Raw genomic sequence first — 55504 nt, 5'->3', positions numbered from 1 at the left:
CGTCGCCGCACTGACCGTCGTGCTGACGAGCTTCGCCACCGGCGCGGTCACGAGCGCGCTCATCGCCTCCTCGGAAGGCGAGCCGATGAACTGGCCGTCGTCCGGCGAGATCGTCACCGGGATCGGCGCGGGCTGGCTGATCGCGATGACCTGGGCGGCCCTCGGCGCGGCGCTCGCCATCGCGATGCGCGGGGTGGCGCTGCCGATCGGGCTCGGCCTGGTGTGGCTGCTGGTGGTCCAGAACCTGCTGTTCGGCGTCGCGGCCCCGCTGGTGGACTGGGTCGGCACACTCCAGCTGGCATTGCCGGGAGCCAACGCCGGTTCGCTGGCCGCGTCGCTCGGCGCTTCGGGCGCGACGCCGGGGATCGGGGAACTCGTCGGCGTCTCCCAGGCGACGCTGGTGGTGGCCGGCTATCTGGTCGCCTTCGCCGTTCTCGGCGGCTGGCTGCTGCGGCGCCGGGATGTCCTCTGAACGCGCGTGAAGGCCCCTTTCCCTCTGCTGAGCCGAGGGAAAGGGGGCCTTCACGCGGGATCAGGCGAGGGCGTCGAGATCCGCGACAACGTCCGCGGGCAGTTCCAGCTTCGCGGCGGCGACGTTCTCGCGAAGGTGTTGTAGCGAGGACGTGCCCGGGATCAGCAGGATGTTCGGCGACCGCTGCAGCAGCCACGCGAGCGCGACCTGCATCGGCGTCGCGTCGACCCGGCGGGCGCAGTCGTCGAGCACACCGGACTGCAACGGTGTGAACCCGCCGAGCGGGAAGTACGGCACGAACGGGACGCTGATGGCCGCAAGAGCGTCGAGCAGGCCGTCGTTGGCGCGGTTCGCGACGTTGTACTCGTTCTGCACGCAGACGACCGGCGCGATGGCGCGGGCCTCCTTGACCTGCTCCGCCGAGACGTGGCTCAGGCCGAGATGCCGGATCAGGCCCTGCTGCCGCAACTCTGCCAGCACCTCGAACGGCTCCGTGATCGAGACCGGGATCGGGAAGACGCCGTGCTCCCCCGCGAGCCGCAGGTTGACGACGTCGAGCACGTCGACGCCGAGGTTGCGCAGGTTGTCGTGGACCGCGGAGGTCAGTTCCTCCCGCGACAGCGCCGAAGGCCACCCCTTGTCCGGAGTCCGCTTCGCGCCGACCTTCGTGACGATGTGCAGCTCGTCCGGGTACGGGTGCAGCGCCTCGCGGATCAGCTCGTTGGTCGTGTGCGGGCCGTAGAAGTCGCTGGTGTCGATATGGGTCACGCCCAGCTCGACCGCCTCGCGAAGGACGGCGATCGCGGTTTCGCGGTCGCTCGGCGGCCCCCAGATGCCGGGGCCGGACAGCCGCATGGCGCCGTAGCCCATCCGGCTCACGGTGAGATCGCCGAGGGTGAGGGTGCCGCCTGGGCTCATGATCGCTCCTTGTGCAAGTGGGTTCGGCTCACCTTATGCAGGTCCGGCCGCCCAGGCGCGTGCGGGAAGGGAGCAAGGGACCTTTGCTATCGCCCGGGGCTCTGACCTGCGCGAACGACGAGGCCGACCAGCTGGTTGGCCAGCCCTTCGGTCAGCCCGTCGACGAACATGTCGTGGCCGGCGGGCGCTCCGCGTTCGGCCAGGACCGTCGCCACGGCCTCGCCTGGGTTCGCGTACGGCCACAGTCCCGCGACGAGAATGAAGACCGCCTTCGCGAAGTGTCCGGCCGCTTCGGCGTCCAACGGGACCCGATCGCGGACGACGTCGGCGAGCCGTTCGGTCCGTTCACCCGCCCGGGTCTTGAACGCCCTGGCGGTCTCCACGGAGATGTTGCGTTCGAGCACGGCGGCCATCGTGCTGATCAGCTCGCACAGCAGATGCTGGCGCGAGAGCGACTTCGCGATGACCGTCGCGACGCGCACTTCGCGCTCGTACCCCGGCTTCGCGGCGTCAGGCGCGCCTAGATCGCCTTCGAGCTCGTCGAGCCACGCGACCCAGATCGAGTCGAGGACTTCCAGGAAGATCGCCTCACGGCTGTCGAAGTACCGCAGCACGTTCGACTTCGCCAGGCCGACCCGATCGCTCAGCTCCCGCAAACTGATCCGGGACACGGGCCGCTCGGCCAGGAGCTCGCGCGCCACTCCGAGGATCGCCGCGCGCCGGGCCTCCACCTGTTCCGGCCGCCGCGCGCGCTGGAATTCGGGGGCCACGCGCCGCACGGTACCAGACCACCCGGCTGTTATTCGGCCTTCGCGGCCCTCCGGGCCTGCACTCGCTTGTAACTCCAGATCAGCAACGCGAACAGGATGAGCCCGGAGAGAATCAGGCTCGAACCGGTGCTCCACCCGCCGAGCGGCAGCCCCGGCACGAGCCCCCAGACGACCCCCGCGGCCAGCAGCCCCAGCCCGGCCAGCACCGAACCCGCGATGCGCAGCGGCGACGAAACACTGTCCTCGGCCGCCTTCATCGCCCTGTCGCGGATCGGATCGACGTACTTCTCCACCACGGGGAACTCCGAGGCCAGCACCAGCAGACCCGCGAGCACCAGCAGCAGCCCCGGCCCGGGCAGCACGAGTAGCGCGATACCGACCAGCAGGAGAATGCCGCCCGCGATCAGGATCAGGACCTGCTTCACGGGTTTTCCGATGCCCACCGTCGTCTCCTCGCCGTCGCCTTTCCGTCGATTGTGCCGGTCTGGCCGGGAAAGCGCTGGTCCTGACCGAGTGGCGCTAGGAGTTCCGCCAGAGCGACTCGTACTCCCGCTGCTCCGGCGGGTCGCCCGGGAGCGGCTCGACGGCGCCGGCACGCAGGCCCGCGACGGCGATCGCGACCAGCCGCCGCCGGACGTTTTCGTCGTGATCCACCTCCGGGACCGGACCCCGCCTGCTGAACTGACCGATCAGCAGCGAGATGTCCAGGGTCGTGACGTCGCCGCGCAGTACCCCGGCGGCATGCGCGCGAGCGACCACCTGACCGGCTAGGTCCTGCGCGATCCCGGTGGCCTGCCACATCTCCTCGGTCGCCTCGATTCGCCCGGCGAGCGGCGCGAGGGCGCCGAAGCCGAACTCGACGCAACGCTCGATGTACCTCGTGAGGCCTTGCCAAGGATCGTCGACGGCCAGTCCCTCCCGGGCCGCGTCCGCGACGTGCGTCAAGGAGTCGACGCAGAGCCGTTGCAGCAGTTCGTCCTTGGTGCGGTAACGCCGGTAGAGGCTCCCCATCCCGATGCCGGCGCGTTCGGCGACCGCCGAGACGGGCGCGTCGAACCCGCGGCTGATGAACACCTCGCGCGCCGCTTCGAGCAGCTTGCGGCTGTTGCGGGCGGCTTCGGCCTGCCGCCCTCGTCGCGGCGGAGGGGAATTCGTCATGAGCGGATCCTAGCCCTTGCGGAGCGATTCGCTCCGATATAGCTTAGCGGAGCGAATCACTCCGATAAACCCCGCGAGGAGTTCTCATGTCCCGATCCGAAGTCGTGCTCGTCCTCGGCGCGACCGGCAACCAGGGCGGCGCGACCGCACGCCACCTGCTCGCCCGCGGCCGCCGCGTGCACGCGCTGGTCCGCGACGCGGGTAAACCCGAGGCCAAAGAACTGGAGAGACTCGGCGCGGTCCTGGTCGAAGGCGATCTCGACGCCCCGGCCTCGCTGCGCGCGGCCATGGCCGATGTCGATGGCATCTTCAGCGTGCAACCCTTGGCATGGCAGGAAGAAACCCTCGCCGCCGAGGTTCGGCGAGGGCGTTCGGTGGCGGACATCGCCGCGGAAACCGGCGTCGGGCATCTCGTCTACAGCTCGGTCGGAGGTGCCGAACGCGAGACCGGTATCGACCACTTCGAAAGCAAGGCGGAGATCGAACGGCACATCGCCGCGCTGGGTCTCCCCGCGACCGTGCTCCGGCCGGTGTTCTTCATGAACAACCTGCTGCACTACGCCACCCCGCCCGCCGGCGAAGACCGCGTACTGGCACTTCCGGTTGATCCCGCGAAACCGATGCAGATGATCGCCGCCGACGACATCGGGTTCTTCGCCGCGACGGCCTTCGAGGACCGTGAAGGCTTCCTTGGGCAGGCACTCGAAATCGCGGGCGACGAACTCACCTTCCCCGAGGTCGCGGCGAGCTATGAACGGGTCACCGGGGTCCCGACCCGCTTCGAACCGGAGCCGATCGAGGACCGCATGTTCGAATGGTTCGCCGAGAGCGGGTACGCGGCGGACGTCGCGGGGCTGCGGTCGCGCTATCCAGGACTCACCCGATTCGAGGACTTTCTGCGCGAGAACCTCTAGCGACCTGTCTGTTTCGGACGAGACCGTTCGTCGGGGTGACGGAAAGAGCAGCCAAGGAGGACTGATGCGCTACCTGTTGCTGATCTGCGGGACCCCGTTTCCCGGCGCGGACGACTGCGACGAACCGATGGACGAAAAGACGCGGGTGTGGGTCGACGAGATGACCGCTCGCGGGGTGCGGCTGTCCGGCAGCAGACTCCGATCGGCGGCCACCGCGACCACCGTTCGCCACCGCGACGGCGAACTGCTCGTCTCGGACGGGCCCTTCGCGGAGACGAAGGAACAGATCCTCGGCTACGACCTGATCGAGTGCGCCGATCTCGACGACGCGATCGAGATCGTCTCGACGCATCCGGTCACGAAGTTCGCGACCATCGAGATCCGGCCGATCTGGCCGACCCCCTGAAGCTTTCGCCCTCGCGAATCGGACCGCACAGTTCGACGTGGGGTCGTGAGTGGCTGATGGGACTATTGGGGCTGGAGGCGTGTGTTCCGAGTCCGTGAAGGCCTCCTTGAGGGACCCTGGATCCCTCAAGGAGGCCTTCACGGACAGCGATCCCGTCCCTTGCTCACTCCCCCGCGCGCAGCAGCTGCTCGAACGGCACGAACCCGCTGTCCGGAGCCGCGGCCGCACCCTCCGACGACAGCCGCGAAGCCAGCTCCCGCCCCGCCCGCGAAGCCCGCGTGTCGAGATCCCCTGGAGACGCCCAGTCCGACGAAGCCGCGTACACCGCCGTCGCGACGGGCTCGGCGCGAAGGTAGGCGAAGAGCGGACGCAGTGCGAAGTCGAGCACCAGCGAGTGCCGTTCGGTGCCGCCGGTGGCGCCGATCAGGACCGGTTTCCCGTCGAGCGCCTTCTGGTCCAGCACGTCGAAGAACGACTTGAACAGTCCGCTGTACGACGCGGTGAACACCGGCGTCACGGCGATCAGGCCGTCCGCGGCGGTCACCGTGTCGATGGCCGCGCGCAGAGCCGGGGAAGGAAATCCGGTCAGCATGTTCTTCGTGACGTCGATGGCCAGGTCGCGGAGTTCGACCACCTCGATCTTCACGTCCGGCAGCGCGGTGGAAACCGCCGCCGCGAGCTTGTCGGCGAGTAGCCGCGTCGAGGACGGCTGGCTCAAGCCGGCGGTCACCACGGCGATCGTGGTCATACCGTCACCTCCGAACGAAGAGAAGCGTGCGTAGGCGCTTCCGGCACGTGCGCCGGACGAAGCGAGTCGAGTTCCTTGCGCAGCACCGGAATCACGTGCTCGCCGAGAAGGTCGAGCTGTTCCAGCACGGTCTTCAGCGGCAGTCCGGCGTGGTCCATCAGGAACAGCTGACGCTGGTAGTCGCCGAAGTGCTCGCGGAAGGTCAGCGTCTTGTCGATCACCTCTTGCGGGCTCCCGACGGTCAGCGGCGTCTGCTCGGTGAACTCCTCCAGCGACGGCCCGTGCCCGTACACCGGCGCGTTGTCGAAGTACGGCCGGAACTCCCGCACCGCGTCCTGCGACTTCGGCCGCAGGAACACCTGGCCGCCGAGCCCCACGATGGCCTGGTCCGCCTTGCCGTGCCCGTAGTGCTCGTACCGCTCGCGGTAGAGGTTGATCAGCGACTGGAAGTGCTCCTTCGGCCAGAAGATGTGGTTCGCGAAGAACCCGTCGCCGTAGTAGGCGGCCTGTTCCGCGATCTCCGGGCTGCGGATCGAGCCGTGCCACACGAACGGCGGGACACCGTCGAGCGGCCGCGGGGTGGAGGTGAACTCCTGCAGCGGCGTCCGGAACTTGCCGGACCAGCTGACCACGTCCTCGCGCCACAGCCGGTGCAGCAGGTGGTAGTTCTCGATGGCCAGCGGGATGCCCTGCCGGATGTCCTGCCCGAACCACGGGTACACCGGTCCGGTGTTGCCGCGGCCCATCATCAGGTCGACGCGGCCGTCGGCGAGGTGCTGAAGCATCGCGAAGTCCTCGGCGATCTTCACCGGGTCGTTCGTGGTGATCAGCGTGGTCGAGGTGGAAAGGATGATCTTCGACGTCTGCGCGGCGATGTAACCGAGCATCGTCGTAGGCGACGAAGGCACGAAGGGCGGGTTGTGGTGCTCGCCGGTCGCGAAGACGTCGAGGCCGACTTCTTCGGCCTTGAGCGCGATGCGCACCATCGCCTTGATCCGCTCGTACTCGCTGGGCGCCTCCCCGGTGGCCGGGTCGGTCGTCACATCGCCCACCGTGAAGATTCCGAACTGCATGACCTGCTCCCTGGGCCGGGGTTACGTTGCTTGAGCGTTCAACCTCACGCGCGCAAGAAGTATTCCAGACCATCGGCGCGAGCCGAAAGGGTGACTTGATCGGCCAGGAAAGTGACCGCCCCCACACTCGGATCCATGTGGCTCACCTCCCTGCTTGTGACAACGTTGACATTCGCTCTCACACCGGCCACCACCACTCCCGAACCGACCGTCGCGGCGACGATCTGCGCCAAGTACTGCGACAGCCGCGACCCCGCACTGGCCGTCGGCGAAAGAAGACCCGGCACGGCGACCGTCTGGGGCCGCGGCATCACACTGCATCTCTCCGACGGCGACGACATGGGCTGGGCCAGCGTCGGCAACGGCGACCCCGGCGACGAGGTCTGGCTCGACCGTTCCTTCGACGGCGGCCGCTCCTGGGCGAGCGACAGCCGGATCGGTGACACGAAGATCCCCGCCGGTCAACGCGGCTGGCGGACCCTGATGTTCAACGTCGACGACCCCGCCACCCACCGTTTCGGCGCCCTTCGCGCCTGCGGGAAGGCAAGCAACCGCCCGGAAATCGCCTGCACGTCGTGGTTCCGCACGACGGTCGCCGCGAACGACCGCGCCGAAGCCGCCGCCACCGCGCTCATGCAGTTCTACGACAACGGCACCGGACTCTGGCAGACCACGGGCTGGTGGAACTCGGCCAACGCGCTCACCGCGATCCTCGATTACAGCACCCGCACCGGTTCGCCGAACTACCGCTACGCCATCGCCCACACCTTCGACCGCAACCGCGGCGGCAACTTCACGAACGAGTACATCGACGACACCGGCTGGTGGGCGCTCGCCTGGATCCGCGCCTACGACCTCACCAAGGACCGCCGCTACCTCGACACCGCCGTCATCGCGGCGAACTACATGTACTCCTACCGCGACGGGACCTGCGGCGGCGGTCTCTGGTGGTCGACGGCGAAGACGTACAAGAACGCCGTCACCAACGAGCTGTACGTCAAGGTCGCCGCGTCACTGCACAACCGGCTTCCCGGCGACACCGTCCAGCTCGCGCGGGCACGCGAAATCTGGGACTGGTTCCGCGCGAGCGGCATGATCAACGGCGCCGACCTGATCAACGACGGGCTGGACTCCTCCTGCGCCAACAACGGGCAGGCCGTCTGGAGTTACAACCAGGGCATCGTCCTCGGCGCGCTGGTCGAACTGAACCGCGCCACCGGTGACGCCGCCCTGCTCACCCGCGCCCGCCGGCTCGCGGACGCCTCCACCACGACATCGCTGCTGCACGCGAACGGGATCCTGCGCGACCCGTGCGAGTCCGGCGACTGCGGCGCCGACGGGCCGTCGTTCAAAGGCGCGTACGCCAGGGGGCTCGGCGAGCTCGACCGTGCGCTGGCAGGCAGGCCGTACCGCGCTTACCTGACCCGGCAGGCGAACTCGACGATCGCGAACAACCGCACGTCGCTCGATCAGCACGGCCTGCGCTGGGCCGGACCGGTCGACAAGATCGACGCCGCCCGTCAGCACAGCGCGCTGGAGGTCCTCACGGCAGCCCTCTGACCACCGGATCCGGAACATGCAGCCAGGCGCGGACCTCGGTCTCCTTCTCGTGCACGAGCACCTGCCGGTAGCTCATCGTGTCGAGACCGGGGCCGCCCTGGTCCTGGACGTCCTCGTGGAACCGGTCGGAGACGAGCACCACCACGGGTGACTCGTCCGGCGCCGCGGCGAGCGCGTCCCGCAGCACCCGCGAATCGAGCAGCCGGGCGAGCAGCACCTTCGGCCGCCCCGTCACGCCGTACTCGTCGAGCGCGATCTCGCCGGCGTGGATGGCCACCCGCACCCGGATCCGCAGGCCGGGCTCGGTGACCACGTTGTACCTGGCCAGTTCCGCGGTCAGCCGCGAAACCAGCGGGTACACCAGGCGGAACTTCGGGAAATGCGGCGGGACCACGACGATCATGCCGTCGCCGGTGTCGCGCTTCAGGCAGGCGTCCCAGGCGATCCCGCTGGCCTCGAAGGCTTCGGAAAGCAGGCCGAAGAGCATCCGCCGGACTCGCACGAAGATCTCGCTGCTGCGCCCGACCTGGCCGAATCCGGCGATGTCGATCGAGAACAACCCGCAGTGCATGCCGGACTCGACCCACGCCGTCTGCGGCGGGTAGAGGATCTTCTTCCGCAGCAGTGCGAGGTGGACGCAGGCCACGGTGACGAAGAGCATCGTGCCGAAGAGCCAGGCGACCGACAGCATCGCCTCCGACTCGCCCTCCAGCGCCGCCCGTTCGAGCAGGAAGGTCATCCCGACGGCGACACCGCCATAGCCCAGCACGAACAGCCAGAGCACCCCACGCCGCAACCGGATCGCGGCGTGCGCGACCGGAATCAACGCGAGCATGCCGAACGACCCGACGACCACCACGAAATACCAGAGACTCACGACGCGTTGTGCGGTCGAGACGCGTGTGGGACCGACTCCGACGGTCACCTTGTTCCCCCCGTCACCCTGTGACACCGGGAACGATAACGCCTCATCAATGCCGCTAGGAAGTCGCTTTCCCCAGCCGTGACCCGGCCACCGGGACGGCGTGATCCGCCACACCGGGGGCTCGGGAGGACGAAGCTGTCGGAGGGGACGGATATCCTCCAGTACGGTGTCGCGTTGAACACCACCTCCACGAGCTAGTTCGCGAGCCATGACTCCAGGAGAAGTACCCAGTGACTGCTGAGACCCTGTACGGGGCCGACGACCTGACGCATCTCGAGGGTCTGGAAGCGGTCCGCAAGCGCCCCGGGATGTACATCGGCTCCACCGACAGCCGAGGCATCAACCACCTGTTCTCCGAGGTCGTGGACAACTCGACCGACGAGGGTGTGGCCGGTCACGCCACGAAGATCGTGGTCACCCTGCACGCCGACGGCAGCGTCCAGGTCGACGACGACGGCCGCGGCATCCCCACCGGCACCCACGCCAAATCCGGTCTGTCCGGTGTCGAACTGGTGCTGACGAGGCTGCACGCCGGCGGCAAGTTCGGCGGCTCGGGCTACAAGACCTCCGGCGGCCTGCACGGTGTCGGCGCTTCGGCGGTGAACGCGCTGTCGCACCGCTTCGACGTCACGGTGAAGCAGAACGGCAAGGTCCATCAGATGTCGTTCGCGCACGGCGTCCCCGGCGTGTTCGACGGGCCGGGCCCGAAGGCCAAGTTCACCCGCAAGTCCGGGCTGAACGTCACCGGGAAGATGAAACGCGGCGAGCGCTCGGGCACGTCGATCCGGTACTGGTACGACTCGCGCTACTTCGAGACCGGCTCTTCGCTCGACGTCGAGGGTGTCCGCGCGAAGATGCGCAACACCGCCTTCCTGGTCCCCGGCGTCACCTATGTACTGCGCACCGCCGTCGACGATTCGATCAGCGAAGAGACCTTCCACTTCCCCAACGGCCTCGCCGACATGGTCGACTTCCTCGCCCCGGACAGCGAGAAACCCGTCTGCGGCACGCTGATCATCAACGGCGAGGGCACGTACAAGGAGAACGCGGCGGACGCCAACGGCGTCATGCAGTCCAATGTGGTGCGTCACGCGGAGATCGAGGTCGCGCTCCGCTGGGGCACCGGCTACGAGCGCACGGTGGAGTGCTTCACCAACACCATCCGCAACGTGCACGGCGGCACGCACCGCCGCGGTTTCGACCGCGCGGTGCTGAAAGCGTTGCAGGACGCCATTTCCAAAACCCGCGGGCTGCTCAAGCCCAAGGAGGACATGCCGACCGTCGAGGACGTCCTCGAAGGGATGACGGCGGTCGTCCACGTCCGGCTGCCGGAGCCGCAGTTCACCTCGCAGACCAAGGACGAGCTGTCCACCGCCGGGATCACCCGCGTCATCCAGGGCGTCGTCGACAAGCACATCCGGTCCTGGACCGAGGAGCGCAAGACCAAGTCCGAGGCGAAGGTCGTGCTGCAGAAGGTGGTCGACGCGGCGCGCGTCCGGCTCACCCAGAAGCAGCAGAAGGACGCCGCCCGGCGCAAGACCGCGCTCGAAGGCGCGGCCATGCCGCCGAAACTGGTCGACTGCCGCACCACCGGCGTCGCCCGCAGTGAACTGTTCCTCGTCGAAGGTGACAGCGCGCTCGGTTCGGCGCGGATGGCGCGCGTATCGGAATACCAGGCACTGCTTCCCTTGCGCGGCAAGATCCTCAACGTCCAGAAGGCGTCGCTCGGCGACACCTTGAAGAACGCCGAGATCGCCTCGATCGTGCAGGTGCTCGGCGCGGGCAGCGGGCGCACGTTCGACCTGTCGACCATGCGCTACGGCCGGGTGATCCTGATGGCCGACGCGGACGTCGACGGTTCGCATATCCGCACGCTGCTGATCACGCTGTTCGCCAAGTACATGCGGCCGGTGATCGAAGACGGCAGGCTCTACGCCGCGATGCCGCCGCTGCACAAACTGGTCACCAAGGGCCGTAACCCGGAAACCCATTTCACCTTCAGCCAGAAGGAGATGGAGACCAAGTTCGCGGAGCTGGAGCGGGCGGGCAAGCAGATCGTCACGCCGGTGCCGCGGTTCAAGGGTCTCGGCGAGATGGACGCCGACGAACTGTGGGACACCACGATGAACCCCGCCACCCGCTCGGTCCGCCGCATCACCCTCGACGACGTCGAAGCCGCGGAGAACGCGCTCGAACTGTTGATGGGCGAGAAGGTCGAACCGCGCCGCAACTGGCTGGTCGAATCCTCCGACCGGGTCGACCGCGAAGCCATCGACGCCTGATTTCGCTGCTATTCAAGGAGCTTTGAGCAATGGCACGCCGTAAGGGCACCACCACCAAGGTCGACCCCTCCGCGTTCGACAAGCCCGGCGCGAACGTCTTCGACAACTCGCTGAAGACGGAGATCGAGGATTCGTACCTGGAGTACGCCTACTCGGTCATCCACTCGCGGGCGCTCCCGGACGCGCGGGACGGGCTGAAGCCGGTGCACCGCCGGATCATGTACTCGATGAACGAAAACGGCTACCGGCCGACGCACGCGTACGTGAAGTCGTCCCGCGTGGTCGGCGACGTGATGGGCAAGTACCACCCGCACGGCGACACGGCGATCTACGACGCCATGGTCCGGCTCGCGCAGGACTTCTCGCTCAACGTCCCGCTGGTCGACGGGCACGGCAACTTCGGCTCGCCCGACGACGGCCCGGCCGCCTCGCGATACACCGAAGCGCGGTTGTCCCCCGAAGCGATGCTGCTGGTCGGCGAACTCGGCGAGGACACCGTCGACTTCCGGCCGAACTACGACGGTTCGCTCGAAGAGCCGTCCGTGCTGCCCGCGGCGTTCCCGAACCTGCTGGTCAACGGCACTTCCGGGATCGCGGTCGGGATGGCGACCAATATGATCCCGCACAACCTGACCGAGGTCATCGGCGCCGCGCGGTGGCTGATCAACCACCCGAACGCCACCCTCGACAAGCTGATGGAGTTCGTCCCGGGCCCCGACCTGCCGACCGGCGGTTCGCTGCTGGGCCTCGACGAGGTGCGCCGCGCGTACGAGACCGGCCGCGGTGTGGTGCGCATGCGCGCCAGCGCCGAAACCGGTCCGCTGGAGGGCAGCCGCGGCCGTCAGGCGATCACCGTCACCGAACTGCCGTACGGCGTCGGCCCGGAGAAGGTGATCGAGAAGATCACCGACGAGGTCAACAAGTCCAAGCGGCTCACCGGGATCGCCGACGTCAAGGACCTCACCGACCGCGAGAACGGCACGCGGCTGGTCATCGAATGCAAGGTCGGCGTGAACCCGCAGGCGCTGCTCGCGGACCTGTACCGGCTCACGCCGCTGGAGCAGTCGTTCGGCATCAACAACCTGGTGCTGGTGGACGGGCAGCCGCGGACGCTGGGGCTCAAGGCGCTGCTGGAGGTATTCCTCAGCCACCGCTACGAAGTCGTCACCCGCCGCACGCGGTACCGGCGCCGCAAGCGCGAAGAGCGGCTGCACCTGGTCGACGGTCTGCTGATCGCCCTGCTCAACATCGACAAGGTGATCAAGCTGATCCGCGAGAGCGACAACGCCGCGGCCGCGAAGGACGGCCTGATGAAGCGGTTCAAGCTCTCGGAGATCCAGGCGACCTACATCCTGGACACCCCGCTGCGACGGCTCACGAAGTACGACCGGATCGAACTCGAGGCGGAGCAGGACAAGCTGCGCGAGGAGATCGCCGAACTGTCGAAGATCCTCGACGACGAGTCGGTACTGAAGAAGGTCGTCTCGGCCGAGCTGGCCAAGGTCGCCAAGGACTCCCCCACCGAACGCCGCACCGCGCTGATCGACGGTGACCTCAAGGAGGTCCTCGCCGCGTCGAAGCCGTCCGGTCCGCTGGAGGTCGCCGACGATCCGTGCCAGGTGATCCTTTCGGCCACCGGGCTGGTCGCGCGGACGGCGGCGGAATCGGAGGAGGCGTCGGAAGTGCGGCGCCGCAACGGTCGCGTCAAACACGACTCGGTGGCCGCGGTGGTCCATTCGACCGCCCGCGGTCAGGTGCTGCTGGTGACCAACCGCGGCCGCGCGTTCAAGACCGACGTGCTGCCGCTGCCGGTGCTGCCCGAGCAGGCGGGCACCGTTTCGCTACGCGGCGGGATGGCCGCGAAGGAACTGGTGCCGCTGGACAAGGGCGAGCGCGTCATCGGCTTGGCGCCGCTCGGCGACCAGGCGGCCGGCTCCCCCGGTCTCGCGCTCGGCACGAAACTCGGCGTCGTGAAGGTGTGCGCGCCGGAATGGCCGGTCCGCTCGGACGAGTTCGACGTGATCAGCCTGAAGGACGGCGACGAGATCGTCGGCGCCACCTGGCTCACCGACGGCGACGAGACGCTGGCGTTCCTGTCGTCCGAAGCGTCCCTGCTGCGCTACCCGGCTTCGCTCGTGCGGCCGCAGGGCCTCAAGGGCGGCGGCATGGCCGGGATCACCGTGCGCGGCGAAGCGGAAGTGGTCTTCTTCGGCGCGATCCGCACCGACGACGCCGAACACGGCGAGCCGATGGTCGTCACCGCGACCGGCGCGAGCGTGAAGGTGACCCCGTTCAGCGAGTACCCGGCCAAGGGCCGGGCGACCGCCGGTGTCCGGGCACAACGGTTCCTCAAGGGCGAAACGCGGCTGGTCGTTGGCTGGATCGGCCCGCGTCCCGCCGGCGCGTCGCGCACCGGTGACCCGGTGGAACTGCCCGAGGTCGACGTCCGGCGCGATGGCTCCGGCCACGCGCACCCGGGCCCCGAGGTCGTCGGCCACCTGATCGAACGCACCTGACCCGCCCGCCCTGCCGCAATTAGTCACCTACTTGCGGCCACCTCGGCGCTCCCCACCTCGCGCAAGCGCAATGAAGGGGCCTTTCATAGCAAAATTTGCTATGAAAGGCCCCTTCATTGCACGCGCGCCGGCCGTCTCACCCACGCGATAGCAAAGGTCCCTTGCTCCCTCAGCGGCCCAGCAAACCCTTCGCGATGTGCGTCACCTGGATCTCGTTGCTGCCCGCGTAGATCATCAGCGACTTCGCGTCCCGCGCCAGCTGCTCCACCCGGTACTCCGCCATGTACCCGTTGCCGCCGAACAGCTGCACGGCCTCCATCGCGACCTCGGTGGCCGCCTCCGACGAGTACAGCTTCATCGCGGAAGCCTCGGCCAGTGTCGGCATCTTGCCCGCGCGCAGGGTTTCGATCAGCTGGAACACCATGTTCTGCACGTTGATCCGCGCGACTTCCATCTTCGCGAGCTTGAGCTGGATCAGCTGGAACCGCCCGATCTCCTGGCCCCACAGCTTCCGGTTCTTCGCGTAGTCCACGCAAAGCCGGTGGCATTCGTTGATGATCCCGAGCGCCAGCGCCGCGACCCCGATCCGCTCGACGGCGAACCCGGACTTCACCTCGGCCTTGCTGTCGCCGTCGCGGCCGGTCTCGGATTCGCCGAGCAGCCTGTCCCGCCCGAGCCGGACGTCGCTGAAGAACAGCTCGCCGGTCGGCGACGACATCATGCCCATCTTCTTGAACGGCTTGCCCTGCGTGAGCCCTGGCATGCCCTTGTCCAGCACGAACGTCAGCACCTTGCGGTCGCGGACGGCGGCGCCGTCGTCGAGCTTCGCGTACACGATGATCGTGTCGGCGTACGGGCCGTTGGTGATGAACGTCTTCTGTCCATTGAGGACATATTCGTCGCCGTCGCGCCGCACCGACGTCTTCATCCCGCCGAAAGCGTCCGAGCCGGAGTCGGGCTCGGTGATCGCCCACGCGCCGACCTTCTCGAAAGTGACAAGAGAAGGCAGCCAGCGTTCCTTTTGCGCCTGCGTGCCCTTGGTCAGGATCGTCTGCGCGGTCAGCCCGATGCTCACCCCGAGCGAGGCGACGATGCCGAGGCTGACGCCGGCCAGTTCGCTCACCGCGATGAGCGCCATCGCCTCCTGCCCGCCGAACGCGAGCCCGCCACCGCCACCGGAGCCACGGTCCTCAGACAGCAGTTTCGTCACCGATTCCCGCGCGAGCGCGTCGATGCCGAAGGACGCGAACATCTTGCGGATGAGGTCGTACGGCGGCAGTGTCCCGCTTTCCAGCGCGTCGAGGTGCGGCCGGATCTCCTTGTCGATGAACTCCCGGATGGCGTCCCGGATCAGCAGTTCGGTCTCGGACCACTCGATCACGGCAGCCTCGCGGCGATGTCGTCGATCTCCCAGGCGGCCTCGGTTTCGATCACCTTGACGTCGTGCCAGCCCGCGAGTTCGGAGATCGCGCCGCCCTGCACCGCGAACACCTTGCCGGTGAGCGGGCACTTCTCGGTCGCGAGATAGGCGACCAGCGGCGAGATGTTGGCCGGGGAGAACGCGTCGAACTCCCCTTCTTCCACTTCCTGCGCGAAGATCGCGCCCATGCCCGGCGTCGCCAGGGTGAGCCGAGTGCGCGCGATCGGCGCGATCGCGTTGACCCGCACGCCGTAGCGTTCAAGTTCCTCGGCGGCGACCAGCGTCAGCGCGGCGATGCCCGCCTTCGCCGCGCCGTAGTTCGCTTGCCCCGCGTTCGGCAACGTGACCCCGGACGCCGACGCGGTGTTGATCACCGAGCCCGCCACCCGCTCGCCGGCCTTGCTCGCCGACTTCCAGTACGCGGCCGCGTGCCGCAGCACCGCCGCGTGCCCCTTCAGATGCACGGCGATCACGGAATCCCATTGGGACTCCTCCAGTCCGGCGATGAACGCGTCGCGCAGGATGCCCGCGTTGTTCACGACGACGTCCAGCCTGCCGAACTCGCCCACCGCCTGCGCGACCAACTCTTCCGCGCCCGCCCAGTCGGCGACGTTGGCCGTGTTCGCCACGGCCTTCCCGCCCGCCGCGCGGATCTCGTCGACGACCTCCTGCGCCGGGCCGACATCGGCCCCGCTGCCGTCGTTCGCCCCGCCGAGGTCGTTGACCACGACGCTCGCGCCCTCCCGCGCGAACAGCAGCGCGTGCTCGCGGCCGATCCCCCGGCCGGCACCGGTGATGACGGCGACCCGCCCGTCGAGTGCTCCCATGGCTTTAGCTCCTACTCCGCGAATTCCGCGAGGCCGTCTTTGATCACGACGGTTTCGCCGACGGTGGTCTCGAACGCGTAGCTCCCGCCACCCGCGCTCCAGATGGACGTGGTCAGGTCCTGCCCGGGCAGGACCGGTTTGGCGAACCGCACGGCGAACCGCTTCAGTCTGTCCACATCGGACCCGGCGACCTCGGTCAGCAGCGCCCACGAGGTGAACGCCATGGTGCACAGGCCGTGCGCGATGATCCCCGGCAGTCCCGAATCCTTCGCGACCTCTTCGTCGAGATGGATGGGCATGGGATCGCCGGCGGCGGGCGCGTACCGGTAGGTCTGGTCGTCGTCGACGTGCTGGCTGACCTTCGCCACCGGCGGCCGCGCGCGCAGGCCGTCGTCGAACTTGTGCTCCGGCCCGAGTTCGCCCCGCGTCTCGCCGGTGTCGAACCCGCGCACGAACAAGGTCACGTACTGCTCGTTGACCAGGTCGCCGTCTTCAGTGCGGCATTCGAGGTGGATGGTGCCGCGCGTGCCGTTCGGCAAGCCTTCGTAGCCCGTCATCCGCGCCCGCGAAACGAGCTTGTCGCCGGGGCGGATCGGCCGGTGGAACCGGAACTCCTGTTCCCCGTGCACGATCCGGCCGAACAGCCCGACCGGGACGACCTCGAGCGCGGGTTCCATCAGCGACTCGAACACCGGCACGATCGCGAACACGGGGCTCGCGACGTCCCCGGCGAGATGCGCCGGGATCGGGTCGTTGGTGGCCTTCGCGTACTCGATCAGCCGCTCGCGGGTCACCTCGAACCGCGACTCCTCGGTCCACTTGCCGAGGCCGTCGGGATCGAATCGCTCGTCGGTCACGCGACCAGCGCCTTGAAGTTCTCGAGAGAGGCGTCGAGGTTCTTCTTGCCGTCCTTCTCGACGGCCTTGCCGAGCGCGCCGACGATCATCTGGCCGGCGAACTCCGCGCTGATGCTGGCGAGCGATCCCTCGCCGGAAGCCTCCACGGTCAGCTCGAACTTGACCTTCACCCCGGCCATCCCGGTTCCGGAGATCGCCAGCTTCGACGGCGCCTCGAACTCGTCGACCGTCCAGGTGATCGTGTTCGGCATCCCGAGCATCGTGACGACCTCGGAAGCCTGCGCGCCCTTGGAGAATTCGGCCGGGACCTCGCCCTTCCACTTGGTGTGGATGGTCAGCCACTTCTCGAAGTTGTTGGGGTTGGAGAACTCCGCCCACACCTTGCCGGGGGCGGCGGGGAGTTCGACGGAGGCACTGATCTTGCCCATGGTTCGTCCTTTCGGTGGGATCAGCGCTCGGCGCGCTGGTAGGCGGTGACGACGGCGGCGCCGCCGAGTCCGATGTTGTGCTGCAGGGCGGCCTGAACGCCGTCGACCTGGCGCTTGTCCGCGGTTCCGCGCAGCTGCCAGGTCAGTTCGGCGCATTGCGCGAGGCCGGTGGCGCCGAGCGGGTGCCCCTTCGAGATCAGCCCGCCCGACGGGTTGACGACCCACTTGCCGCCATAGGTGGCGTCCCCGGAGTCGACGAGCTTCCCGGCCTCCCCTTCGGCGCAGAGTCCCAGCGCTTCGTAGAGCAGGAGTTCGTTGGCGGAGAAGCAGTCGTGCAGTTCGATGACCTGGAAGTCTTCGGCACCGAGCCCGGCCTGGTCGTACACCTGGCGCGCGGCCTGGACGTTCATGTCGTAGCCGATGATGTTCTTCGCGGTGCCGTCGAAGGTGCTGGCGAAGTCGGTGGTCATCGCCTGCCCGACGATCTCGACAGCCTGGTCCGCGAGCCCATGCGAGTCCACAAAGGACTCGCTGGCGAGGATCGCCGCACCCGAGCCGTCCGAGGTCGGGGAGCACTGGAGTTTCGTGAGCGGGTCGTAGATCATCCGCGAGTCGAGGATGTCCTGCAGCGAATAGCTTTCCTGGAACTGCGCGTACGGGTTGTTCACCGAGTGCCGGTGGTTCTTCTCGCCGATCTTGGCGAAGTGCTCGGCGGTGGTGCCGTAGGTCTTCATGTGCTCGCGGCCCGCCGCGCCGAACATCCACGGCGCCGGCGGGAACAGCACCTCGGAGATCTCCGCGAGCGCCTGGAGGTGCCTGCCCATCGGCTGCTCGCGGTCGTCGTAGGTGGAGCCGAGCGATCCCGGCTGCATCTTCTCGAAGCCGAGCGCGAGCACACAGTCGGCGCGGCCGCCCCGGATCGCTTCCGCGGCGAGGTACAGCGCGGTGGACCCGGTCGAGCAGTTGTTGTTGACGTTGACCACCGGGATCCCGGTCATGCCCAGTTCGTAGACCGCCCGCTGCCCCGAGGTCGACTCGCCGTAGACGTAGCCGACGTAGGCCTGTCGCACCTCGTCGAAGGAGATCCCGGCGTCTTCGAGCGCCTTGGTCCCGGACTCCTTGGCCATCTGCGGATAGTCCCAGTCCTCACGACGTCCGGGCTTCTCGAACTTCGTCATGCCCACGCCGACGACGTACACCTTGTTGGCCACCACGACGCTCCTTGTCCGTTGCCGGGTCGCTGCTGCCACTGAAGATACAGACAGGACTGTATTTATCAATCCTTACATACAGGTCTGAACGGATGTTATTTACGGCACGGTACGTGTCAGGTGACGCAGACGGACGGCTCGGACCCCCGTTAAACAGGGAGAACACACTCACAGGGGGAACGATGAAACGTACGAGCTTGGTCCTGGCAGCCACCGTCGCCGCGGGATTGCTGTCGGCCGGCACCGCGTCGGCGACCGACTGGACGATGAGCTACCTACCGGTGCCCTACGGCACTGTCCAGGTAGTGGCCACCGACGGGGCCGGAAGCTACGCGGGACACTCCGAACACGGCTTGCTCACCTGGTCGGGAGGGACCGTTCAGAACCACGGCATCCCGGCAGGCCACGACACGGTCGTGACCGTGGACGAGAACGCGTCGGGGTCGATTCTCACGAACAGCTACGCGATTCCGACCCGGACCTATCGTTCGTTCGTCTTCGAGAACGGCGGCTTCCAGCTTCTGGGGAAGGTGCCGAACTACGCCCAGACACGGGTCGTCGGCATGAACGACCGCAGCGACGTCGTCGGCTCCGTGCACAACGACCCGCGATTCGGTTCCTGGGCGGCGATCTGGCCCGCGGACGACCGCGCGCACCCGGTACTGCTGGACAGCCCGCCGCTGCTCCACCCGGTGGACATCGACCACGACGGCACGATCCTGATGCAGGAACAGGGCGGCGGCACCTGGCTCTGGAAGGACGGCGTGGCGCGGCAACTCGTCCTCCCGGAGGGTGTCCGCGAGGCACGGGCCCTCGCGATCCGGGACGGCAAGGTGCTGGCCAGTGTCCAAGGAGGCGACCGGCTTTGGACGGCCTACGACACCTCTGTTCCGGTGCCGGACTCCATGACAGCGGTCTCACTCAACAGCTCGGGACTCGTCACGGGTTGCTTGAGGACCCCGGACTTCTCCACGGTTCCCGCGGTGTGGTCGCCGGGCGGCGCGGTCGAGACGCTTCCCGCGCCTTCTCCCGGCTGCGGTGCCCTCGTTGGCGAGAACGGCGAGGTCATGGGCTCCGTGCGGGATGACAGCAGCCCGAACCACAAACCCGTGGTGTGGCGCCGTGGCTAGAGTCGGGATATGGATCCCGAGGAGCTTCGGCAGCGGTTCTCCCAGCTGACCACCGCGCATCTGACCGACGGCTGCGTCCGCGCCGGCGTCCCGGTCCGATGCGCGCCCGCCGGCACGCACGCGGTCGTGCCCGGTGGCCGCGTGGCCGGGCGGGTCACCCCCGCCCGGCACGTCGGCAGCGTCGACGTCTTCCTGGAGGCGTACGAAACCGCGAACCCCGGCGACGTCCTCGTCGTCGACAACGGCGGCAGGCTCGACGAGAGCTGCGTCGGGGACCTCGCGGTCCTCGAAGCGGAGGCGGCCGGGCTGAGCGGCGTCGTCATCTGGGGGCTGCACCGCGACACCGCCGACATCAAGAAGATCGGGCTGCCGGTGTTCAGCCTCGGCTCGATCCCGACCGGCCCGCTCTCGGTCTCCGCCCGCCCGGACGGCGCGCTCGACTCGGCCGTCGTCGGGGACTGGACGGTGACGCGGGAAGACCTCGTGTTCGGCGACGAGGACGGCGTCCTGTTCATCCCGGCCGACCGGGCGGACGAGGTCCTGGACCGCGCCGAGGCCATCCGCGACACCGAACGGCTCCAGGCCGACCGCATCCGCTCCGGAGAGTCCCTTCGCGAGCAGGTGCGCTTCGCCGACTTCCTCGCGGAGCGTGCGAAGTCGCCTTCGCTGACCTTCCGGGAGCACCTGCGCGCGGTGGGCGGCGCCATCGAGGAGTAGCAAGGGACCTTTGCTATCGCCGAGGGCCTGACCAGCGACAACGCAGCCTGCCAGGCCCTCGGCACCCCGTCAGGAAGCTTTCACGCCGCCGAGCCACAGCAGGCCGTCGACGACGAAACGGTTCTGCACCTCACTGGCGAAGGTCGACGAAAGCGGCTGATTCGTCTCGTAGTTCATCTTGTTGTGCCCGAAGTTGGCGTAGAGCATCTTGTACTTGGTGTTGGTCCAGAGGATCGGGTAGTACCCGCCGTACCAGGACTGGTTCGGATCGGTCCCGAGCGGGAAGCTCACCGGATCCACCGACGCGAGGATCCGGATGTCCTGGTTCTTGCGCAGGTCGCTGCTCCAGGCGTACCACTCGCTCACCGACGAGGTGAACGTCGCGGGCAGCCGCGTGGTCGAGGGATGCGGCCGGTTCTCCACCTTCAACTTCGCCGTCGTCGGCCCCCAGGTGTTTGACTTGAACGCCCCCGTGCCCAGGAACCTGTTGTGGTACCAGTCCCAGCCGGACGGATTCGTGGTGAACGCCGCCACATGGAACCCGAAGAAGGCGCCGCCCGCCTTCATGTAGCGCTCGAAGCCCGCGCGCTGCGACGAGGTCTGCGGCAGGTCGTCCAGGAACAGCACGACCTGGTACTGCGAGGGTTGCAGCGAGTTCAACCGGTTCCAGTCGTTGGTCGCCGCGTAGTCGAAGTTGTGCTGCGAAGCGGTTTTCGGGAACCACTGGTTGGCTTCCTTGACGAAGCTGATGTGCGCCGCGTCGTAGGTCCCGTTGTAGAAGGCCAACACCTCGAACGCGGGCGCCGCCTGTGCCGAAACCGGCGCCAACGCCAACGCGAGACACGAAACGAACAGCAGAGCGAGCCGGACCACGAATTTCGTCATACCTCACCACCCATGCCGAATGCTTATAAATTCATTGCTTGAATTAACACATGACATACCGTCGGTGGTCTAGACCTGCGACGAAGACGGTTCCCGCTGACCGGCACCGGCCACTATCGATAACCTGGAGATTATGGAACTGCGGGATATCGAGATCTTCCTGGCGCTGGCCGGCGAACTGCATTTCGGCCGCACCGCGGAACGCCTGCACGTCTCGCAGGCACGGGTGAGCCAGACGATCAAGCAGGTGGAACGCCGGATCGGCGCACCACTGTTCGCCCGCACCAGCAGGCGGGTCCGGCTCACGCCGATCGGCGAACGGCTGCGGGACGACCTCGGCCCCGCCTACCGCGCGCTGCACGAAGGCATCGACCGCGCCGTCGCGGCCGGGCGCGGGATCGGCGGCGTGCTGCGGCTGGGCTTCGAGGCGCCCGGCGTCGCCGACCTGACCGAAGATCTGCTGGACCGCTTCCGGCAGCGCTACCCGGACACGGAACTGCTCATCCGCGAGGCCGATTTCGCCGACCCGGTCGCGATGCTGCGCTCGGGTGAGATCGACGTGCTGGTGACGCTGCTCCCCGTCGACGAACCCGAACTGACGACCGGACCGGCCGTGTACACCGAACCGATGGTGCTCGCGGTGTCGTCGAAACACCCTTTCGCGCGACGGAAATCAGTCACCCTCGACGACCTCGCCCGCGACACCGTCCTTCGCGCGGCGCATCCGCCGGAGCCGTACTGGATCGAGGAGCCACGCCAGTGGCTGACACCGGCCGGGCACCCCGTGACACGAGGCAAGCCCTTCGCGACGTTTCAGGAACTGCTCGCCGCGATCGCCACCGGCGCCGGCATCTGCCCGCTCGCCGCACACGCCCAGGAGTACTTCAGCCACCCGCGAATCCGCTTCGTGCCCTTCGCCGGTTCACCCGACGTCGAGTGGGGCCTCGTCTGGCCGCGCTCCGCCGAGACAGCCCGCGTACAGGCCTTCGCCGCCTTCGCCTCCGCTTCGCTTCCCTGACTCCCCCGCAATTCGTCACCTACTTGCGACACCTGCCTGCGGCAAGGGAGCAAGGGACCTTTGCTATCGCCCGGCCGCGCACCCCACCTCAAGTACATGAAGGCCCCCTTCCTGTACCCAGACGCAAGGAAGGGGGCCTTCATGTACACAAAGAACTAGCCGACGACCTTCTTCACCCAGTCCGCCTCGAGCTTCACGACCTGCCCGTTCGCGGTGACGGTCGGCGTGCCGAAGCCGGGTCCGTTGCCGAAGTCCTGCTGCAGCGCCGGATCCGTCGAGATCTTCTTGTACGCGTCCTGGATCTGCTGCTCGTAGGCGCCACCGTTGACCGCCATCGCGAAGGCCGGGTCGGTGATGCCGACGTCCTGGCCGAGCTTGATCAGCTGCGCCTTGTCGAACCCGCGTCCGCCTTCCTCCGGCTGATCCTTGAACAGCGCGTCGTGGAAGGCGAGGAACTTGCCCGCGTCGGCCGCGGCGAGCGAGGCGTTGGCGGAGTCCAGCGAGTAGCCCGGCGGGTCGGAACGCTGGTTGAGCATCGGCAGCATGTGGTACCGGACCTGCAGGGTCCCGTTGTTCACCTGCTCCTCGATCTGGCCCTTGAACGACTCTTCGAACTGCTTGCAGACCGGGCACAGGAAGTCGGCGTAGATGTCGATGGTCTTCTTCGCGTCGGGCTTGCCGACGACCACGGCGGCCCCGTCACGTTTCTCCACGACACCGGGCGCCGAGGCGGTCGGTTGTGCCCCGATCACCTTGCCCTCGGTGCTGTCCTTGCTGGACGTCGTCCAGATCACGCCACCGATCACCAGCGCGGCGAGCACGACCACCGCGACGGTGATCGCGACGACCTTCTTCTTGTCGCCGCCCGCGACGCCCCTGGCCTGTGCCACCGAGCGCGACGCCGTCTGCTGCTGCTTGCGTTTCCGAGCGTTGCGCTCAGCTCCACCCACGATTATTCGTTCCCTTCAGCGATACCCACATAGTCGTCGTCGGCGGGGGCTTGAGAGTTCCCGAGCCAGCCGTCCACGGACAGCCAAGTCCGCGGCCGCACGATCAGCCAGACACCCAGTAGCGCGAACCCGAGGTCCCTGGCGATCTCCTGCGGATACCTCGTCTGATCCGCGGCGATCTGACCGCCACCGCCGAAGCAGCCGCAGTCGATGCTCAGCCCGCGCGCCCAGGATTGGGCGATCGCGGCGATGAGCACCGCGAGCATCAGCACCGACAGCACCGACACCCACCGGGTCACGAACCCGGCGAGCAGGAACAGGCCGAGCGCCAGTTCGACGAGCGGCATCCCGATCGCGACCGGGCGGACGAGCCCGTCCGGCAGGACATCGAAAGCCTGGACCGCGATGTAGGTCTGTCCCGGATCGCTGATCTTCAGCGCTCCGGAAACCAACCAGACGGCGGCCAGTCCGAGCCGGGCGAGTGTGCCCACGGCGTCGAGTACGACTTGGGGCGGTCTACGCACGGGCCTAGGCTAACCGTCGACCCTGAGAACAACGTGAGGCGGCGGACGGAGGCACCCGATGAGGGGACGCGGCCTGCTGGTGGCCTGCTTGATGCTGGTCACGACGGCGGCCTGTTCCACCGAGGCCGGTCCGTCGGATTCCCTCGTCGTGCGCGCCGTCGGGTCCGGCGAACTCACCATCGGCATCCGCTTCGACCAGCCGGGACTCTCCAAACGGACGGTCGACGGCCGGTACGTCGGCTTCGACGTCGATGTGGCGAAGTACATCGCGACCGAACTGGGCGTGGACGAGGATCACATCACCTGGCACGACAGCAAGCCCTCGTCCCGCGAGACGGACATTACGTCCGGGACCACGGATCTGATGGTGGCGACCTACTCGATCACCGAAAAACGCAAACAGATGGTCGCCTTCGCCGGGCCCTATTTCGACACCGGCCAGGATCTGCTCGTCCGCCTCCGGTCGACCGACATCACCGGTCCCGAGAACCTCAACGGCCGCAAGCTGTGCGCCGTGGGCGGCACCACCTCCGCCGAGCAGGTGCGCGACAAGTTCGCCCAAGCCGTCCAGCTCGTCGAGTACCCGCGCTATCAGGACTGTGTCACGGCCTTGCTCGCGGGACAGGTGGACGCGGTGACCACCGACGACGTCATCCTGGCCGGTTACGTGGCGCAGAACCCGGAGTTGCTGAGGGTCGTCGGCAAGCCGTTCTCGAAGGAGAAATACGGTGTCGGCCTGCGCAAGGACGACACCGAGGGGCGGGCCGCGGTGGCCGGGGCGATCCAGAAGATGATCTCGTCCGGGGAGTGGCTCGCCTCGCTGAACCGCAACATCGGCCCGTCCGGTTACCGGATCCCGCCTCCGCCGCAGGTCACCGAGCGGTGACCCTTCCCGATCTGCCGGTTCGCGCCGTCCTGCCCGAACTCGAAGCCGCTCTCGACGCGCACGGCACCGCGGTACTCGTCGCGCCCCCTGGCACCGGTAAGACCACCTTGGTGCCGCTCGCGCTGGACAACGGCGAAGGCCGGGTGATCGTCGCCGAGCCGAGGCGGCTGGCCGCCCGCGCCGCGGCCGCGCGGATGGCGTCCCTGCTGGGCGAACGGGTCGGTGAGACGGTCGGTTATTCGGTCCGCGGGGATCGGAAGGTGTCGTCTTCGACCCGGATCGAAGTGGTGACGTCGGGGTTGCTGGTCCGGCGGGTGCAGGGTGATCCCGAACTGAGCGGGGTTTCGACCGTCCTGCTCGACGAATGTCACGAGCGGCATCTCGACGCGGACCTGTTGCTCGCGCTGTTGCTGGACGTGCGCGCCGGGTTGCGGGACGACCTGCGCCTGCTCGCGACGTCCGCCACCGTGGCCTCCGGGCGGCTGGCCGCGCTGCTCGGGGACGCGCCGGTGATCACCGCGCACGCGAGGACCTATCCGGTCGACGTGTCGTACTCCCCGCCCGCGCGCGGCGAACGGGTCGAGGCGACCGTCGCCCGCGTGATCCACAAAGCACTGTCCGAAGGGGACGGTGATGTGCTCGCTTTCCTGCCTGGCGCGGGCGAGATCGCCAGGGTGAGCGGGCTGCTCAGCGGCCTGGACGCCGACGTGCTGCCTCTGCACGGACGGCTTTCGGCGGCGAGCCAGGACGACGCGTTGCGCCCCCGTGCCCGCCGCCGCGTGGTGCTGTCGACGTCGGTCGCCGAGTCCAGTCTGACCGTGCCGGGCGTGCGCGCGGTGGTGGACTGCGGACTGTCGCGCGCGCCCCGTGTCGATCATCGGCGCGGCCTGCCGGGGCTGGCGACGGTCCGCGTTTCGGCCGCGGTCGCCGAGCAGCGCGCCGGCCGTGCCGGCCGTGAGGCTCCCGGCCGTGTGTACCGGTGCTGGGCGGCGCACGAACAGGGTTCCCTGCCCGCCTATCCCGAACCCGAGATCCGGACGGCCGAACTGGCACGGTTCGCGTTGGAGCTGGCGTGCTGGTCCACTCCGGACGGTTCCGGCCTCTCGTGGTGGGACCCACCCGGCGAAGGCGCGCTGGCCGCCGGTCGCGCGTTGCTGACCACACTCGGGGCGACCGCTGAAGACGGCACGGTGACCGAACGCGGCCGGAAAATGGCCGGACTGGGCTTGCATCCGCGGCTGGCGCGGGCCTTGCTGGACGGCGCGGCGCGGACCAACGCGCGTTCGGCGGCCGAAGTCGTCGCGCTGCTGGACAGCGGTGGCACGCTGACCGACCTCGAAGCCGAACTGCGGCGAGTGCGCGGTGACGAACGCTGGAAGCGTGACGTGCGAAGGCTTTCCAAGCTGGTGCCCGACGGCGGCAAGGCCTCCGATCCGGCGCTGGTCGTGGCGCTGGCGCATCCCGAGCGGCTCGCACGACGGCGTTCCGCGGGGGCACCGGTGTACCTGATGGCCGGCGGGACGGCGGCCGAGCTACCGCGCGGCAGCGGACTGGCCGACGTCGAATGGCTGGCGGTGGCCGAAGCGACCAGGGATCCCGGCCGCGCGCAGGGCATCATCCGGCTGGCCGCGCCCGCGGACGAGGACCTCGCCGTCCGCGCGGCGCCGAATCTGGTGTCCTCTGTGGACGAAGTGCACTGGTCTTCGGGTGACGTCGTGGCGCGTTCGGTGCGGCGGCTCGGGGCGATCGTGCTCGCGGAGAAACCGTTGCGCTCGCCCGCGCCGGACGCGATCCGCGCCGCGTTGCTGGACGGCTTGCGCACCGAAGGGCTCGGCCTCCTGCGATGGTCGGAGGACGGACGGCGATTGCGCGAACGGTTGGCGTTCTTGCATCGAGTGCTGGGCTCACCTTGGCCCGCGGTCGATTCGACGACGCTGTTATCCACTTTGGACAGCTGGCTCGACCTCGGTACGGCGCGCCGACGGTCGGATCTGGCTTCGCTGGACGCGGGCGCCGCCCTGCGCGGACTGCTGCCCTGGCCCGAAGCGTCGCGTTTGGACGAACTGGCGCCGGATCGGCTGGAGGTACCGTCCGGTTCGCGGATCCGCGTCGACTACTCGGGCGAGCAGCCGGTGCTGGCCGTGAAACTGCAGGAGACCTTCGGCTGGCTCGCGACGCCGGAGCTGGCGGGGGTGCCCGTCGTACTGCACCTGCTGTCACCCGCCGGACGGCCCGCCGCGGTCACCGCCGATCTGGAATCGTTCTGGCGCAACGGTTACGCGGCAGTGCGTGCCGATCTCCGCGGCCGCTACCCGAAGCATCCCTGGCCGGAAGACCCGCTCAACGCCGCGCCCACCCGGCGGACCACCCAGCGCCGGATGTCATGAAAGGGTCGTTCAGGACATCTTTTGTCCTGAACGACCCTTTCATGACACTTCCGGTGACCACTCAATCCATCAGCTGGTGCTGCGGCCGCGTCGGCAGTTGCGCCGCCAGCTCCTCGTCGTCCTCACGCTCGTTCAACCCCAGCTGCACCGCGCTCCGGATCTGCTCCCGGTTCTCCCGCACCACGTGCGCGAAGAACTCGTCGGTCCGCGGATCGGTCAGCACCTCGAGGATCACGCGCATCGCGGTGTCGATCACCGAACGCACCACCTCGTCGTGGAACGGCAGCTTCGAAAGCCGTCCCGCCTGCGGGTCGTTCTTGAGCTTCTCGGCGATGATCCCCCGCAGCAGCGACTGGTTCTCCCCGAGTGAGCGTGCGAGGTTCTGCGGATAGTTCCCGGTTTCCAGCACCTTCACGACCTCGTCGAGCACCGCGATCGTGATCGGCTTCTTGATCGCCAGCACGATCGGCCGCGAAAGCCGTTCGACCAGCCGCTGCGTGAACCGCTCCCCGAACGCGCGGTCCGCCGTACGGGCGAGCCGCACCAGCACCACGACGATCCGCAGCAGCCGGAACCCGCGCAACGCCGGATGCGCGATCGGGATCATGCCGAGGATCTCGTACCAGTTGCGCAGCGGGAATCGCTTCTCCCAGCCGGTGCGCCGCCACCGCCACAGGAATTCCAGCGCGAAGATCCCGCACACCACGGTGTCGATGACGAAGACGCGATGCGCCGTCTCCTCCGAATGAGGGAAGAACGTCACGTAGGCGAGCAACCCGACGGAGAACACGGCGAGTACGAGCATCACCAGGTCGAGCGGATTGACGCGCCGTTGTTCGCGGGTGGTCATGGCGCCGATTGTGCCTTTCCGCGGTGACTCGTGCCGAGCGGCACCTGTCGAAAGTAAGGGGTGGCCGATGACTTCAGGGCAATGCCCCCGGGTGTCCCCGCGTCGGAGGATTCAGGGACACGAAGGAGGACGCGGATGATCACGCTTCGAGGACTCACAAAGCGCTACGGCGAGAAGACGGTGGTCGACGGACTGACGTTCGCCGTCGCGCCCGGCAAGGTGACCGGTTTCCTCGGTCCCAACGGCGCCGGCAAGTCGACGACCATGCGGATGACGCTCGGCCTCGACGCGCCGAGCGCGGGTGAGGTCCGGATCGGCGGCAAGACGTACGCCGACCTGCGGTACCCGCTGCGCGAGGTCGGCGCGCTGCTCGAAGCCAAGGCGCTGCACCCGGGGCGGAGCGCGGGCAAGCACCTCCTCGCCATGGCGCGCAGCAACGGGATCCCGGCGACCCGGGTGGACGAGGTGCTCGCGACGGTCGGCCTCACCGACGTCGCGGGCAAACGAGCCGGGACGTTCTCGCTCGGCATGGGGCAGCGGCTCGGGATCGCCGGCGCGCTGCTGGGCGACCCGGGTGTGCTGATGTTCGACGAACCGGTCAACGGCCTCGACCCCGACGGCGTCCGCTGGGTGCGGCAGCTGATGCGCTCGCTCGCGGAAGAGGGCCGCACGGTTTTCGTGTCGAGCCACCTGATGAGCGAAATGCAGCTGACCGCCGACAGGCTGGTCGTCATCGGCAAGGGGAAGCTGCTCGCCGACGCGCCGGTCGACGAATTCATCGCGGGCAATTCGCGGACGTCGGTCGCGGTGCGGGTGCCCGCCCCCGCCGACCTTCGCACACTCGAACAGCGACTGCGCGCGCTCGGCGCCACCACGGAATCCGATCGGGACGAACTGATCGTGCACGACCTGCCCGTGCACCTCGTCGGCGACGCGGTGCACGAACTCGGGATCCGCGTGCACGGGCTGGCCGAACGGACCGCGTCACTGGAACAGGCGTACATGGAACTGACCGCTTCTTCGGTCGAATACGGAACGGGAGTCGCGGCATGAAGTCACTCATGGTCCTGGTGGCGGTGATCGCCGGCCTGCTGGGGGTGCCGGCGGCCGCGTCGGCGGCACCGCAACTGTCGCTGCCGGCGCCGGGTGGCCCGCTCCCGATCGGGTCGCGCACCCTGCACCTCACCGATCAGGCGAGAGCCGACCCCTGGGTGCCCGAAAAGCGGCGCGAACTGATGGTCAACGTCTGGTACCCGGCGGTTCCGCTCGGACGCGCGCCGCTGTACATGACCAAGGCCGAATCGGCGGCGGCGGTCGCCGGGCGGAAACTCGACCTGCCGCCGGACGCGCTGAGCAAGGTGCGGGTCCACTCCCGCGAGAACGCGCCCGCCCTGCCAGGACGACGTCCGCTGGTGCTGCTTTCGCCGGGCGCGGGCAACAACCGGATCACCCTGACCTCGGTGGCCGAACACCTCGCCGCACAAGGTTTCGTGGTCGCCGGGATCGATCACGCCTATGAAGCCTGGGCGACGGAGTTCCCCGACGGGCTGCGTCAATGTGTCGCTTGTGGACGGTCGGACGACCCTTGGCCCGCCGCGATCGCGAACCGCGCGATCGACACGACGTTCGTCGTCGACACCCTGCTGAAGGACCGGCGCTGGTCGATCGACGCCACGAAGATCGGGATGGCCGGTCACTCGGCCGGAGGTTCCGCGACAGCCACCGCGATGGCCGCCGACCGGCGGATCAAGGCGGGCGTGAACGTCGACGGCCCGTTCTTCGGCATCGCTTCCCTCGACCGGCCGTTCCTGCTGCTGACCAGCCCGACCGGCGAAAAGTACTACCGCACGTCGTGGAACGAGACCTGGCCGCGGCTCACCGGGCCGAAGGAACAGGACCTCGTGGAGAACAGCGGCCATTCGTCCGTGACCGACGCGGCGATCCTGGTCGACCAGCTGGGGTTGCGGCCGCACCTCCCGCCGTCCGAGGTCGAGAACCAGTACGGCTCGATCGATTCGCGGGAGGCGCTGGACTTCTTCCGCGACCGGCTGACCGGCTTCTTCAAGCAGTGGAGCGCACGATGAACACGATCTCTTCGGAATGGACCAAGTTCTGGTCGGTCCGGTCCACCTGGTGGTGCCTGATCAGCGGACTCTTCCTGATGCTCGCCTATTCCGGCGCGCTGGGCCTGGCCGCGAACTCCGGCGTCGAACGCTCGATGGCTCCGCACGCCGTGGTGGCCGGAGCGGCGTTCTACCTCACGCAGTTCGCCGTGGTCGCGCTGGCGACGCTGTTCATCACGAGCGAGTACGCGAGCGGCAGCATCCGCTCGACCCTGCAGTGGGTCCCGGTGCGGAACCGGGTCCTCGCCGCGAAATCGGCCGTCCTGCTGCCGGTGCTGTTCGGCTACGGCGTCCTGAACACCCTCGCCGGCGTGGCGATCTCGGCGCCGCTGATCCCCGCGCGGGATTCGTCGGTCGGCGAGGTGCTCGCGACCTCGGCGGGCATGGGCGGCTACTTCGCGCTGCTGGGCCTGCTCTGCCTCGGCCTCGGGACGGCGTTGCGAAGCACGGCGGGGACGATCGTGACGGTCTTCGTGCTGCTGGTGATGATCCCGATGTTCGCCGGTTCGCTGGGCGGGGAAGACATCGTGAACTACTTCCCCGGCTTCGCGGGCGTCAACGCGATGGTGACCCCCGGCCAGCCGAACCCGATCTTCGGCGGCGTCTCGCCCTACGCGCCCTGGGTCGGCATCGCGCTCTGTATGGCGTGGGCGGCGGCCGGTCTGGTCACCGGTTCTACCGTGTTGCGGCGGCGCGACGCCTGAGGGAGAGCAAGGGACCTTTGCTCTCGTTTGTCTCAACATCGAGAGAAGCGAGAGCAAAGGTCCCTTGCTCTCTTTCCGCAGGTGACCGTGTGGATTTTGGGACGTCAGATGTCCCAAAATCCACACAGTCCGTACGCACCGCTACGCGCAGTACCGGGTGTGTGGATATAGGGACACTCAACGTCCCTATATCCACACACCCCCACGCGATAGCAAAGGTCCCTTGCTGCCCCAACGCGCAAAACCGCAGGTCAGAGCCTCGGCGATAGCAAAGGTCCCCCGCTACCCCGCCACCCCGAGCCCCGCCAAAACCTCCCGCGCCGCTCGCGTCAGCTCCTCCAGGCCGGGCGGCCGCAGCGAGCCGGTCCCGGCCAGCGCGTCGAAGACCGTCCCGTCCAGCCACGCGACGAGCACCCGCGCGTGCCGCTCCGGCTCCGCCGATCCGCATCCGGCGAGCACCTCGGCGCATCGCCGCCGGATGACCAGGCCCCCGCGGTCGTAGGCCTCGCGCAGCTCCGGCCGCCGCGTCGCCTCCAGCGCGAATTCGTATCGCGCGAGCATCCGCGTCCGCCCGTTCGTGATCGCCGCGTGGGCGAACCCCGCCACGTACTCGGCCAACCGCCCGGGCGGCGGATCGAGGGTGACGTCGTCGAGTTCGACCATTCGCGAGATCGCCAGCTCCAGCAGCGCCGCCCGCGTCCGCGCGTAATACGAGGTCGAGCCCGGCGGCAGCCCGGCGGACCGGTCGACGGCGCGATGCGTCAGCCCTCGCATCCCTTCGGCCGCGATCACCTCGATGGCCGCGTCCCCGATCGTCGCCTTTCGCACTCTACAAGTGTAGTAGTACTCTACAAATGTAGAGGAGGTCGACATGCGCAAAGCGATCGTGATCGGCGGAGGAATCGGCGGACTGAGCGCCGCCATCGGACTGCACGGCATCGACTGGGAGGTCACCGTCCTCGAACAGGCACCCGAGCTCACCGCCGTCGGCGCCGGCATCTCCCTGTGGCCGAACGCCCTGCGCTCACTCGAAACACTGGGCGTCCGCCTGGCCGGAAAACAAGAACAATCGTCCGGCGGTCTCCATGACCGCGAAGGCCGCCGCATCACCCGTTGGGACGCCGAGGCGTTTCGCCGTCATCACGGCCGCCCGCTCGCCGCCATCCACCGCGCGGACCTCATCGGCGCTCTCCACGATGCCCTGCCCGACGGCTGCGTCCGCACCGGCGTCGAGGTCACGAGCCTCGACGATCTCGACGCCGACGTCGTCGTCGCCGCGGACGGAATCCACAGCACCGCCCGCGAACAACTCTGGCCACGGCACCCCGAACCGGTCTACAGCGGCAGCACGGCCTTCCGCGCGGTCACCACCCTCCCGCACCCGACGGAACTCAGCACGAGCTGGGACGACGGCGCCGAGATCGGCGTCATTCCGCTGCACGACGGCCGCGTCTACTGGTGGGCGAGCTACGTCGCCGAAGCGGGAATCCGTTACGAGGACCCGAAGGCGTATCTGCGGAACCGCTTCGGTGGCTGGCACGAGCCCATTCCCGAGCTCATCGACGCGACCACGCCGGAGACGCTGCTCCACCACGATCTCCACCTGCTCGGCACTCCCCTGCCGACCTACGTCAAGGGCCGCGTCGCGCTCCTCGGCGACGCGGCCCACGCGATGCCGCCGTTCCTCGGCCAAGGCGGCTGCCAGGCGATCGAGGACGCCGTCGTCCTCGCCGCCGCGCTGAGCACCACCGAAGACGTCGACGCCGCGCTGAAGAGTTACGACGAACAACGCCGTCCACGCACCCAAGCGGTGGTCAAATCCTCGGTGCAGGCGGGGAAAATGGGGCCCCAGCTGCGCAATCCGGTCGCCGTGGCCGTCCGCAACGGCGTGTTCCGCCTGCTGCCCGGCGCGCTCACCGCCCGCATCGGCGCCGGGGTCAGCGGCTGGACGCCTCCGATTCCCCGCCGACCAGCCCCGCCTCGTACGCGGTGATCGCGGCCTGCACGCGGTTCCGCGCGCCGAGCCGGTTGAGGATGGTGCTCACGTAGGCCTTCACCGTGCCCTCGACCACGAACAGCTTGGCCGCGATGTCCGCATTGGACAGTCCGGAACCCAGCAGCGCCAGCACTTCCTGTTCACGCGGGGTCAGCTTGCCGATCAGCGCCCGCGCCTCTTCGGCGCGGGACACCTGGTTGCCGGAGAAGCGGGCGATGACCCGCTGCGCGACCTTCGGCGAAAGGAACGCCGCACCGCCCGCGACAGCGTGGATCCCGGACAGCAGTTCACGCGGATCACCGGATTTCAACAGGAAACCGCTCGCGCCGAGGCCCAGCGCACGCTCGATGTAGGCGTCCTCGCCGAACGTGGTCAGCATGATCACACCGATCTCGGGCAGCAGCCGCCGGATCTCCTCCGCCGCCTTGAGCCCGTCCATGACCGGCATCCGGATGTCGAGGAGCACGACGTCCGGCCTGGTCGCGCGCGCCTGCTCGACAGCGGCACGGCCGTCTTCGGCCTCCGCGACCACTTCGATCCCGGCGTCCGCCGCGAGGATCGCCGACACGCCGGCGCGGATCATCGCCTCGTCATCGGCCAGCACCACCCGGATCATCCGGGTTCCCCCTTTGCTCGTCTTCGGTGATCATGTCCTTCGCCACGAGTTTCCCCCCGGCGAAGCACAGCCGGTAGGCCTCGTAGTTCAAGTTGAACACGGTGCGCTCGGTGCCGTAGTACTCGCATGTCGCCCCCGCGGGCACCGGTGGCTCCACCACCCGCGGCCGGGCGATCCGCTGGCCGCCGGGCAGCACGGCCGCGATCTCCGCCCGCGACTGGCCGATCCGGATCCGGTCGTAGTCGCCGCCGGCGAGGACGGAGCCGTACCACTGGACGAGGAACACCACCCCGCTGATCCCGACCACCAGGCCGAACAGCCCGATCGGCACGACGACCGCCTGGATCAGGCTGCGCCGGACGTCACGGCGGGCACGTTCCAGTTCCCTGGCCGACATCGACTGCCCGACCTCGGCGTCCATCGCCGCCTGGCTCTCCGGCGATTCCTCCGACGGTGCCGCGTCGTGCGGCAAGGTCGCGCTGACCTCGAATCCGCCTTCGTGCGGTCCTGCCCGCAGGGTCCCGCCGACCAGCCGGACCCGCTCGCGCAGGCCGATCAGCCCGCGCCTGCCCGAAGCCCGGCCCGGCAACGGCCCCGCGGGCGGCGCGGCATTGGTGACCACGACGTCCGTCCGCCCCGCCGATCGCACGACCCGGACGGTGACGGCCGCCCCCGGCGCGTGTTTCACCACGTTCGTGACCGATTCCTGGACCACGCGGTAGGCGGCGCGGTCGACCATCCGCGGTTCACCGTCGAGCCGTGCGTCCACAGAGGACTCGATCAGCACGCCGGAAGCCCTTGTCCGGTCGAGCAGTTCGTCGATGCTCTCGTGCACCGGCTCGGTCGGCGCGTCGTCCTCGCGCAGGACCCCGATGATCTCGCGCAGCCGTTCGGTCGCCGTCGCGGCGCTCTGTCGCAGGTCACCGGCGGCCTGCCGCTGCTGCTCGTCGAGCCCGCCCGCGACCTCCAGCGCCGCCGCGCGCACCGCGATGAGGCTCAGCTCGTGGCCCAGCGAGTCGTGCATGTCGCTGGCGATCCTCGTCCGTTCGCGCAGCCGCGCGCGGTCGGCGATGAGCCGCTGACGGCTCTCCATCTCCTCGGCGCGGCGCCAGCCGTCACGCGCCATGTCCTCGCGTTGCCGGATGTAGCGGCCCAGCAGCCATGGCGTCACCGACGCGAAGACCAGGATGCCGAGCAGCGCACCCCAGGCTGAGAAGCCGTCCTCGCTCCACAGCAGCGCCACCGGGACCGCGATCACGGAAACGATCGTGAAAAGGCGCAACATCGGCTTCGCGACCGGCTGCCGGTAGCCGGCGAGGTAACTCACCGCGACGAGGAGGAACCCTTCCCAGATCGGCACCCGGCCGCCGAAGCTGCCCAGCACGATGAAGCTCGCGAGCATGGCGATGGCGAGTGAGACCAGCGGGTACCGGCGCGACACCGCGATCGCGGCCGTGGTCGCGGTGAGCCCGAAGAGCAGCTCCCAGTGCTTCGTGCTGGATCCGGCGTCGATGGTCACCCAGCCACAGAGCCCGAGCCACAGCGCGACGTCCATGATCAGCCGTCGCCCGCGCCGCACGGGCTCTTCTCCGTCCATCACAGACCTGGACGCTACAAGCCGTGACGACCGGTCCGCCATGGACGAAAGTAAAGGTCCCCTGCTTTCCCGGCCCGATGAGGCATGATGATCCACCATGGCCGAGCGCACACTCACCGGTCAGCTAGGCGGTCCTGTCCCGGCAGGCATCGAAGCGCTGGCCGACAACGAGAAGCAGGACCTCTCCGACGCGCTGCGCGACGCGCGCCACCGTCAGGCCAAGGCCTTGGCCGAAGCGGGCGAAGAGGGCCTGAAGTACGTACCCGCGCTTCTGCGGGGCACCGTTCGCAAGGTGGTGGGCCTGTGACCACCGAAAACTTCGCCTCACGGGCGGAGATCCTCAAACTCGCCCGCGTCCTCGGCACCACTCCCGAGCGGCTCGCTTATCTGGAGAAGGTGGACGCCGCCGAACTCCAGGCGTTCCGCGAGCAGGTCACGGACACGCTGTTCGACGCCAACCGCGCCGCCCTCGAGCGGATGGCGATGGCGAGCAAGCTCGTCCCGAGCCCGATCCTCGCGAAAATCGCCGAGAAGGTCTTCGGCCCGCTTCTGTGCGCGCGGATCGCCGGACTGGTGGACGTCTCCCGGGGCGTCGACGTCGCGAAGCGGCTGAAGCCGCCCTTCCTGGCCGACGTCGCGGCCGAGCTGGACCCGCGCCGCGCGAGCGCGATCATCGGGCGGATCCCGCTCGACACCGTCGTCGCGGTCGCCGGTGAACTCGTGCGCCGCGAGGACTGGATCACCGTCGGCCGGTTCGTCGGCCACCTGCCCGATCCGACGGTGCGAAGGGCACTCGACGTCATCGGCGACGAGGCGCTGATCCGGATCGCGTTCGTCCTCGACGACAAGAACCGGATCGATCACGTCCTCGGGCTGCTCTCCGAAGCCCGGTTCCGCGGCCTGCTGCGGGTCGCGGCCGCCGACGAGGACCTGTGGCCGCCGGTGCTCGACCTGCTCACCCACCTGAGCGAGAAGCGGGTCGAGCAGTGGTCCCACCTGCTCGGCGAACTCCCGCCCGCGCTACGCCTGCGCGTCGAGGAAACCCTCGGCCGAGCCTCCTGACCTCAGCGGGGGGAGCAAGGGACCTTTGCTATCACTTTGAGGCGAAACCGCTGGTCAGAAGCTTCCCGCGCCGCCACACAGCGGCCGTCAGCGGCACCCCGGGCCGATACGCGAGGTGCGTGACCGAAGGCGCTTCGAGCACCTGAAGGTCCGCCCGCGCGCCGGGTCGGATCACTCCGACGTCGTCCCTCCGCAGAGCTCGAGCGCCGCCCGCCGTCGCCGACCAGACGGCCTCCTCGATCGTCATCCGCATCTGCAGCACCGCGGTCGTGACGCAGAACGCCATCGACGTCGTGTACGAGCTGCCCGGGTTCGCGTTGCTCGCCAGCGCGACCGTCGCGCCCGCGTCCAGGAGCCGCCGCGCCGGCGCCAGCGGCTGCCGGGTCGACAGGTCGCACGCCGGCAGAAGGGTCGCGACAGTGTCCGAAGCAGCGAGAGCCTCGACATCCGCTTCGCTCAGGTACGTGCAGTGGTCGACACTCGCGGCCCCCAGTTCGACGGCGAGCCGCACCCCCGGCCCCTCCCCCAGCTGGTTCCCGTGCACCCGCAGCCCGAGCCCGCGTTCCCGCGCCGCCTTCAGCACCCGCGCGGACTGCGCCTCGTCGAAAGCGCCGGTCTCGCAGAACACGTCCGCCCACCGCACGAGCGGCGCCACCGCGTCGAGCATGTCGCCGCACACCAGGTCCACATAGGACTCCGCGTCCGCGCCCGGCGGAACCAGATGCGCTCCGAGGAAGGTGACCTCGTCGGCCACGTCGGCGGCGATCCGCGCCGAGCGCATCTCATCTTCGACGTTGAGCCCGTATCCGGTCTTCGTCTCCAGACACGTCGTGCCCTGCTTCGCCGCTTCGTCGACGTGACGCCGCAGGTTCGCCGCAAGCTGCTCGTCGGAAGCCGATCGCGTCGCGTCGACGGTGACCGCGATCCCTCCGGCGCTGTACGCCTTCCCGGCCATCCGTGCCTCGAACTCCGCCGTCCGATCCCCCGCGAACACAAGGTGTGTGTGGCTGTCCACCCAGCCGGGCAGCACCGCGCGGCCCTCGACGTCGACCCGCTCGTCCGCGTCGGGCGCGTCCGCCGCCGAACCGGCCCAAGCGATCGTCTCACCCTCGACGACGACGGCGGCGTCGCGGAGTTTGCCCAGCTCCGCGTCGTTCGTGGTGAGCTCGCCGATACCCGTGATCAGGACTGCCACAATGCCTCGATCTCCTTGGCCAAGACCGTTTCCGGCCGGTCGATCAGCTGATGCACGCCATCGCGGACGATCTCACGCCCGGCCACGACGACGTCCCGGACGTCCGCGCCGGAGGCGGCGAAGACCACCCCGGACGGCTCGATCCCCGCGGTCCGCACCGACCCGAGGCCGACCGTGACCAGGTCCGCGCCCGCGCCCAAAGCCAGCGCGCCGACCTCGGCCCAGCCGATCGCGCCGTGATCCGTCGCCGCCGCGAGCAGTTCCTCCGCGGTGAACCGGCCACGCTTCTCGCTGGCGAGCCGCTCGTTGAGTTCCAGCGCCCTGGTCTCCTCGAACGCGTCGACGACCGCGTTGCTGTCGCTGCCGAGCGACAGCCGCACACCGGCGTCCAGCAACGTCCGCGCGGGACCGATGCCGTCGCCGAGATCCCGTTCGGTCGTCGGGCAGAAGCAGGCACGACTTCGCGCCTCGCCGAGTCGTTCGATGTCGAGCGGCGTCAGATGCGTCGCGTGCACCGCGGTGAGCCGCTCGCTGAGCACTCCGCGGTCGTGGAGCAACCCCGTCGGCGTCCGGCCGTAAGCCGTCAGGCACTGCTCGTTCTCGGCCCGCTGCTCGGAAAGGTGGATGTGCAGCGGCCCGGTCCCACGATTCACTTCGGACAGTTGGTCTTCGGGAACGGCGCGCACGGAATGGATCGCACCACCCACCCGGAACGTCTCATCCTCCCGCAATTCGCCGACTCGTTGCGCCCACTTCGAGGCTGTCCCGTCGGAGAATCGCCGCTGCACCTCGTCGGGCTCCACGCCGATGCCGCCCGCGAGGTAGCAGGTGTCGAGCAACGTCAGCCGGATCCCGGCGTCCCTGGCCGCCTGCCGCAGCGCCTCGCCCATCGCGTTCGGCTCGGCGTAAGGCTTTCCGCCTGGCGCGTGGTGCAGGTAGTGGAACTCGCCGACACTCGTGTACCCGGCCATCACCATCTCGGCGTAAACCCCACGCGCCAGCCGATAGTACGAGTCCGGATCGAGTCGTGACGCGAGCGAGTACATCCGCTCGCGCCACGTCCAGAAGGTCCCGCGGTCATGGTGCGTCCGGCCGCGCAGCGCACGGTGGAACGCGTGCGAGTGCCCGTTGGCGAAGCCCGGCAGGGTCAGTCCACTCAGGACAGTTCCTTCGCGAGGCGCTTTCGCCGTCACGGAAACGATCGTCCCGCCGTCGACCTCGATCCGGACGGCATCGGCGATCCCGTCCGGCAACCAGGCCCGTTCACACCAATATGTCGTCATGTCGACAGTTTCTCCAGGACGTCCGCGAGCGCGCGGGCACCATGGTCGACGTCCGCCGCCTCGGAGAACTCCTCAGGGGAATGGCTGATCCCGGTCGGATTGCGCACGTAGAGCATTCCGGACGGGACGAACCCGGCGAGGATCGCGGCGTCATGCCCGGCGCCGGTCGGCAGTTCCGGCGGCCCGCCCAGCCAGGTGCTCAGGTCGCGGCGGAGCGCGTCGTCGAACACCACGTCGTCCGAGTACGACTCCCTGGTGACCTCGACGCGGCAGCCTTCCTGCCCGGCCGCCTCTTCAGCCAGCTTCGCGATCTCCGCGACCAGTTCGGGCGTGTCCGTGCCCGGCACGCGCGCGTCCAACCACAGGTCCACAGTGGACGCGATGACGTTGGTGCCGCCCGGCACCGGCACGAGCCTGCCGACCGTGGCCCTGGCGTCAGCCGTCGCCTTCGCCAGTTTCCGCACGGCGAGGACGGTCTCGGCCGCCGGGATCATCGGGTCACGACGATCACCGATCAGCGTCGCACCGGCATGGTTTCCCTGACCTTGGAAGGAGAATCGCCAGCGGCCGTGGGCGATCACCGTATTGCCGACAGCGACCGGCGAGCCGAGATCGATCAACCCGCGACCCTGCTCGACGTGCAGTTCGAGGAACCGCCCGATCAGGCCGAGTCGCTCCGGGTCCCGGCCGACCCGATCGGGATCGAGGCCGGATTTCGCCGCCGCTTCGGCGAACGTGACGCCGTCCGGATCACGCAGGCCACGTGCCTTGTCCGCGTCGATGGTCCCGGTCAGCAGCCGCGAGCCGAGGCACGGCACGCCGAACCGGCCGCCCTCCTCTTCCGCGAAGACCACGACGGCGAACGGTTTGACGGGCCGGAATTCCCTGGCCTGCAAGATCTCCACCGCGTCGAGCGCGCTCGCGACGCCGAGCGGACCGTCGAAGGCGCCGCCACCGGGCACCGAATCGAGGTGGCTGCCGGTGACCACGGCGTCCGGCCCGGGTGTGCCCCACCAGGCCCAGATGTTGCCGTTGCGATCGGTCTCGACACCCAGCCCCAGGCGTCCCGCGCGCTCGACGAACCACGCGCGCAGCTCGGTTTCGGCCGCGTCGAAGGCGTGGCGGGAGTAGCCGCCGCGCTTCGGGTCGCGGCCGACGTCCGAGATCTCCTCCAGCAGCGAGGTCGCGGTCACTCGGCGTCCCGCATCGGCGCGCGCACGCCCCGCTCGTCGGCGACGTCGGCGGCGCGGTCGTATCCGGCGTCGACGTGCCGGATGACGCCCATGCCCGGGTCGTTCGTGAGTACGCGTTCGAGTTTCTGCGCGGCCAGCAGGGTTCCGTCGGCCACGCTGACCTGGCCGGCGTGGATGGAGCGGCCCATGCCGACCCCACCGCCGTGGTGGATCGACACCCAGCTGGCGCCCGACGAGGTGTTGACCAGCGCGTTCAGCAACGGCCAGTCGGCGATCGCGTCGGAACCGTCGGCCATGCCCTCGGTCTCGCGGTACGGCGAGGCGACGCTGCCCGAGTCGAGGTGGTCGCGGCCGATGACGACCGGTGCCTTCAGCTCGCCGCTGGCGACCATCTCGTTGAACCGCAGGCCCGCGAGGTGCCGCTCGCCGTAGCCGAGCCAGCAGATCCGCGACGGCAGCCCCTGGAACGCGACGCGTTCGCCGGCCAGCTTGATCCAGCGTGCGAGGGATTCGTTCTCCGGGAACAGTTCCAGCATCGCGCGGTCGGTCGCCGCGATGTCCTCGGGATCACCCGACAGCGCTGCCCAGCGGAACGGGCCGTTGCCCTCGCAGAACAGCGGGCGGATGTAGGCGGGCACGAACCCCGGGAAGTCGAACGCGCGCTCGCAGCCGCCGAGTTTCGCTTCGCCGCGCAGGGAGTTGCCGTAGTCGAAGACCTCGGCGCCCTTGTCGAGGAAGCCGAGCATCGCCTCGACGTGCTCCGCCATCGACTCGCGGGCGCGCTCGGTGAACTCGTCGGGCTTCTTGTCCGCGTAGTCCTGCCACTCGTCGACACCGATGCCCTTGGGCAGGTACGAAAGCGGGTCGTGCGCGGAAGTCTGGTCGGTGACGATGTCGACCTCGACGCCGCGGCGCAGCAGTTCGGGCAGCACCTCGGCGGCGTTGCCGACCACGCCCACGGACAGCGCGCGCTTCTCCTTCTTCGCGGCCTCCACCCGGCGGATCGCGTCGTCGAGGTCGTCGGCGACCTCGTCGAGGTAGCGGGTCTCGACACGGCGGTGAGCGCGCTGCGGGTCGCATTCGATGACGAGCGCGACGCCGTCGTTCATCGTGACGGCCAGCGGCTGCGCGCCACCCATGCCGCCGAGACCGGCGGTGACCGTCAGAGTGCCCTTGAGGGTTCCCCCGAACCGTTTCTTCGCGACGGCGGCGAAGGTCTCGTAGGTGCCCTGCAGGATTCCCTGCGTGCCGATGTAGATCCAGGACCCCGCGGTCATCTGGCCGTACATGGTCAGGCCCTGCGCCTCCAGGCGGCGGAACTCCGGCCAGGTCGCCCAGTCGCCGACGAGGTTGGAGTTCGCGATGAGCACACGCGGCGCCCATTCATGCGTGCGGAACACGCCGACCGGCTTGCCGGACTGGACGAGCAGCGTCTCGTCCTGCTCCAAACTGGTCAGCTCGCGGGTGATCGCGTCGAAACTGGCCCAGTTGCGGGCGGCCTTACCGGTGCCGCCGTAGACGACCAGGTCCTCCGGTCGCTCGGCGACCTCGGGGTCGAGGTTGTTGTGGAACATCCGCAGCGCGGCTTCGGTCTGCCAGTTCTTCGCGGTGAGCGTGGTGCCTCGGGCGGCACGGACCGTGCGGGTCATGGGCTCAGACCTCCAGTTGGGCCGCGGCGAGGACGGCACCCGACGCGACGAGTTCTTCGGCGGCGGCGATCTCCGGCGCCAGATGACGGTCGGGGCCGGGACCCTCGACCTTCGTGCGGACGAGATCCCGGACCCGGCCGGTGACCGGCGACGGGACCAGGGGCGCGCGCATGTCGAGTGCCCGCGCGGCGGTGAGCAGTTCGATGGCGAGGACGGTGTTGAGCCCCTCGACGGCCTTGCGCAGCTTGCGCGCGGCGGACCAGCCCATGGAGACGTGGTCCTCCTGCATGGCGCTGCTCGGGATCGAATCGACCGACGCCGGCACCGCGAGACGCTTGAGCTCGCTGACGATGGCCGCCTGCGTGTACTGGGCGATCATGTGACCCGAATCGACGCCGGGGTCGAACGCGAGGAACGGCGGCAGGCCGTGTGAACGGGCCTTGTCGAGCATCCGGTCGGTGCGGCGCTCGGCGATGCTGGCGACGTCCGCGAGCGGGATGGCGAGGAAGTCGAGCACGTACGCGACCGGGGCGCCGTGGAAGTTGCCGTTCGACTCGACGCGGCCGTCGGACAACACGACCGGGTTGTCGACCGCGGAGTGAAGCTCACGCTCAGCGACGAGCTCGGCGTGCGTGAGGCTGTCGCGTGCGCCGCCGTGCACCTGGGGCGCGCAGCGGAGGGAGTACGCGTCCTGGACGCGGTTGCAGTCCGGACCGCGGTGGCTCTCGACGATCTTCGAGTCCTGAAGCGCCGTCCACATGCGCTGGGCGCTCCGCGCCTGCCCGGGATGCGGGCGCAGCGCCTGGAGATCGGCGGCGAAGGCGCGATCGGTACCGAGGAGCGCCTCGACGCTCATCGCCGCGGTGATGTCGGCGGTGTCGAGAAGCTTGCGCAGGTCGGCCGCGGCGAGCAGGAGCATGCCAAGCATGCCGTCGGTCCCGTTCGTGAGGGCGAGGCCCTCCTTCTCCGCGAGAACGACCGGCTCGATGCCAGCGTGCTTCAGCGCGACGCCGGCCTGGACGACTTCGCCGTTGTACTCGACTTCGCCCTCCCCCATCAGCGCGAGCGCGACGGCGGCGAGAGGCGCGAGGTCACCGGAGCAGCCGAGAGAGCCGTACTCGTGGACAAGCGGGGTGATCCCGGCGTTGAGCAGGGCCGCAAGCGCTTGCGCGGTCTGCGGCCGGATGCCGGTGTACCCACTGGCGAGAGTGCGGAGACGCAGCAGCATCAGCGCGCGCACGACCTCGGTCTCCACGACCGGCCCCGCGCCCGCCGCATGCGACCGGATCAGCGACCGCTGCAGGGCGGTGCGGCTCTCGAGCGGAATGTGCCTGGTCGCGAGCGCCCCGAAGCCCGTCGAAACGCCGTACGTCGGCGTCTCGGCGTGGGCGAGGTCGTCGATGTGCTGACGCGTCGCGGCGAGGTTCTTCTCGGCCGCTTCGCTGACCGCGACGGGCGAGTGGTCACGGGCGACCGCGACGACCTGTTCGGGCCGAAGCGGTTCGGAGCCCAGAAGTACGGTTTCCGGCATGACCCCATTGGACAACGCCATGCCCGCTGGTGGGCGGCCCCAACCGGTGGTTATGTCTCGTATCCAAGACACGCACGGCGATAGCAAGGGTCCCTTGCTATCGCGGACGACGGAGGTGTGTGGATATAGGGACGTTGAGTGTCCCTATATCCACACACCCCGTACTCCGCGTAGCGGTGCTGACCGACCGTGTGGATTTTGGGACACCTGACGTCCCAAAATCCACACGGTGACCTGCGGAAAGAGAGCAAGGGACCTTTGCTACCGCTTCTCTCGACGTTGAGAGAAGCGGTAGCAAAGGTCCCTTGCTACCGCGCCGAGCGAAACAGGAGGTCAGCATGGGTGAGAGCAGCGAAGTGCCGGCTCTACGACGCGGCCTCGGCATCCTTCGGGCCCTTGCCGCCCGGCCGGGCCCGGTTTCGGCGGCCGCGATCGCGCGCGAACTCGGGCTCCCGCGTTCGACGACGTATCACCTGCTCGCCGAACTGGAAGCCGCCGGTTTCGTGGCACACTTGCCGGCCGAGCGCCGGTACGGCCTCGGCATCGCCGCGTTCGAGCTCGGTTCGGCCTACCTACGGCACGATCCGCTGGAACGGCTCGCGGTCCCGCTGCTGCGCAAACTCGCCGACCGGGTCGGCCACACCGCGCATCTCGGCGTGCTGCACGGCAACGAGTCGCTCTACCTGGTCAAAGAACGCCCCACGCGCCCGGAAACCCTGGTCACCGAGGTCGGCGTGCGGCTGCCCGGGCAGCTCACGGCGTCGGGCAGGGCGATACTGCGGCACCTGCCGTCGCCGCACGTACGCGCGCTCTTCCCGGCCGCGTCGGCGTTCGTGCTGCGCACCGGTCGCGGCCCGCGCACCCTCGCCGAACTACGCCGCACGCTGAATGCGGAGGGCAGGCTCGGCTGGGCGGTCGAAGACGGTCACGTCACCGAGGGGTTCGCCTCGGTGGCCTGCCCGGTCTTCGACCACGGCGGCCGGCCGATGGCCGCGATCAGCGTGACCCTCCGCCACCTCTGCCCGGGGGCAGAGGGGTGCGAGGAGACTTGGCCGGATCTCGCCGAGGAGGTCCGCCTGACCGCGGCCGAACTGACCACCCGGATCGGGGGTCAGATGCGCTGAGCGTGCTTCTTCTGGACTCCCTCGAGCCCGAGCATCGCCAGCAGTTCCGCACAGTCGAGCGCATCCGAAGAGTGCCCTGCGACGGTTCGTGCGGCCCTGCCGTTCTGCAGCGTGAGGCGGACTTCTTCCTCCGCTCGCACACCGGCCATCCGGCTCTGGTCTTCAGCGGGGTCGGGACGACTGGAATGCCTAGCCCAGGTCATCTGCCACCTTCTTCCGGCCCTCCGGCGACACGGGGTCGTTTCGAAAGAGGGCCATGGTCGGACACTCAGCATGACATCCCACCGCGCGACAGTTCCCGGCGCGGGTGAATTGAGACAAAAATGATCTAGATTTCGCTACTCTGCGTGATTCAAAAAGGACTCGAGTCGGGCATTGAACGGCTCGCCGACGTCAGGTACCAAATGCCCCATCCCCGTCACGCGATCGCGCACCGCGCCGGTCCTGTCCGCGATCGCGTCGGCGATGATCTCGTACTCCCGCCGGTGCCCACCGGTGATCACGAGCATCGGGAAACCGGCCGAGGCCAGCGCATCGAGCGGTAGTTCCGCATCTCCCGGCGGCCGCATCCCCGTCATCGCACGGGCCCCGCGCCGCAGTGTTTCCGGCACCGGATCCGGGATCGGCAGCGGCACACCGGCGAGCGGGAAGAAGACCTTGAAGACCTCGCGAGGATCTTCCAGCGAGCCGGCGAGGAGCTGCCTCAGTTCGGCGTCCCACGCATCGACGACCTCGTGACCACGAATGACCCCGGCCGCGGGCGGCTCGACCACGGTGAGCGTCCGGACCATCTCCGGCCGCCGCGCGGCGGCGAGCATCGCGACGATCGCGCCGTAGGACAGCCCGACCAGATGCGCGGGCTCGTCGAGCACCTGCTCCGCGATCAGCTCGGCATCGACCTCGAAATCCTGCACTCCTTCCGGCGATTTCCCGTGCCCGAGCCGGTCCGGCGCGAGCAACGTCCACCGCTCGGCCAACGGACGCTGAGCCCGCCACGCTTCCCTGCCGCCGAGCAGCACACCGTGCACGAGAACGACGCGCGGTCCGGATCCCCACTGATGCACATGAAGCCGCATGGTCCCGACCCTATTCGCCGAAACGGGGTCGGCCTATGTCCGTAAGTGCATGATGTTCCTGCTCAGCGTCCCGACGGGTCGAGGCAGACGGGTGGGACGAATTCGGGTAGTCCGTCTTTGCAGATTTGACCTTCCTATTCGCTGAGTGGACGAGCCGCCGCCGCTCTCGGCGGACGCCTTCGGGAACGCATCGTCGCTGGCCACAGCCCTGACTCTACACCTAATCGAACAGACGTGCGAGCCCGAACGTTCCAGCGAGAAAAGAATCCATAATGCACATGCAGAGAAGGTAGCGAAGCGCGTTTAAAGGCGCGAAGGACCGCAAGTCGCTTTAAGCGCCTTCGCAATAGGCGGCATCTCGACCCCATTGCGAAGTCGTGCCAAGGTGAGCCACAAGGGCACCGCCACCACAGCGCCCCATACAGAAGAAGCGGCCCTACCCCGAGGGGCAGAGCCGCTTCCGTCGACCAGTGGAGGTGCCGGGAATTGAACCCGGGTCCTCTGGCGTATCACCAGGGCTTCTCCGTGCGCAGTCCGCTATGTCTCTACTTGGCCCCTTCAGTCACGCGAACAAGCTGAAGTGACGAGCCCAGCCACTGTTTGTTTCCCAATCACACCCCGTAGCCGAGTGTGACGGTAAGCCTCCTAGCTGATGCCGGTGACCGGGTCGGAGGCGACCCCGGACCGACAGAGTTGCTCTACTGCTTAGGCAGCAAGAGCGAACTCGCGCTGGCTCTTAGGCTCGGCGCTTATTGGTTTGCGATGACGCTTACGGTGGTCTCTCGCCTGCACCGGCACGCTTCTCCTGATTCAACGTCCAAAGTCGAAACCGTTCACCCCCTTGTGGGATACAACCTCTACATCATAACTCGGACGGCAACCGGGTTGTTCCCGCAGGTGGGGCTAGCCCCACCGGGGAGATGCCCGCGGGCACCATGTCGCTTGCCCCTCCTGAGGGAAGATGCTGGTCTCCTCGCACCAGAGAGGAGCACGACCATGAGTGCGCTAGCGGCCGAGCGGGAGCTGAGCAGGTCCGATCCGTCGTTCGGCGGCTCGCTGGTCTACCTGCTGATGAACCTGCCGATGGGCATCGTGGCGTTCGCGCTCTTGATGTCGTTCCTCTGGGTGGGCATCGGCACCGCGGTCGTCTGGATCGGGCTGCCGATCCTCGCGCTGGTGATCCTGTCGGTCCGCGGGGCGGCCCGGATGGAGCGCGCCAGGGTGTACGCGCTGCTCGATCGCTACATCGACCTGCCGTACCTGCCGTTGCCCGACGCGGGCCAGACCGTGCGGTGGAAGGCGCGGCTGAAGGACGGCTCGACGTGGCGCGACCTCGGCTATTTCTTCCTGCTCTTCCCGCTCGGGATCATCGAGTTCGTGCTGGTCACGGCGTTCTGGTCGACCAGTCTCGGTCTCGCTGGCCTGCCGATCTACTACCGCTTCCTGCCTGGTGGCGAGTACCGCTTCCCGACCTGGGAAAACGCCTGGTTCACCGTCGATTCGACGGTCTCGGCGCTGCCTTGGGCCGCTCTCGGAGTGCTGTGCATCGCCCTGTCGGTAGCGTTGACGAAGGCGCTGGCGGGCTCGCATGCCCGGCTGGCGACGGCGCTGCTCGGGCCGACCCGTGCCCAGCGCGGCCGTCTGGAGGATTCATGGGGCGAGGTTCACGGATGACGATCGACCAGCAGGTACAGCAGGTGGGGATTCCTCGGCCGCGGCCGTTGCGGTCGATCGTCTACATGATCGTCAGCTTCGTGTTCCGGCTGCTTCAGTTCGTTTTGATCGTCGTGGGCCTGGCGGTCGGCATCGCGACGGCGGTGGTGTGGGTCGGGTTCCCGATCCTCATGGCCACGACCAACTTCATCCGCTGGTCCGCCGACCGGGAGCGGGGCTGGGCGCGGACGATGCTCGAGACTCCGCTGGGACCGATCGAGCGGCTCCCGGTCGAGGGGCTTTCGCTGGTCAAGCGCTGGCTGACCCGGTTGACCGACGCGACGACGTGGCGGGACCTCGCCTACCTGATGGCGGCGTTCCCGCTGGCCTGCCTGGAGCTCCCGATCGCGATCGCGTCGATCGTGCTGCTGCCGATGGCCATCTGGGTCACCCCGTGGCTCGGCTGGCTGCACGGCAACCTGGCGTACTCGCTGCTCGGCCCGAACCGCACGCAGCGGCTGGAGCAGAAGGCCGAACGGTTGCAGGCGTCGCGGGCACGAGGGGTCGACGCCGCCGAGGCCGAACGCCGCCGTATCGAACGCGACCTGCACGACGGCGCGCAGCAGCGTCTGGTCGCTGTCGCGATGAGCCTGGGCCGTGCGAAGTCGAAGTTCGACCACGACCCGGACGCCGTACGCGAACTGATCGACGAAGCGCACCTCGACGCCAAGCTCGCGGTATCGGAACTGCGCGATCTCGCCCGGGGGATCTACCCGGCGGTGCTCGGCGACCGCGGTCTCGACGCCGCCTTGTCCGCACAGGCCGCGAAGTCGCCGATTCACGTCGATGTCGAGGTGAACGTCGAGCCGAGGCCGCCGGCGGCGGTCGAGACGACGGCGTACTTCATCGTCGGCGAGACGCTGACGAACATCGCGAAGCATTCGGGAGCGACCGAAGCGGGTGTGAAGGTGTGGCGCACCGACTCGATGGTCATCGTCGAGATCACCGACAACGGGCACGGTGGCGCCGAAGTCCGGCCGGGTGGTGGCCTGGCCGGGCTCGCCGACCGGGCGGCCACGATCGACGGTGTGATCACCGTCGTCAGCCCGCCCGGCGGTCCGACGGTGATTCGTGCGGACCTGCCGTGCCAATGGTGACCCGCTCGTGAGTGAATAGGCTCTGCCATTCACTCACGACGCTGGGGGCAGCATGCGGGTTGTCATCGCCGAAGACGCGGTTCTGTTGCGCGCGGGGGTGATCCGCCTCCTCGCCGACGAGAACATCGAGACCGTCGCGGCCGTGGACAACGGTGACGACCTGCTGGGCGCGGTCAAGGAGCACCGGCCGGACCTCGCGATCGTCGATGTGCGGATGCCGCCCACTTTCACGGACGAGGGCCTGCGGGCGGCACTGGGGGCTCGCGAGGTCATCCCGGGCCTGCCGGTTCTCGTGCTTTCCCAATACGTCGAGGAGAGCTACGCCGTCGAACTGCTGTCCGGAGGCGCGGGCGGAGTCGGCTACCTGCTCAAGGAACGCGTCGCGGACGTCGGGGACTTCCTCGACGCGGTCAAGCGGGTCGCCGGCGGCGGTACGGCCATCGACCCGGACGTCATCGCCCAGCTGATGGCGCGGGGCCGCAAGAACCCCCTCGACGCGCTCACGGCCCGCGAGTCCGAGGTGCTGGGGCTGATGGCGCAGGGTCTGTCGAACACCGCGATCGCGAACTCGCTCGTCGTCTCGCACGGCGCGGTCGAGAAGCACATCGGCAACATCTTCTCGAAACTCGGCCTCGAAGCGAGTTCGGTGGAACATCGCCGGGTCCGCGCGGTGCTCACCTACTTGGGGCGCTGACCTGGGGAAAGAGAGCAAGGGACCTTTGCTATCACTCCTGGGGCGGCTCCACGATGCAGCCCGAGTAGCTCTTGGTGGCGAACCCGTCACTCACCTAACATGGGCAGACTGTTGGTGAGCGACGAGCCGAACCGAGGAGGACCCATGACCGGCAGGCCCTCCCACAGCGTCCGCTTCTTCGGCGGCCCCCTCGACGGCCGCGTCCAGGAACTCGGTGACACCGAGCCGGTCGCGGGCACCGTCCTCAAGCACGTCCATCTGCACGACGGGCCGAAGATCGAGACCCGGTACGAACTCGGTCTCGCCGAGGACGACTGCTGGGAATTCCGGCTCTGTTCCGCCCCCGTCCCGGAGCCCGCGCCGCGGCCCGAGCCCGAACCGGATGGCGTGGGGTAGGGAAAACTCCACCTTCCGAGGGCGAAAACAGGAAGATCGATACGGCGGCCCACACCGCTGTTTTCGCAGCCCTGAAGCAGCAGGCTCTTTCCATGCACACGAGCCAGAAACAGGGCCGGGACAGGTTCCTGGACATCGTCCGAGCGGTCGCGATCCTCGCGGTCGTCGTTCAGCACTGGGGAATGCCGGTGCTCTCGTACGCCGACGGCCATCTCTCGACCGGGAACGCACTCGCGACGCCCGGCTGGTGGGTCATCACCTGGCTCAGTCAGGTCATGCCGCTGGTCTTCTTCGCGGGCGGCGCGGCGAACCTGATCTCGCTGAGCCGTGCGGAAAGTTCCCGTTCCTGGCTCGCGGCCCGGCTCAAGCGGCTGATGATCCCGGTGCTGCCGCTGGTGGCCGTCTGGCTGTTCGTCCCGGACATCCTGCGCGGGATGGGCATTCCGGAGCAGCCGTTGCAGGTGGGCGGCGCGATCGCCGCGCAGCTGCTGTGGTTCCTGGCCGTGTACGTGCTCACCGTGCTGCTCACCCCGCTGATGGCCGCCGCGCATCGGCGCTGGGGCCTCAAGGTCCCGCTCGTGATGCTCGCCGCCGCCGTCCTCGTCGACGTCGCCCGCTTCAACGACCTCGGCCTGATCGGTTTCGCGAACGCGATCTTCGTCTGGATGGCCGTGCACCAGCTCGGTTTCCACTACACCCGAGGCCGTCTCGGCTCGATGAGCCGCAACGCCGCGCTGGGCATGTCCGCCGCCGGTTTCGGTGTCACCGCGCTGATGGTCGCGTTCGGTCCGTATCCCGCCAGCATGATCGGCATGCCGGGCGCCCCGGTGTCGAACATGAGCCCGCCGACCGTGCTGCTGGCCTTCCTCGCGATCGGCCAGATCGGACTCCTGCTGGCCTTCAAACCGCAGCTGAACGCCCTCGCCGCCCGGCCGAACCTCGACGCCGCCCTGAAGTGGATCGGCCCGCGGTTCATGAGCGTCTACCTGTGGCACATGCCGGCGCTGATCGTCGTCTCCGGTGTCGCGGTCTACGGCCTGGGTTACGAGACCCCCGAACCGGGTTCCGTGCTGTGGCTGACGATGGTCCCGGCCTGGCTCGGCGCCTGCGGGCTGGTGCTCTTCGGCCTGCTGCGGATGTTCGCCCGGTTCGAAACACAGAGCTCTGGCCCCGCCTCGACGGCGCACACACCTCAGCTCGTTGTGGCCGGCCTGGCGATCGCGGGCGGCCTGCTCGGTCTCGCCGCGCACGGTTTCGCCCCGCTGAGCGACGGTCTCGCACAGGGCCCGGTGCCGTGGGTGGCGCTGGCGACGGGCGGATTCCTTTTGGCAGGCAAGCAGATCCCGGTCACGGAGCTGGGGACGCGGCTGCTCGGCCGCGCCGTCTCGGTCACCGAGGTGGCGCAGCTCAAACGCTGAGCAGTTTGGCGGGGGTGTCGTGCAGCACCGCCCGCAGGAACGGCTCACCCAGGCGATCGTCGGCTGCCCAGCCGGCGATCGCCTGCAGCTGTGTGGCGTACGAGTACGGGATGTTGGGGAAGTCGGTGCCGAGCACGACGCGATCCGGGAACTCCGCCAGCAGATCGGCCCAGTCCGGCGGGAGCGGGTTGCCGCGCGAGGTGAACTCCACGCCGACCATCGTGGTGTCGAGGTACACGCGCGGATACTTCCTGGCCAGCTCGAACGCGAAGTCGATCTCCGGCATACCCGCGTGTGCCAGTACCAGCGTCAGCTCCGGATGCCGCACCAGGATCTCTTCGAACAACCGTAGCCCGGTGTAGGCGCCCTTCAACGGACCGTGTCCACAGTGGACGACCACGGGGACACCGGCGTCCGCCAGCGCACCCCAGACACCGTCCAGCAGTTCGTCACGCGGGTCGTAGGCGCCGACCTGGACGTGCGCCTTGAAACAGCGCGCACCCGCCCGCAGCGCACCGTCCACAACGGACAATGCCGAGGGCTCCGGATAGAACGTGCCCGTCGGCACGGCGTCCGGGACGCGTTCGGCGAACTCCAGCGCCCACGACGTCAGCCATTCGGCCATCCCGGGTTTGTGCGGATAGACCAGTGGCGCGAACTTGCGCACGCCGAAGGACCGCAGGGTTTCGACGCGTTCTTCTTCCGACGTGCGGTAGTGCACCGGCCAGGCCATGCCGTAGTGCTCCTCGGCCTGGTCGAAGTAGGCCCACACCTTGTCCATGACCGGCTTCGGCAGGAAGTGCAGGTGAAGGTCCACGAGCCCGTCGATGCCCAGCGCCGAGATCCAGTCAGGGATCTCGGCGTCCGAAGCGGGTCCGTGGATCAATCGTTGTACCGGCCCTTCAGCGCCCGGCCCAGGGCCCGGCTGATGGTGCGCTCCGCGTCGCGCTTGGAGATGTCCTGCCGCTTGTCGTAGGACTTCTTGCCCTTGGCCAGCGCGATCTCGACCTTGACCTTGCCGTCCTTGAAGTACATCGACAGCGGGACCAGGGAAAGCCCGCTCTCCTTGGTCTTGCCGATGAGCCGCTCGATCTCCTGGCGGTGCAACAGCAGCTTCCGGGTGCGGCGCGGCGTGTGGTTCGTCCACGTGCCCTGCACGTACTCCGGGATGTGCACGTTGCGCAGCCAGACCTCGCCGTCGTCCACCGTGGCGAACGCGTCGGCCAGCGATGCCCGTCCTTCACGCAGGCTCTTCACCTCGGTACCGACGAGCACGAGACCGGCTTCGTAGGTGTCGAGGATGGAGTAATCGTGGCGAGCCTTGCGGTTCGACACGATCACCTTGTGTCCACGTTCCTTGGGCATAGCGGCGACTCTACGTGAGTTTCTGTGTTCGGGCAGGTGGTTATCAGTGCGGCTAGTGGCGCACGTACAGGCGCAGCGTCACGTAGCCGGTGATCGCGGAAATGATGACCGAGACGGCGAGCAGGATCGGCGCCACCGGGAACAGCAATTCGAGCATGCCGACCGCGGGGAACACGTCCCCGGTGAGCACCAAGTCGAGCAACAGCACCTTGGTGAGCACGAGGAACACGATGCCGATGATCGCACCGACGAGGCCGGCGACCACCGCCTCCAGAAGGAACGGCAGCTGCGTGTACCAGCGGGTCGCGCCGACCAGCCGCATGATGCCGACCTCGGTGCGCCGGGTGAACGCCGACACCTGGATCGTGTTGGCGATCAGCAGCAGCGCGGCGATGGCCATGATCAGCGCGGCGCCGAAGGCCAGGTTCCGCACACCGTTGAGCGCGTTGAACACGCGGTCCAGTGCCTTCTGCTGGTCGTCGACCTTGCTGACGCCGGGTTTGCCGGTGTACTCCTGGATGATCGCCTGGCTGCGCTCGGGGTTCTTCAGCTTGACGTGCAGCGACGCGGGCAGCGCCTCCGGTCCGGTCAGCGCGAGCAGTTCCGGCTGGCTCTCGAACATCTTCTTGAACCGCTCGTAGGACTGCTCGCGGTTCTCGAACACGACCGACTCGACGCCGTCGTTGCCTTGCAGGTCCTGGCGCAGCGACTGGCAGGCGGACTGCGAGCAGTTCGGGTCACCGGAGCTGATGTCGTTGACCAGATAGACCGAAACCTCGACGTCGGCGAGGAAGTTGGCCTTCATCTTGTCGATCGTGCCGACGGCCAGCAGGCCGAAGCCGAGCATGGCGAGGGAGACCGCGGTGGTGAGGATCATCGCGATGGTCATCGTGACGTTCCGGCGCAAGCCGGTGACTACCTCGCTGAAGACGAAACTGGCGCGCATCGGGGTTGATGTCCCTTGGAAGTCGTGGGTAACGGAGGAGGGCGGGGCCGGTCAGCGGCCGATGCCGTAGACGCCTCGGGCGTCGTCACGGATGACCTTGCCGAGCTGGAGCTCGACGACCCTGCGCCGCATCGAGTCCACGATCGAATGGTCGTGGGTGGCCATCAGCACCGTCGTGCCGGTGCGGTTGATCCGCTCCAGCAGCAACATGATGTCCTGGCTGGTGTCGGGGTCCAGGTTCCCGGTCGGCTCGTCGGCGAGCAGCACGAGCGGGCGGTTCACGAACGCGCGGGCGATCGCGACGCGCTGCTGCTCACCACCGGAAAGTTCGTTGGGGAGACGGTCGGCCTTGCCGTCGAGGCCGACGAGTTCGAGCACCTCGGGCACGACCTTGCGGATCGTGGGGCGCGGCTTGCCGATGACTTCGAGCGCGAACGCGACGTTCTCGGCGACGGTCTTGTTCGACAGCAGACGGAAGTCCTGGAAGACGCAGCCGATGGTCTGCCGCAGACGCGGCACCCGGCGGCGGGCGAGCTTGGCGACGTCGAAGTTGGAGACCATCACGCGACCCTTGCTCGGCACCTCTTCGCGCAGCAGGAGACGCAGGAACGTCGACTTCCCGGACCCCGAGGGACCGATCAGGAAGACGAACTCACCTTTGTCGATCTCGACCGACACCCTTTCGAGGGCGGGACGGGTCGAGGTCTTGTAGACCTTGGAAACCTCTTCGAGCCGGATCACGGTTCGGCATACTACCCATGCCCGCCGTTAAGCCCGGGTAGCCCGGTCCCGGCGGCCAAGCGAGCAAGGGACCTTTGCTGTCACTCTCTTCCGGAGAGTGACAGCAAAGGTCCCTTGCTCTCTCACGCAGGGTCGCTACGCGGCTCCGGACTGCTTGCGCCAGCGGATGCCCGCCTCGAGGAAACCGTCGATGTCGCCGTCGAGCACGGACGACGGGTTGCCGACCTCGAACTCGGTCCGCAGGTCCTTGACCATCTGGTACGGGTGCAGCACGTAGGAGCGCATCTGGTTGCCCCAGCTGGAGCCGCCGTCCTTGAGCGCGTCCATCTCGGCGCGCTCCTCCTCCTTCTTCCGCAGCAGCAGCCGCGCCTGGAGGACCTTCATCGCGGCCGCCTTGTTCTGCAGCTGCGACTTCTCGTTCTGGCACGACACGACCACGCCGGTCGGGATGTGCGTGATCCGCACCGCCGAGTCCGTCGTGTTGACGCTCTGGCCGCCGGGGCCGGACGAGCGGTACACGTCGACACGGATGTCCTTCTCGGGGATGTCGACGTGGTCGACCTCCTCGACCTCGGGCATCACCTCGACGTGCGCGAAGGAGGTCTGGCGGCGGCTCTGGTTGTCGAACGGCGAGATGCGCACCAGCCGGTGCGTGCCCTGCTCGACCGAGAGCGTGCCGTAGACGTAGGGCGCCGTCACCTTGAACGTGGCGGACTTGATTCCCGCCTCTTCGGCGTAGGAGATGTCGTAGACGTCCGTCGGGTAGCCGTGCCGCTCCGCCCAGCGCAGGTACATCCGGAGCAGCATCTCGGCCCAGTCGGCCGCGTCGACGCCGCCCGCTTCGGACCGGATGGTGATCACGGCGTTCCGCGGGTCGTATTCCCCCGACAGCAGGGTGCGGACCTCGAGCCCGTCGATGTCCTTGGTGAGGGCCGTCAGCTCGGACTCGGACTCGGCCACACTGGCGGAGTCGCCCTCGGCCTCGGCCAGCTCATAGAGAACGCCCAGGTCGTCGAGCCGCTGCCGCAGCTCGGAAATGCGTCGCAGCTCACTCTGCCGGTGGGACAACTGGCTGGTGACCTTCTGCGCCGCTTCGGGGTCGTCCCAGAGGTTCGGGCTGGACGCCTGTTCCTCCAGCTCGGCCACCTGGGCACGCAGCGCATCCAGGTCCATCACCGACTCGATCTGCTTCAGCTTGCCGGCCAGGTCCTTCAGTGCCGCATCGAACTCATCACTCACGTCGGCCAAGGTTACGGCAAAACCCACGACCGGTTGCGGGGAACCGGCCGTGGGCACCTGTCCGGGTCAGGACTGGGGGATGGAATCCAGCAGTTTCAGTGCCGCTTTCGCCTGCGCCTGAGCGAACTCTGCGACAGCCTTGGCGTAGGGGCCGTCGGCGGCCTTGGTGGCGACCTTGGCTTCGTCGAGCTGCTGGGTGTAGCTGGCGCGCGCCGACTCGAGCAGCGCCGAGCGCTGCTTCACCGTCAGCGAACCGGCGTGCACGAGACGCAGGATCAGCGGGCTGCGGAGGTGGTCAGGACCGGCCTCGGAGGTCAGCCACGTCTTGAACGCCTTCTTGCCCGCCGCGGTGATGAGGTACTGCTGGCTCGACCGCGGGCCCTGCTTGCCGAGGCGGACGAGGCCCTCCTTCGACAAGGCGGGGAGCTCCCGGTACACCTGGCTGCGGGTCACGCTGAAGAAGGCGCCGAAACGCTCACCCGCCCCCGCGACCAGTTGCCCGCCCGTGGCGGGACCGTCGTGGAGAAGACCGAGCAGTGCGGCGGCTGTTGCATTCAATTCGGACACGTACTCTACGGTCCCACTTTTCGGAACCTGTGTCCACTGTGGTCAGCACATCTGTCCATTGTGGCTAGTGATATGCGCTCATTCGGCCCAACGGACTACGCCTGTCCACAAAGGACCGGACACGCTGCGCAACCGGCGACGGCCACGGACGGCGGCACACGTCCCCGCCCCGGCCGGCAACAGCGGATGGTCGCCCGGAGGGGGCACAGGGCACGGAACCGGAAAAGAAGAAGCGGGGGGGGGGGGGGTTGGGGGGGGGGGCGCGGCGTTTTTTGTTTGTGGGGGGCGGGTATTTATAAGAGGACACGGGGGGGTTTTACCCCCCGCCAAAACACCAGCGGCACCCC

General features: G+C 68.4%; 55 protein-coding genes and 1 other RNA gene (1 of these 56 only partly in view). 23 read left to right on the top strand and 33 right to left on the bottom strand.

Going from position 1 to position 55504, the window contains the following annotated elements; all coding sequences use genetic code 11:
* Positions 1–472 carry the 3' portion of an ABC transporter permease gene (locus ACIHAO_RS17545; RefSeq protein ID WP_396558942.1) on the top strand. Its footprint begins 353 nt before the window's first position, so the window shows 472 of its 825 coding nt (coding positions 354–825); the start codon falls outside the window, past its left edge; its stop codon occupies positions 470–472.
* 60 nt (positions 473–532) lie between these two features.
* Here ACIHAO_RS17545 and ACIHAO_RS17540 read toward each other — a convergent pair whose 3' ends face one another.
* From ACIHAO_RS17540 to ACIHAO_RS17525, 4 genes are all read right to left on the bottom strand, one after another.
* Positions 533–1390 carry an oxidoreductase gene (locus tag ACIHAO_RS17540; RefSeq protein ID WP_396558940.1) on the bottom strand — a complete coding sequence of 286 codons (858 nt, stop codon included), beginning with the start codon at positions 1388–1390 and terminating at the stop codon, positions 533–535.
* 86 nt (positions 1391–1476) lie between these two features.
* A complete protein-coding gene (locus ACIHAO_RS17535; protein WP_396558938.1) occupies positions 1477–2169 on the bottom strand; it encodes a TetR family transcriptional regulator in 693 nt (230 codons plus the stop codon).
* A 20-nt stretch (positions 2170–2189) separates the two neighbouring features.
* Positions 2190–2603, bottom strand: coding sequence for a PGPGW domain-containing protein (locus ACIHAO_RS17530; protein WP_125789250.1), 414 nt, complete (start codon positions 2601–2603; stop codon positions 2190–2192).
* Between the two features lie 76 nt (positions 2604–2679).
* A complete protein-coding gene (locus ACIHAO_RS17525) occupies positions 2680–3318 on the bottom strand; it encodes a TetR/AcrR family transcriptional regulator (RefSeq protein WP_396558936.1) in 639 nt (212 codons plus the stop codon).
* Positions 3319–3404: 86 nt separating this feature from the next.
* Here ACIHAO_RS17525 and ACIHAO_RS17520 point away from each other — a divergent pair, with 86 nt between their 5' ends.
* Together ACIHAO_RS17520 and ACIHAO_RS17515 are read left to right on the top strand one after the other, a co-directional pair.
* Entirely contained in the window at positions 3405–4232 is an 828-nt protein-coding gene (locus ACIHAO_RS17520; RefSeq protein ID WP_396558934.1) for an NmrA/HSCARG family protein, read from the top strand.
* A gap of 64 nt (positions 4233–4296) precedes the next feature.
* Positions 4297–4638 (top strand): YciI family protein, encoded by a 342-nt coding sequence (locus ACIHAO_RS17515; RefSeq protein WP_396558932.1) that lies wholly within the window; start codon positions 4297–4299, stop codon positions 4636–4638.
* Between the two features lie 163 nt (positions 4639–4801).
* Here the strand turns inward: ACIHAO_RS17515 and ACIHAO_RS17510 are convergent, their stop codons facing one another.
* Positions 4802–5386 (bottom strand): FMN reductase, encoded by a 585-nt coding sequence (locus ACIHAO_RS17510; RefSeq protein ID WP_396558930.1) that lies wholly within the window; start codon positions 5384–5386, stop codon positions 4802–4804.
* Positions 5383–6459, bottom strand: a complete 1077-nt coding sequence (locus ACIHAO_RS17505; protein WP_396558928.1) for an LLM class flavin-dependent oxidoreductase — start codon at positions 6457–6459, stop codon at positions 5383–5385. The genes ACIHAO_RS17510 and ACIHAO_RS17505 overlap by 4 nt, the downstream gene beginning before the upstream one ends.
* Before the next feature lie 135 nt (positions 6460–6594).
* On the opposite strand from ACIHAO_RS17505, the gene ACIHAO_RS17500 reads away from it, so the two are divergent.
* Complete coding sequence (locus ACIHAO_RS17500) at positions 6595–8019, top strand: glycoside hydrolase family 76 protein (protein ID WP_396558926.1); 1425 nt, start codon at positions 6595–6597, stop codon at positions 8017–8019.
* Here the strand turns inward: ACIHAO_RS17500 and ACIHAO_RS17495 are convergent.
* A complete protein-coding gene (locus ACIHAO_RS17495; protein ID WP_396558924.1) occupies positions 8003–8944 on the bottom strand; it encodes a hypothetical protein in 942 nt (313 codons plus the stop codon). The genes ACIHAO_RS17500 and ACIHAO_RS17495 overlap by 17 nt on opposite strands.
* Positions 8945–9174: 230 nt before the next feature.
* Here ACIHAO_RS17495 and ACIHAO_RS17490 point away from each other — a divergent pair, with 230 nt between their 5' ends.
* Together ACIHAO_RS17490 and ACIHAO_RS17485 are read left to right on the top strand one after the other, a co-directional pair.
* The gene (locus tag ACIHAO_RS17490) at positions 9175–11226 is read left to right on the top strand and encodes a type IIA DNA topoisomerase subunit B (protein WP_396558922.1); all 2052 of its coding nucleotides are present in this window, start codon (positions 9175–9177) and stop codon (positions 11224–11226) included.
* Between the two features lie 29 nt (positions 11227–11255).
* Positions 11256–13742 carry a DNA topoisomerase (ATP-hydrolyzing) subunit A gene (locus ACIHAO_RS17485; protein WP_396558920.1) on the top strand — a complete coding sequence of 829 codons (2487 nt, stop codon included), beginning with the start codon at positions 11256–11258 and terminating at the stop codon, positions 13740–13742.
* 169 nt (positions 13743–13911) lie between these two features.
* Here the strand turns inward: ACIHAO_RS17485 and ACIHAO_RS17480 are convergent, their stop codons facing one another.
* From ACIHAO_RS17480 to ACIHAO_RS17460, 5 genes are read right to left on the bottom strand one after another with little or no spacing between them, the layout of a single operon-like run.
* Positions 13912–15123, bottom strand: coding sequence for an acyl-CoA dehydrogenase family protein (locus ACIHAO_RS17480; RefSeq protein ID WP_396558918.1), 1212 nt, complete (start codon positions 15121–15123; stop codon positions 13912–13914).
* The gene (locus tag ACIHAO_RS17475) at positions 15120–15989 is read right to left on the bottom strand and encodes an SDR family oxidoreductase (protein ID WP_396558916.1); all 870 of its coding nucleotides are present in this window, start codon (positions 15987–15989) and stop codon (positions 15120–15122) included. The genes ACIHAO_RS17480 and ACIHAO_RS17475 overlap by 4 nt, the downstream gene beginning before the upstream one ends.
* 11 nt (positions 15990–16000) lie before the next feature.
* A complete protein-coding gene (locus tag ACIHAO_RS17470; protein ID WP_396558914.1) occupies positions 16001–16846 on the bottom strand; it encodes a MaoC/PaaZ C-terminal domain-containing protein in 846 nt (281 codons plus the stop codon).
* Positions 16843–17274, bottom strand: coding sequence for an SRPBCC family protein (locus tag ACIHAO_RS17465; protein ID WP_396558912.1), 432 nt, complete (start codon positions 17272–17274; stop codon positions 16843–16845). Before ACIHAO_RS17465 ends, ACIHAO_RS17470 begins: the two co-directional genes overlap by 4 nt.
* Positions 17275–17294: 20 nt before the next feature.
* Positions 17295–18488 carry a lipid-transfer protein gene (locus ACIHAO_RS17460; protein ID WP_396558910.1) on the bottom strand — a complete coding sequence of 398 codons (1194 nt, stop codon included), beginning with the start codon at positions 18486–18488 and terminating at the stop codon, positions 17295–17297.
* 179 nt (positions 18489–18667) lie between these two features.
* Between ACIHAO_RS17460 and ACIHAO_RS17455 the strand changes: the two genes are divergently transcribed.
* Entirely contained in the window at positions 18668–19615 is a 948-nt protein-coding gene (locus ACIHAO_RS17455) for a hypothetical protein (RefSeq protein ID WP_396558908.1), read from the top strand.
* A 9-nt stretch (positions 19616–19624) separates the two neighbouring features.
* Entirely contained in the window at positions 19625–20332 is a 708-nt protein-coding gene (locus ACIHAO_RS17450; RefSeq protein WP_396558906.1) for an RraA family protein, read from the top strand.
* 69 nt (positions 20333–20401) lie between these two features.
* Here the strand turns inward: ACIHAO_RS17450 and ACIHAO_RS17445 are convergent, their stop codons facing one another.
* Positions 20402–21217, bottom strand: a complete 816-nt coding sequence (locus ACIHAO_RS17445; RefSeq protein ID WP_396558904.1) for a ThuA domain-containing protein — start codon at positions 21215–21217, stop codon at positions 20402–20404.
* A 133-nt stretch (positions 21218–21350) separates the two neighbouring features.
* Between ACIHAO_RS17445 and ACIHAO_RS17440 the strand changes: the two genes are divergently transcribed.
* On the top strand, positions 21351–22235 hold the full coding sequence (locus tag ACIHAO_RS17440) for a LysR family transcriptional regulator (protein ID WP_396558902.1): 885 nt from the start codon (positions 21351–21353) through the stop codon (positions 22233–22235).
* Between the two features lie 155 nt (positions 22236–22390).
* On the opposite strand, the gene ACIHAO_RS17435 is transcribed toward ACIHAO_RS17440, so the two are convergent.
* Both ACIHAO_RS17435 and ACIHAO_RS17430 read right to left on the bottom strand, forming a co-directional pair.
* Positions 22391–23185, bottom strand: coding sequence for a DsbA family protein (locus ACIHAO_RS17435; RefSeq protein WP_396558900.1), 795 nt, complete (start codon positions 23183–23185; stop codon positions 22391–22393).
* Positions 23186–23187: 2 nt separating this feature from the next.
* Positions 23188–23676 (bottom strand): MauE/DoxX family redox-associated membrane protein, encoded by a 489-nt coding sequence (locus ACIHAO_RS17430; RefSeq protein ID WP_396559263.1) that lies wholly within the window; start codon positions 23674–23676, stop codon positions 23188–23190.
* Between the two features lie 91 nt (positions 23677–23767).
* Here ACIHAO_RS17430 and ACIHAO_RS17425 point away from each other — a divergent pair, with 91 nt between their 5' ends.
* Positions 23768–24595, top strand: coding sequence for a glutamate ABC transporter substrate-binding protein (locus ACIHAO_RS17425; protein WP_396558898.1), 828 nt, complete (start codon positions 23768–23770; stop codon positions 24593–24595).
* Positions 24592–26982, top strand: coding sequence for an ATP-dependent helicase HrpB (gene hrpB / locus ACIHAO_RS17420; RefSeq protein ID WP_396558896.1), 2391 nt, complete (start codon positions 24592–24594; stop codon positions 26980–26982). The genes ACIHAO_RS17425 and hrpB overlap by 4 nt, the downstream gene beginning before the upstream one ends.
* A 61-nt stretch (positions 26983–27043) precedes the next feature.
* Here hrpB and ACIHAO_RS17415 read toward each other — a convergent pair whose 3' ends face one another.
* On the bottom strand, positions 27044–27832 hold the full coding sequence (locus ACIHAO_RS17415) for an ion transporter (RefSeq protein WP_125789229.1): 789 nt from the start codon (positions 27830–27832) through the stop codon (positions 27044–27046).
* A gap of 135 nt (positions 27833–27967) precedes the next feature.
* Between ACIHAO_RS17415 and ACIHAO_RS17410 the strand changes: the two genes are divergently transcribed.
* The 3 genes from ACIHAO_RS17410 to ACIHAO_RS17400 are packed head-to-tail and all read left to right on the top strand — an operon-like array spanning position 27968 to position 30659.
* A complete protein-coding gene (locus tag ACIHAO_RS17410; RefSeq protein ID WP_396558893.1) occupies positions 27968–28885 on the top strand; it encodes an ATP-binding cassette domain-containing protein in 918 nt (305 codons plus the stop codon).
* A complete protein-coding gene (locus ACIHAO_RS17405) occupies positions 28882–29916 on the top strand; it encodes an alpha/beta hydrolase family protein (RefSeq protein WP_396558891.1) in 1035 nt (344 codons plus the stop codon). The genes ACIHAO_RS17410 and ACIHAO_RS17405 overlap by 4 nt, the downstream gene beginning before the upstream one ends.
* Positions 29913–30659 carry an ABC transporter permease gene (locus ACIHAO_RS17400; RefSeq protein ID WP_396558889.1) on the top strand — a complete coding sequence of 249 codons (747 nt, stop codon included), beginning with the start codon at positions 29913–29915 and terminating at the stop codon, positions 30657–30659. Before ACIHAO_RS17405 ends, ACIHAO_RS17400 begins: the two co-directional genes overlap by 4 nt.
* Positions 30660–30941: 282 nt before the next feature.
* On the opposite strand, the gene ACIHAO_RS17395 is transcribed toward ACIHAO_RS17400, so the two are convergent.
* The gene (locus tag ACIHAO_RS17395) at positions 30942–31487 is read right to left on the bottom strand and encodes a TetR/AcrR family transcriptional regulator (RefSeq protein WP_396558887.1); all 546 of its coding nucleotides are present in this window, start codon (positions 31485–31487) and stop codon (positions 30942–30944) included.
* A 43-nt stretch (positions 31488–31530) separates the two neighbouring features.
* Here ACIHAO_RS17395 and ACIHAO_RS17390 point away from each other — a divergent pair, with 43 nt between their 5' ends.
* Positions 31531–32652, top strand: coding sequence for an FAD-dependent monooxygenase (locus ACIHAO_RS17390; protein ID WP_396558885.1), 1122 nt, complete (start codon positions 31531–31533; stop codon positions 32650–32652).
* Here ACIHAO_RS17390 and ACIHAO_RS17385 read toward each other — a convergent pair.
* The gene (locus ACIHAO_RS17385; protein WP_396558883.1) at positions 32597–33271 is read right to left on the bottom strand and encodes a response regulator; all 675 of its coding nucleotides are present in this window, start codon (positions 33269–33271) and stop codon (positions 32597–32599) included. The genes ACIHAO_RS17390 and ACIHAO_RS17385 overlap by 56 nt on opposite strands.
* On the bottom strand, positions 33246–34868 hold the full coding sequence (locus ACIHAO_RS17380; RefSeq protein ID WP_396559261.1) for a histidine kinase: 1623 nt from the start codon (positions 34866–34868) through the stop codon (positions 33246–33248). The genes ACIHAO_RS17385 and ACIHAO_RS17380 overlap by 26 nt, the downstream gene beginning before the upstream one ends.
* A gap of 97 nt (positions 34869–34965) precedes the next feature.
* Here ACIHAO_RS17380 and ACIHAO_RS17375 point away from each other — a divergent pair, with 97 nt between their 5' ends.
* Together ACIHAO_RS17375 and ACIHAO_RS17370 are read left to right on the top strand one after the other, a co-directional pair.
* Entirely contained in the window at positions 34966–35175 is a 210-nt protein-coding gene (locus ACIHAO_RS17375; protein ID WP_007034335.1) for a hypothetical protein, read from the top strand.
* A complete protein-coding gene (locus ACIHAO_RS17370) occupies positions 35172–35930 on the top strand; it encodes a hypothetical protein (RefSeq protein WP_125789223.1) in 759 nt (252 codons plus the stop codon). Before ACIHAO_RS17375 ends, ACIHAO_RS17370 begins: the two co-directional genes overlap by 4 nt.
* Positions 35931–35961: 31 nt before the next feature.
* Here ACIHAO_RS17370 and hutI read toward each other — a convergent pair whose 3' ends face one another.
* The 5 genes from hutI to hutH are packed head-to-tail and all read right to left on the bottom strand — an operon-like array spanning position 35962 to position 42781.
* Positions 35962–37125 carry an imidazolonepropionase gene (hutI, locus tag ACIHAO_RS17365; RefSeq protein WP_396558880.1) on the bottom strand — a complete coding sequence of 388 codons (1164 nt, stop codon included), beginning with the start codon at positions 37123–37125 and terminating at the stop codon, positions 35962–35964.
* A complete protein-coding gene (locus tag ACIHAO_RS17360; RefSeq protein WP_396558878.1) occupies positions 37113–38408 on the bottom strand; it encodes a formimidoylglutamate deiminase in 1296 nt (431 codons plus the stop codon). The genes hutI and ACIHAO_RS17360 overlap by 13 nt, the downstream gene beginning before the upstream one ends.
* Positions 38405–39601, bottom strand: coding sequence for an allantoate amidohydrolase (locus tag ACIHAO_RS17355; RefSeq protein ID WP_396558876.1), 1197 nt, complete (start codon positions 39599–39601; stop codon positions 38405–38407). Before ACIHAO_RS17355 ends, ACIHAO_RS17360 begins: the two co-directional genes overlap by 4 nt.
* Positions 39598–41250 carry a urocanate hydratase gene (hutU, locus tag ACIHAO_RS17350; protein WP_396558874.1) on the bottom strand — a complete coding sequence of 551 codons (1653 nt, stop codon included), beginning with the start codon at positions 41248–41250 and terminating at the stop codon, positions 39598–39600. Before hutU ends, ACIHAO_RS17355 begins: the two co-directional genes overlap by 4 nt.
* A gap of 4 nt (positions 41251–41254) precedes the next feature.
* Complete coding sequence (hutH, locus tag ACIHAO_RS17345; protein WP_125789218.1) at positions 41255–42781, bottom strand: histidine ammonia-lyase; 1527 nt, start codon at positions 42779–42781, stop codon at positions 41255–41257.
* Positions 42782–43119: 338 nt separating this feature from the next.
* Between hutH and ACIHAO_RS17340 the strand changes: the two genes are divergently transcribed.
* Entirely contained in the window at positions 43120–43905 is a 786-nt protein-coding gene (locus ACIHAO_RS17340) for an IclR family transcriptional regulator (RefSeq protein ID WP_396558872.1), read from the top strand.
* On the opposite strand, the gene ACIHAO_RS17335 is transcribed toward ACIHAO_RS17340, so the two are convergent.
* The 3 genes from ACIHAO_RS17335 to ssrA all read right to left on the bottom strand — a co-directional run bounded on the left by ACIHAO_RS17335 (position 43893) and on the right by ssrA (position 45822).
* Positions 43893–44108, bottom strand: a complete 216-nt coding sequence (locus ACIHAO_RS17335; RefSeq protein WP_143055333.1) for a hypothetical protein — start codon at positions 44106–44108, stop codon at positions 43893–43895. The two genes, ACIHAO_RS17340 and ACIHAO_RS17335, sit on opposite strands and share 13 nt — an antisense overlap.
* Positions 44109–44243: 135 nt before the next feature.
* Positions 44244–44981: an alpha/beta fold hydrolase gene (locus tag ACIHAO_RS17330; RefSeq protein WP_396558870.1), complete on the bottom strand. Its 738-nt coding sequence runs from the start codon at positions 44979–44981 to the stop codon at positions 44244–44246.
* Between the two features lie 468 nt (positions 44982–45449).
* Positions 45450–45822: a transfer-messenger RNA gene (gene ssrA / locus ACIHAO_RS17325) on the bottom strand.
* A gap of 155 nt (positions 45823–45977) precedes the next feature.
* Here ssrA and ACIHAO_RS17320 point away from each other — a divergent pair.
* The 5 genes from ACIHAO_RS17320 to ACIHAO_RS17300 all read left to right on the top strand — a co-directional run bounded on the left by ACIHAO_RS17320 (position 45978) and on the right by ACIHAO_RS17300 (position 50299).
* The gene (locus tag ACIHAO_RS17320; RefSeq protein WP_396558868.1) at positions 45978–46655 is read left to right on the top strand and encodes a sensor domain-containing protein; all 678 of its coding nucleotides are present in this window, start codon (positions 45978–45980) and stop codon (positions 46653–46655) included.
* On the top strand, positions 46652–47791 hold the full coding sequence (locus tag ACIHAO_RS17315) for a sensor histidine kinase (RefSeq protein ID WP_396558866.1): 1140 nt from the start codon (positions 46652–46654) through the stop codon (positions 47789–47791). The genes ACIHAO_RS17320 and ACIHAO_RS17315 overlap by 4 nt, the downstream gene beginning before the upstream one ends.
* Before the next feature lie 52 nt (positions 47792–47843).
* Positions 47844–48485, top strand: a complete 642-nt coding sequence (locus ACIHAO_RS17310) for a response regulator transcription factor (RefSeq protein ID WP_125789213.1) — start codon at positions 47844–47846, stop codon at positions 48483–48485.
* Between the two features lie 144 nt (positions 48486–48629).
* Positions 48630–48881 (top strand): hypothetical protein, encoded by a 252-nt coding sequence (locus tag ACIHAO_RS17305; protein WP_125789212.1) that lies wholly within the window; start codon positions 48630–48632, stop codon positions 48879–48881.
* A gap of 92 nt (positions 48882–48973) precedes the next feature.
* Positions 48974–50299: an acyltransferase gene (locus ACIHAO_RS17300; protein ID WP_396558864.1), complete on the top strand. Its 1326-nt coding sequence runs from the start codon at positions 48974–48976 to the stop codon at positions 50297–50299.
* Here ACIHAO_RS17300 and ACIHAO_RS17295 read toward each other — a convergent pair.
* The 6 genes from ACIHAO_RS17295 to ACIHAO_RS17270 form a co-directional block, all read right to left on the bottom strand.
* On the bottom strand, positions 50289–51185 hold the full coding sequence (locus ACIHAO_RS17295; RefSeq protein ID WP_396558862.1) for an amidohydrolase family protein: 897 nt from the start codon (positions 51183–51185) through the stop codon (positions 50289–50291). The two genes, ACIHAO_RS17300 and ACIHAO_RS17295, sit on opposite strands and share 11 nt — an antisense overlap.
* The gene (gene smpB / locus ACIHAO_RS17290) at positions 51182–51664 is read right to left on the bottom strand and encodes an SsrA-binding protein SmpB (RefSeq protein ID WP_061981176.1); all 483 of its coding nucleotides are present in this window, start codon (positions 51662–51664) and stop codon (positions 51182–51184) included. Before smpB ends, ACIHAO_RS17295 begins: the two co-directional genes overlap by 4 nt.
* Positions 51665–51716: 52 nt before the next feature.
* Positions 51717–52610: a permease-like cell division protein FtsX gene (gene ftsX, locus ACIHAO_RS17285; RefSeq protein ID WP_125789209.1), complete on the bottom strand. Its 894-nt coding sequence runs from the start codon at positions 52608–52610 to the stop codon at positions 51717–51719.
* A gap of 51 nt (positions 52611–52661) precedes the next feature.
* Positions 52662–53351, bottom strand: a complete 690-nt coding sequence (gene ftsE, locus ACIHAO_RS17280; protein ID WP_005168409.1) for a cell division ATP-binding protein FtsE — start codon at positions 53349–53351, stop codon at positions 52662–52664.
* Positions 53352–53486: 135 nt separating this feature from the next.
* Entirely contained in the window at positions 53487–54590 is a 1104-nt protein-coding gene (gene prfB / locus ACIHAO_RS17275) for a peptide chain release factor 2 (RefSeq protein ID WP_396558858.1), read from the bottom strand.
* Positions 54591–54656: 66 nt separating this feature from the next.
* A complete protein-coding gene (locus ACIHAO_RS17270; RefSeq protein ID WP_125789207.1) occupies positions 54657–55157 on the bottom strand; it encodes a PadR family transcriptional regulator in 501 nt (166 codons plus the stop codon).
* Positions 55158–55504 lie beyond the last annotated feature (347 nt).

It is taken from the genome of Amycolatopsis sp. NPDC052450 (genome assembly GCF_044547565.1).
Classification (GTDB): Bacteria; Actinomycetota; Actinomycetes; order Mycobacteriales; family Pseudonocardiaceae; genus Amycolatopsis.
This window is presented reverse-complemented; position numbering and strand designations above follow the sequence as displayed.

What these genes read in the sequence shown, in the direction of transcription:
- ACIHAO_RS17320 (WP_396558868.1), top strand. Translation starts at nt 45,978, where the DNA reads ATGAGTGCGCTAGCGGCCGAGCGGGAGCTGAGCAGGTCCGATCCGTCG.
- ACIHAO_RS17515 (WP_396558932.1), top strand. Translation starts at nt 4,297, where the DNA reads ATGCGCTACCTGTTGCTGATCTGCGGGACCCCGTTTCCCGGCGCGGAC.
- hutU (WP_396558874.1), bottom strand. Translation starts at nt 41,250, where the DNA reads ATGACCCGCACGGTCCGTGCCGCCCGAGGCACCACGCTCACCGCGAAG.
- smpB (WP_061981176.1), bottom strand. Translation starts at nt 51,664, where the DNA reads ATGCCCAAGGAACGTGGACACAAGGTGATCGTGTCGAACCGCAAGGCT.
- ACIHAO_RS17360 (WP_396558878.1), bottom strand. Translation starts at nt 38,408, where the DNA reads ATGACGACATATTGGTGTGAACGGGCCTGGTTGCCGGACGGGATCGCC.
- ACIHAO_RS17440 (WP_396558902.1), top strand. Translation starts at nt 21,351, where the DNA reads ATGGAACTGCGGGATATCGAGATCTTCCTGGCGCTGGCCGGCGAACTG.
- ACIHAO_RS17475 (WP_396558916.1), bottom strand. Translation starts at nt 15,989, where the DNA reads ATGGGAGCACTCGACGGGCGGGTCGCCGTCATCACCGGTGCCGGCCGG.
- ACIHAO_RS17505 (WP_396558928.1), bottom strand. Translation starts at nt 6,459, where the DNA reads ATGCAGTTCGGAATCTTCACGGTGGGCGATGTGACGACCGACCCGGCC.
- ACIHAO_RS17380 (WP_396559261.1), bottom strand. Translation starts at nt 34,868, where the DNA reads ATGGACGGAGAAGAGCCCGTGCGGCGCGGGCGACGGCTGATCATGGAC.
- ACIHAO_RS17485 (WP_396558920.1), top strand. Translation starts at nt 11,256, where the DNA reads ATGGCACGCCGTAAGGGCACCACCACCAAGGTCGACCCCTCCGCGTTC.
- ACIHAO_RS17415 (WP_125789229.1), bottom strand. Translation starts at nt 27,832, where the DNA reads ATGACCACCCGCGAACAACGGCGCGTCAATCCGCTCGACCTGGTGATG.
- ACIHAO_RS17410 (WP_396558893.1), top strand. Translation starts at nt 27,968, where the DNA reads ATGATCACGCTTCGAGGACTCACAAAGCGCTACGGCGAGAAGACGGTG.
- ACIHAO_RS17310 (WP_125789213.1), top strand. Translation starts at nt 47,844, where the DNA reads ATGCGGGTTGTCATCGCCGAAGACGCGGTTCTGTTGCGCGCGGGGGTG.
- ACIHAO_RS17510 (WP_396558930.1), bottom strand. Translation starts at nt 5,386, where the DNA reads ATGACCACGATCGCCGTGGTGACCGCCGGCTTGAGCCAGCCGTCCTCG.
- ACIHAO_RS17520 (WP_396558934.1), top strand. Translation starts at nt 3,405, where the DNA reads ATGTCCCGATCCGAAGTCGTGCTCGTCCTCGGCGCGACCGGCAACCAG.
- ACIHAO_RS17425 (WP_396558898.1), top strand. Translation starts at nt 23,768, where the DNA reads ATGAGGGGACGCGGCCTGCTGGTGGCCTGCTTGATGCTGGTCACGACG.
- ACIHAO_RS17525 (WP_396558936.1), bottom strand. Translation starts at nt 3,318, where the DNA reads ATGACGAATTCCCCTCCGCCGCGACGAGGGCGGCAGGCCGAAGCCGCC.
- ACIHAO_RS17305 (WP_125789212.1), top strand. Translation starts at nt 48,630, where the DNA reads ATGACCGGCAGGCCCTCCCACAGCGTCCGCTTCTTCGGCGGCCCCCTC.
- ACIHAO_RS17465 (WP_396558912.1), bottom strand. Translation starts at nt 17,274, where the DNA reads ATGGGCAAGATCAGTGCCTCCGTCGAACTCCCCGCCGCCCCCGGCAAG.
- ACIHAO_RS17330 (WP_396558870.1), bottom strand. Translation starts at nt 44,981, where the DNA reads ATGCGGCTTCATGTGCATCAGTGGGGATCCGGACCGCGCGTCGTTCTC.
- ACIHAO_RS17540 (WP_396558940.1), bottom strand. Translation starts at nt 1,390, where the DNA reads ATGAGCCCAGGCGGCACCCTCACCCTCGGCGATCTCACCGTGAGCCGG.
- ACIHAO_RS17335 (WP_143055333.1), bottom strand. Translation starts at nt 44,108, where the DNA reads ATGACCTGGGCTAGGCATTCCAGTCGTCCCGACCCCGCTGAAGACCAG.
- ACIHAO_RS17375 (WP_007034335.1), top strand. Translation starts at nt 34,966, where the DNA reads ATGGCCGAGCGCACACTCACCGGTCAGCTAGGCGGTCCTGTCCCGGCA.
- ACIHAO_RS17315 (WP_396558866.1), top strand. Translation starts at nt 46,652, where the DNA reads ATGACGATCGACCAGCAGGTACAGCAGGTGGGGATTCCTCGGCCGCGG.
- ACIHAO_RS17400 (WP_396558889.1), top strand. Translation starts at nt 29,913, where the DNA reads ATGAACACGATCTCTTCGGAATGGACCAAGTTCTGGTCGGTCCGGTCC.
- ACIHAO_RS17450 (WP_396558906.1), top strand. Translation starts at nt 19,625, where the DNA reads ATGGATCCCGAGGAGCTTCGGCAGCGGTTCTCCCAGCTGACCACCGCG.
- hutH (WP_125789218.1), bottom strand. Translation starts at nt 42,781, where the DNA reads ATGCCGGAAACCGTACTTCTGGGCTCCGAACCGCTTCGGCCCGAACAG.
- ACIHAO_RS17445 (WP_396558904.1), bottom strand. Translation starts at nt 21,217, where the DNA reads ATGACGAAATTCGTGGTCCGGCTCGCTCTGCTGTTCGTTTCGTGTCTC.
- ACIHAO_RS17390 (WP_396558885.1), top strand. Translation starts at nt 31,531, where the DNA reads ATGCGCAAAGCGATCGTGATCGGCGGAGGAATCGGCGGACTGAGCGCC.
- ACIHAO_RS17500 (WP_396558926.1), top strand. Translation starts at nt 6,595, where the DNA reads ATGTGGCTCACCTCCCTGCTTGTGACAACGTTGACATTCGCTCTCACA.
- ACIHAO_RS17405 (WP_396558891.1), top strand. Translation starts at nt 28,882, where the DNA reads ATGAAGTCACTCATGGTCCTGGTGGCGGTGATCGCCGGCCTGCTGGGG.
- ACIHAO_RS17340 (WP_396558872.1), top strand. Translation starts at nt 43,120, where the DNA reads ATGGGTGAGAGCAGCGAAGTGCCGGCTCTACGACGCGGCCTCGGCATC.
- ftsX (WP_125789209.1), bottom strand. Translation starts at nt 52,610, where the DNA reads ATGCGCGCCAGTTTCGTCTTCAGCGAGGTAGTCACCGGCTTGCGCCGG.
- ACIHAO_RS17300 (WP_396558864.1), top strand. Translation starts at nt 48,974, where the DNA reads ATGCACACGAGCCAGAAACAGGGCCGGGACAGGTTCCTGGACATCGTC.
- ACIHAO_RS17455 (WP_396558908.1), top strand. Translation starts at nt 18,668, where the DNA reads ATGAAACGTACGAGCTTGGTCCTGGCAGCCACCGTCGCCGCGGGATTG.
- ACIHAO_RS17385 (WP_396558883.1), bottom strand. Translation starts at nt 33,271, where the DNA reads ATGATCCGGGTGGTGCTGGCCGATGACGAGGCGATGATCCGCGCCGGC.